Source organism: Azonexus sp., from assembly GCF_030824335.1.
Taxonomy (GTDB): domain Bacteria; phylum Pseudomonadota; class Gammaproteobacteria; order Burkholderiales; family Rhodocyclaceae; genus Azonexus.
In genome coordinates this window covers 1-57362 of the sequence record NZ_JAVBXX010000042.1, presented here as the reverse complement: position 1 = coordinate 57362, position 57362 = coordinate 1, and the positions used below count along the sequence as shown (strand labels likewise).

General features: G+C 59.1%; 49 protein-coding genes and 1 CRISPR repeat array. Of the genes, 21 read left to right on the top strand and 28 right to left on the bottom strand.

Annotation, left to right across the window (positions count from 1 at the left end; genetic code table 11):
• The first annotated feature begins 24 nt into the window (after positions 1–24).
• Entirely contained in the window at positions 25–534 is a 510-nt protein-coding gene (locus RCI20_RS16800) for a Spy/CpxP family protein refolding chaperone (RefSeq protein WP_306607564.1), read from the top strand.
• A 107-nt stretch (positions 535–641) separates the two neighbouring features.
• Here the strand turns inward: RCI20_RS16800 and phaR are convergent, their stop codons facing one another.
• The 4 genes from phaR to phaC form a co-directional block, all read right to left on the bottom strand.
• Complete coding sequence (gene phaR, locus RCI20_RS16795) at positions 642–1193, bottom strand: polyhydroxyalkanoate synthesis repressor PhaR (RefSeq protein ID WP_306607562.1); 552 nt, start codon at positions 1191–1193, stop codon at positions 642–644.
• Between the two features lie 87 nt (positions 1194–1280).
• Positions 1281–2024: an acetoacetyl-CoA reductase gene (gene phbB, locus RCI20_RS16790; RefSeq protein ID WP_306607561.1), complete on the bottom strand. Its 744-nt coding sequence runs from the start codon at positions 2022–2024 to the stop codon at positions 1281–1283.
• Positions 2025–2068: 44 nt separating this feature from the next.
• On the bottom strand, positions 2069–2809 hold the full coding sequence (gene phbB / locus RCI20_RS16785) for an acetoacetyl-CoA reductase (protein ID WP_306607557.1): 741 nt from the start codon (positions 2807–2809) through the stop codon (positions 2069–2071).
• Positions 2810–2836: 27 nt separating this feature from the next.
• On the bottom strand, positions 2837–4567 hold the full coding sequence (gene phaC, locus RCI20_RS16780; protein WP_306607555.1) for a class I poly(R)-hydroxyalkanoic acid synthase: 1731 nt from the start codon (positions 4565–4567) through the stop codon (positions 2837–2839).
• Between the two features lie 196 nt (positions 4568–4763).
• Between phaC and RCI20_RS16775 the strand changes: the two genes are divergently transcribed.
• Positions 4764–4982: a hypothetical protein gene (locus tag RCI20_RS16775; protein ID WP_306607553.1), complete on the top strand. Its 219-nt coding sequence runs from the start codon at positions 4764–4766 to the stop codon at positions 4980–4982.
• 19 nt (positions 4983–5001) lie between these two features.
• On the opposite strand, the gene pgeF is transcribed toward RCI20_RS16775, so the two are convergent.
• Positions 5002–5727 carry a peptidoglycan editing factor PgeF gene (gene pgeF / locus RCI20_RS16770; RefSeq protein ID WP_306607549.1) on the bottom strand — a complete coding sequence of 242 codons (726 nt, stop codon included), beginning with the start codon at positions 5725–5727 and terminating at the stop codon, positions 5002–5004.
• A complete protein-coding gene (gene rluD / locus RCI20_RS16765; RefSeq protein WP_306607544.1) occupies positions 5720–6676 on the bottom strand; it encodes a 23S rRNA pseudouridine(1911/1915/1917) synthase RluD in 957 nt (318 codons plus the stop codon). The genes pgeF and rluD overlap by 8 nt, the downstream gene beginning before the upstream one ends.
• On the opposite strand from rluD, the gene RCI20_RS16760 reads away from it, so the two are divergent.
• Complete coding sequence (locus tag RCI20_RS16760; protein ID WP_306607543.1) at positions 6675–7499, top strand: outer membrane protein assembly factor BamD; 825 nt, start codon at positions 6675–6677, stop codon at positions 7497–7499. The two genes, rluD and RCI20_RS16760, sit on opposite strands and share 2 nt — an antisense overlap.
• A gap of 45 nt (positions 7500–7544) precedes the next feature.
• Here RCI20_RS16760 and RCI20_RS16755 read toward each other — a convergent pair whose 3' ends face one another.
• Genes RCI20_RS16755 through RCI20_RS16740 form a run of 4 tightly spaced genes read right to left on the bottom strand, consistent with a single transcriptional unit; the run spans position 7545 to position 15116 of the window.
• Positions 7545–9929 carry a serine/threonine protein kinase gene (locus RCI20_RS16755; RefSeq protein WP_306607542.1) on the bottom strand — a complete coding sequence of 795 codons (2385 nt, stop codon included), beginning with the start codon at positions 9927–9929 and terminating at the stop codon, positions 7545–7547.
• Entirely contained in the window at positions 9929–10372 is a 444-nt protein-coding gene (locus tag RCI20_RS16750) for a DUF3293 domain-containing protein (protein WP_306607541.1), read from the bottom strand. Before RCI20_RS16750 ends, RCI20_RS16755 begins: the two co-directional genes overlap by 1 nt.
• A complete protein-coding gene (locus tag RCI20_RS16745; protein ID WP_306607540.1) occupies positions 10356–11684 on the bottom strand; it encodes a DNA recombination protein RmuC in 1329 nt (442 codons plus the stop codon). Before RCI20_RS16745 ends, RCI20_RS16750 begins: the two co-directional genes overlap by 17 nt.
• A complete protein-coding gene (locus RCI20_RS16740) occupies positions 11685–15116 on the bottom strand; it encodes a DUF748 domain-containing protein (RefSeq protein ID WP_306607539.1) in 3432 nt (1143 codons plus the stop codon).
• 46 nt (positions 15117–15162) lie between these two features.
• Between RCI20_RS16740 and RCI20_RS16735 the strand changes: the two genes are divergently transcribed.
• On the top strand, positions 15163–15561 hold the full coding sequence (locus tag RCI20_RS16735; protein ID WP_306607538.1) for a hypothetical protein: 399 nt from the start codon (positions 15163–15165) through the stop codon (positions 15559–15561).
• A 34-nt stretch (positions 15562–15595) separates the two neighbouring features.
• The gene (locus RCI20_RS16730) at positions 15596–15985 is read left to right on the top strand and encodes a response regulator transcription factor (RefSeq protein ID WP_306607537.1); all 390 of its coding nucleotides are present in this window, start codon (positions 15596–15598) and stop codon (positions 15983–15985) included.
• Here RCI20_RS16730 and gloB read toward each other — a convergent pair.
• Entirely contained in the window at positions 15982–16764 is a 783-nt protein-coding gene (gloB, locus tag RCI20_RS16725) for a hydroxyacylglutathione hydrolase (RefSeq protein ID WP_306607536.1), read from the bottom strand. The genes RCI20_RS16730 and gloB overlap by 4 nt on opposite strands.
• A 28-nt stretch (positions 16765–16792) precedes the next feature.
• On the opposite strand from gloB, the gene RCI20_RS16720 reads away from it, so the two are divergent.
• The 5 genes from RCI20_RS16720 to RCI20_RS16700 are packed head-to-tail and all read left to right on the top strand — an operon-like array spanning position 16793 to position 20912.
• Positions 16793–17509 (top strand): class I SAM-dependent methyltransferase, encoded by a 717-nt coding sequence (locus tag RCI20_RS16720; protein ID WP_306607608.1) that lies wholly within the window; start codon positions 16793–16795, stop codon positions 17507–17509.
• Complete coding sequence (gene rnhA, locus RCI20_RS16715) at positions 17499–17960, top strand: ribonuclease HI (protein WP_306607535.1); 462 nt, start codon at positions 17499–17501, stop codon at positions 17958–17960. Before RCI20_RS16720 ends, rnhA begins: the two co-directional genes overlap by 11 nt.
• On the top strand, positions 17957–18688 hold the full coding sequence (dnaQ, locus tag RCI20_RS16710; RefSeq protein WP_306607534.1) for a DNA polymerase III subunit epsilon: 732 nt from the start codon (positions 17957–17959) through the stop codon (positions 18686–18688). The genes rnhA and dnaQ overlap by 4 nt, the downstream gene beginning before the upstream one ends.
• Before the next feature lie 8 nt (positions 18689–18696).
• Entirely contained in the window at positions 18697–19596 is a 900-nt protein-coding gene (locus tag RCI20_RS16705) for a triacylglycerol lipase (protein ID WP_306607532.1), read from the top strand.
• Positions 19596–20912 (top strand): M18 family aminopeptidase, encoded by a 1317-nt coding sequence (locus RCI20_RS16700; RefSeq protein ID WP_306607530.1) that lies wholly within the window; start codon positions 19596–19598, stop codon positions 20910–20912. Before RCI20_RS16705 ends, RCI20_RS16700 begins: the two co-directional genes overlap by 1 nt.
• On the opposite strand, the gene RCI20_RS16695 is transcribed toward RCI20_RS16700, so the two are convergent.
• A complete protein-coding gene (locus RCI20_RS16695) occupies positions 20913–24173 on the bottom strand; it encodes an EAL domain-containing protein (protein ID WP_306607528.1) in 3261 nt (1086 codons plus the stop codon).
• 168 nt (positions 24174–24341) lie between these two features.
• Here RCI20_RS16695 and RCI20_RS16690 point away from each other — a divergent pair, with 168 nt between their 5' ends.
• The 4 genes from RCI20_RS16690 (at position 24342) to RCI20_RS16675 (ending at position 29167) form a co-directional block, all read left to right on the top strand.
• Positions 24342–25604, top strand: a complete 1263-nt coding sequence (locus tag RCI20_RS16690) for an ATP-binding protein (protein ID WP_306607526.1) — start codon at positions 24342–24344, stop codon at positions 25602–25604.
• Positions 25601–26131, top strand: a complete 531-nt coding sequence (locus RCI20_RS16685) for a response regulator transcription factor (protein WP_306607525.1) — start codon at positions 25601–25603, stop codon at positions 26129–26131. Before RCI20_RS16690 ends, RCI20_RS16685 begins: the two co-directional genes overlap by 4 nt.
• Positions 26132–26345: 214 nt before the next feature.
• Positions 26346–27602 carry a putative Na+/H+ antiporter gene (locus RCI20_RS16680; protein WP_306607522.1) on the top strand — a complete coding sequence of 419 codons (1257 nt, stop codon included), beginning with the start codon at positions 26346–26348 and terminating at the stop codon, positions 27600–27602.
• A gap of 92 nt (positions 27603–27694) precedes the next feature.
• Positions 27695–29167: an IS1182 family transposase gene (locus RCI20_RS16675; RefSeq protein ID WP_306607520.1), complete on the top strand. Its 1473-nt coding sequence runs from the start codon at positions 27695–27697 to the stop codon at positions 29165–29167.
• 187 nt (positions 29168–29354) lie between these two features.
• On the opposite strand, the gene RCI20_RS16670 is transcribed toward RCI20_RS16675, so the two are convergent.
• The 4 genes from RCI20_RS16670 to RCI20_RS16655 form a co-directional block, all read right to left on the bottom strand.
• A complete protein-coding gene (locus RCI20_RS16670) occupies positions 29355–31811 on the bottom strand; it encodes a hypothetical protein (protein WP_306607518.1) in 2457 nt (818 codons plus the stop codon).
• Between the two features lie 239 nt (positions 31812–32050).
• Positions 32051–32515 (bottom strand): copper chaperone PCu(A)C, encoded by a 465-nt coding sequence (locus tag RCI20_RS16665; protein WP_306607515.1) that lies wholly within the window; start codon positions 32513–32515, stop codon positions 32051–32053.
• Positions 32512–33141 (bottom strand): SCO family protein, encoded by a 630-nt coding sequence (locus tag RCI20_RS16660; RefSeq protein WP_306607513.1) that lies wholly within the window; start codon positions 33139–33141, stop codon positions 32512–32514. The genes RCI20_RS16665 and RCI20_RS16660 overlap by 4 nt, the downstream gene beginning before the upstream one ends.
• 1 nt (position 33142) lies before the next feature.
• On the bottom strand, positions 33143–33604 hold the full coding sequence (locus tag RCI20_RS16655) for a hypothetical protein (RefSeq protein WP_306607511.1): 462 nt from the start codon (positions 33602–33604) through the stop codon (positions 33143–33145).
• Between the two features lie 184 nt (positions 33605–33788).
• Between RCI20_RS16655 and RCI20_RS16650 the strand changes: the two genes are divergently transcribed.
• A complete protein-coding gene (locus RCI20_RS16650) occupies positions 33789–34295 on the top strand; it encodes a TlpA disulfide reductase family protein (RefSeq protein WP_306607509.1) in 507 nt (168 codons plus the stop codon).
• 15 nt (positions 34296–34310) lie between these two features.
• On the opposite strand, the gene RCI20_RS16645 is transcribed toward RCI20_RS16650, so the two are convergent.
• Positions 34311–36533: a bifunctional (p)ppGpp synthetase/guanosine-3',5'-bis(diphosphate) 3'-pyrophosphohydrolase gene (locus tag RCI20_RS16645; protein ID WP_306607506.1), complete on the bottom strand. Its 2223-nt coding sequence runs from the start codon at positions 36531–36533 to the stop codon at positions 34311–34313.
• A gap of 165 nt (positions 36534–36698) precedes the next feature.
• On the opposite strand from RCI20_RS16645, the gene RCI20_RS16640 reads away from it, so the two are divergent.
• Genes RCI20_RS16640 through RCI20_RS16630 form a run of 3 tightly spaced genes read left to right on the top strand, consistent with a single transcriptional unit; the run spans position 36699 to position 39773 of the window.
• Positions 36699–38006: a Glu/Leu/Phe/Val dehydrogenase gene (locus tag RCI20_RS16640; protein WP_306607504.1), complete on the top strand. Its 1308-nt coding sequence runs from the start codon at positions 36699–36701 to the stop codon at positions 38004–38006.
• Positions 38007–38062: 56 nt separating this feature from the next.
• Positions 38063–38950 carry a DMT family transporter gene (locus RCI20_RS16635; protein ID WP_306607502.1) on the top strand — a complete coding sequence of 296 codons (888 nt, stop codon included), beginning with the start codon at positions 38063–38065 and terminating at the stop codon, positions 38948–38950.
• 4 nt (positions 38951–38954) lie between these two features.
• Complete coding sequence (locus RCI20_RS16630) at positions 38955–39773, top strand: zinc-dependent peptidase (RefSeq protein WP_306607501.1); 819 nt, start codon at positions 38955–38957, stop codon at positions 39771–39773.
• 15 nt (positions 39774–39788) lie between these two features.
• On the opposite strand, the gene fliW is transcribed toward RCI20_RS16630, so the two are convergent.
• The gene (gene fliW / locus RCI20_RS16625; RefSeq protein ID WP_306607499.1) at positions 39789–40235 is read right to left on the bottom strand and encodes a flagellar assembly protein FliW; all 447 of its coding nucleotides are present in this window, start codon (positions 40233–40235) and stop codon (positions 39789–39791) included.
• 119 nt (positions 40236–40354) lie between these two features.
• Here fliW and RCI20_RS16620 point away from each other — a divergent pair, with 119 nt between their 5' ends.
• Entirely contained in the window at positions 40355–42670 is a 2316-nt protein-coding gene (locus RCI20_RS16620) for a Tex family protein (protein ID WP_306607497.1), read from the top strand.
• A gap of 85 nt (positions 42671–42755) precedes the next feature.
• On the opposite strand, the gene RCI20_RS16615 is transcribed toward RCI20_RS16620, so the two are convergent.
• From RCI20_RS16615 to cas4, 5 genes are all read right to left on the bottom strand, one after another.
• Positions 42756–43826: an NADH:flavin oxidoreductase/NADH oxidase gene (locus RCI20_RS16615; protein WP_306607495.1), complete on the bottom strand. Its 1071-nt coding sequence runs from the start codon at positions 43824–43826 to the stop codon at positions 42756–42758.
• 76 nt (positions 43827–43902) lie between these two features.
• Positions 43903–44094: a DUF3368 domain-containing protein gene (locus RCI20_RS16610; protein WP_306607494.1), complete on the bottom strand. Its 192-nt coding sequence runs from the start codon at positions 44092–44094 to the stop codon at positions 43903–43905.
• Positions 44095–44106: 12 nt separating this feature from the next.
• Positions 44107–48235: a CRISPR direct-repeat array (repeat unit 37 nt; unit sequence GTTTCAATCCACGCCCCTCGTTGCCGAGAGGCGATGC).
• Positions 48236–48417: 182 nt separating this feature from the next.
• Positions 48418–48708 carry a CRISPR-associated endonuclease Cas2 gene (gene cas2 / locus RCI20_RS16605; RefSeq protein ID WP_306607492.1) on the bottom strand — a complete coding sequence of 97 codons (291 nt, stop codon included), beginning with the start codon at positions 48706–48708 and terminating at the stop codon, positions 48418–48420.
• Positions 48709–48710: 2 nt separating this feature from the next.
• Positions 48711–49739, bottom strand: a complete 1029-nt coding sequence (gene cas1c, locus RCI20_RS16600; RefSeq protein ID WP_306607490.1) for a type I-C CRISPR-associated endonuclease Cas1c — start codon at positions 49737–49739, stop codon at positions 48711–48713.
• A 1-nt stretch (position 49740) separates the two neighbouring features.
• A complete protein-coding gene (cas4, locus tag RCI20_RS16595; RefSeq protein ID WP_306607488.1) occupies positions 49741–50379 on the bottom strand; it encodes a CRISPR-associated protein Cas4 in 639 nt (212 codons plus the stop codon).
• Between the two features lie 73 nt (positions 50380–50452).
• On the opposite strand from cas4, the gene RCI20_RS16590 reads away from it, so the two are divergent.
• Both RCI20_RS16590 and RCI20_RS16585 read left to right on the top strand, forming a co-directional pair.
• Complete coding sequence (locus RCI20_RS16590) at positions 50453–50695, top strand: addiction module protein (RefSeq protein ID WP_306607486.1); 243 nt, start codon at positions 50453–50455, stop codon at positions 50693–50695.
• The gene (locus tag RCI20_RS16585; RefSeq protein ID WP_306607484.1) at positions 50692–50985 is read left to right on the top strand and encodes a type II toxin-antitoxin system RelE/ParE family toxin; all 294 of its coding nucleotides are present in this window, start codon (positions 50692–50694) and stop codon (positions 50983–50985) included. The genes RCI20_RS16590 and RCI20_RS16585 overlap by 4 nt, the downstream gene beginning before the upstream one ends.
• 8 nt (positions 50986–50993) lie before the next feature.
• Here RCI20_RS16585 and cas7c read toward each other — a convergent pair whose 3' ends face one another.
• The 5 genes from cas7c to RCI20_RS16560 form a co-directional block, all read right to left on the bottom strand.
• Positions 50994–51875, bottom strand: coding sequence for a type I-C CRISPR-associated protein Cas7/Csd2 (gene cas7c / locus RCI20_RS16580; RefSeq protein WP_306607482.1), 882 nt, complete (start codon positions 51873–51875; stop codon positions 50994–50996).
• Positions 51872–53626, bottom strand: a complete 1755-nt coding sequence (cas8c, locus tag RCI20_RS16575) for a type I-C CRISPR-associated protein Cas8c/Csd1 (RefSeq protein ID WP_306607480.1) — start codon at positions 53624–53626, stop codon at positions 51872–51874. The genes cas7c and cas8c overlap by 4 nt, the downstream gene beginning before the upstream one ends.
• The gene (gene cas5c / locus RCI20_RS16570; RefSeq protein ID WP_306607478.1) at positions 53623–54276 is read right to left on the bottom strand and encodes a type I-C CRISPR-associated protein Cas5c; all 654 of its coding nucleotides are present in this window, start codon (positions 54274–54276) and stop codon (positions 53623–53625) included. Before cas5c ends, cas8c begins: the two co-directional genes overlap by 4 nt.
• Positions 54277–54319: 43 nt before the next feature.
• On the bottom strand, positions 54320–56698 hold the full coding sequence (locus RCI20_RS16565) for a CRISPR-associated endonuclease Cas3'' (protein ID WP_306607476.1): 2379 nt from the start codon (positions 56696–56698) through the stop codon (positions 54320–54322).
• Positions 56691–57362, bottom strand: a 672-nt coding sequence (locus RCI20_RS16560; protein ID WP_306607473.1) for a YafY family protein, incomplete at its 5' end; no start/stop codon positions are given. The genes RCI20_RS16565 and RCI20_RS16560, both read right to left, overlap by 8 nt.

Sequence of the window (57362 nt, the reverse complement as noted above, 5' to 3'; positions counted from 1 at the left end):
TGGCTCATCCACAGGAGCAAGACCATGAAAAACTTTAATCAGACCCCGATCAAGCGCTGGCTCGCCGTTGCCGGTATCGCCCTCGCCGTTCCGCTGAGTGCCATGGCCTATCAGGGGCAAGGCGGCAAAATGGGTGGCTGCGATGGCAAGCCGGGTGCGCAAGGCGCCGGCATGATGCAGCACGGTCATGGTCAAGGCATGGGCATGATGCGTGGCCTGCACCGCCTCGATCTGAGCGAAGCGCAGCAGGATCAGGTGTTCGAGTTGATGCATAACCAGGCACCGGTCATGCGCAAACAGATGAAAGCCTTGAAAAAGGTGGAAACCGAGTTGCAAACGCTGAAAAAGAGCCCTGACTACAGTGAAGCCAAGGCCAAGGAACTGATCGTCAGCATGACCCAGCAACGGGCCGACATGGAAATGGCGCGCCTGCAGGTCGAACGCAAGGTACTGGATGTGCTGACGCCAGAACAACGTCAGCAACTGAACACGCCGATGCCAGGAAAACCCGGCGGACGCGGCCCGAAATCCTGATCGCCCATAAACAGCAGCCACGCGACCTGTCGGTTGGCGTGGCTGATTTATTGCACAGGATGACTTGCTGGATCGAAGTGCATCAGGGCAATCGCCCTGGTGCTTTTTTACTTCTCGACGTTATCCGCGGGATTGGCCGGGAAAGCCGGGAACATGGTGCGCGTTTGCGTTTTTAGCTGATCCTGCATGGACTGAAACATTTTTTTTGACTGGTCCATGTAAGTCGACATCATGTTCTGCATGGCAGGTTGCTGAAAATTCAGGAACTGGTTCCAGAAATCCGCCTGCACGGTAGCGCTGTCACCGCCGTACATCGTGCGCGATTGTTCCTGCAGTTTTTGCTGGAAATCGACAAACGTCTTCATGTTGTTTTCCAGATACTTGCCGAGCATGTTCTGGGAAGTGCTGCCGTAGAAACGGATGAAGCCCGAAAGCAGGTCGCACGAAAACAAGGGCACGGCACCGGCCTCTTCTTCCAGAATGATCTGAAAGAGGATGCTACGCGTCAAATCGTCGCCAGTCTTGGCATCGATGACCTTGAAATTCTCGAACTTGAGGACCAGTTCCTTGACATCCCCCAGCGTGATATATGCGCTTGTCTTGGTATCGTACAAACGACGATTGGGGTATTTCTTGATCAGGCGAACCGCTTCAGACATGCTGCAATCCTCAATACATTTTTGTGTGCAGTGCAACATTATAGCCGAAAAAAAAGGCGCCCGAAGGCGCCCTTTCGTCGCGAACGATTACTGGTAGTACAAACCACCATTGATGTTCAGCGTAGCACCGGTAGTGAAGCCGGACAGTTCGCTGGCCAGGAAGGCCACGGCGAAACCGATTTCTTCCGGCTTGGCCAGGCGCTTCATCGGTACGGAGTCAACGATGGTCTTCAGGATGTCTTCGCGGATGGCAGTAACCATCTTGGTCGCGACATAGCCCGGAGCGATGACGTTGACCGTCACGCCCTTGGTTGCCAGTTCGGCAGCCAGAGCCTTGGAGAAACCGATCACGCCAGCCTTGGCGGCAGAGTAGTTGGTCTGACCGGCTTGGCCCTTGACGCCATTGACGGAAGCGATGTTCACGATACGACCCCAACCGCGTTCAGCCATCTTGGTGGACACTTGCTTGGTAACGTTGAACAGGCTGGTCAGGTTGGTGGCGATAACAGCATCCCAACCATCTTTTTCCAGCTTGGCGAACATACGGTCACGGGTGATACCGGCATTGTTCACCAGGATGTCGATCGGGCCGGCCTTGGCTTCGGCTTCGGCAACCATCTTGGCGCTGGATTCGAGATCGGATACATCACCGGCAACCAGGATGAAATCCTTGAAACCTGCTTCAGCTTGTTCCTTGACCCACTCATCCGGCTTGTCGAATTCCGGGTGATAAGCGGCGACCACCTTGTGACCGGCCAATGCCAGCTGTTGTGCAATAGCGGTTCCAAGACCACCGAGGGCGCCAGTAACGAGAGCAACGCGTTGCGTCATAGTTTTTTTCCTTGTTAAGTAAAACGGGGGTTAAAAAATACCGGTCAGAACATGTGCTGACCGCCATTAATGGAAATATTGGCCCCGGTGACAAACGCGGCTTCATCGGAAGCCAGGTACGCCACGAGACCGGCAATTTCTTCCGGTTTGCCAAGACGGCCGACCGGAATCTGCGGGAGAATTTTCGAGTCCAGAATGTCTTGCGGAATCGCGGTCACCATCTTGGTGCCAATATAACCCGGCGATATTGTATTTACTGTGACACCCTGCTTGGCAACTTCCAGCGCCAGCGCCTTGGTAAAACCATGCATGCCGGCTTTGGCGGCCGAGTAGTTGGTCTGGCCGAAAGCACCCTTCTGGCCATTGACCGAAGACACATTGACCACCCGACCCCACTTGCGTTCGACCATGCCGTCCATGACCTGCTTGGTCATGTTGAAAACCGAATCGAGATTGGTGCCCATCACGGCATCCCAATCAGCCTTGGTCATTTTCTTGAAGGTCATGTCACGGGTAATACCGGCATTGTTCACCAGCACATCGACCGGCCCAACCTCACGCGTTACCACGTCGACACAGGCCTTGGCCGAATCAAAATCTGTCACGTCACAGGGATAGGCTTTGAAGCCGTAGCCCATGTTGTTCATGTTCTTCAGCCATTCATCGACCTTGGCATTGCCCGGCGAATGGGTGGTTACCACTTTGTAGCCCAAGGCTGCCATCTTGATGCAGATCGCTTCACCCAAGCCACCCATACCACCGGTAATCAGTGCAACTCGTGACATATTTCCCTCCTCCAGGATTTATTGCAGTCAGACCGCCCGCTCTCTGACATAACGGCCAGGAGCTGGCTCGATCGCTTTATATTTTGTTGTCCCGACCTTGCGCGCTGCACGCTGTTCACCACCGTGCAGCTTCAGCCAGTCGGCCCAGTCGGCCCACCAGCTGCCCTTCATCTCCGTTGCTGCGGTCAACCACCCCTCGGCATCGGTTTTCACATCATCGTTCAACCAGAAACTGCGCTTGTTCTTGCTCACCGGATTGATGACGCCAGCAATGTGACCGGAAGCCCCCAGTACGAAGCGGGTTTTTCCGCCCAGAATGCGTGTGCTCTGATAGGCCGATTGCCATGGCACGATATGATCTTCGCGCGTTGCCAACAGATACACCGGCATGTCGAGCTGGCCCAGATCGACCTTCGCACCACACATCTGCAGCTTGCCCGGCACACGTAGATTGTTTTCCAGATACATGTTGCGCATGTACCAGCAAGCGAATGGCCCCGGCAGATTGGTCGAATCCGAATTCCAGTACAGCAAGTCGAAAGCCTGCGGCTTCTGGCCCTTCAGATAATTGCCGGTCACATAGTTCCAGACCAGATCGTTGGCCCTCAGGAAGGAAAAGGTGTTGGCCAGATCGCGCGCTGGCAGCAAACCACCCTGACCGATGCTGGCTTCCCGGCTGGCAACGCCTTGTTCGTCAATGAACAAACCGATTTCGCCGGTATCGGCAAAATCGAGCAAGGTGGTCAAAAGCGTCAGCGAAGCCACGCAATCTTCACCCCGTGCCTTCAAAACAGCCAACGCCGACGTCAAGATGGTGCCGCCGACGCAAAAACCGAGCGCGTTGACCTGCTTGACCTTGGTCATTTCCTGGATGAGATGCAGGGCTTCGATCGGGCCACGCTCCAGATAATCATCCCAGCCCAGATGGCCTTGCGCTTCTTGCGGATTGCGCCAGGAAACCAGGAATACGGTATTGCCCTGATCGACCATGTAGCGAATCAGGGAGTTTTCCGGCTGCAAATCCATGATGTAGAACTTGTTGATGCAGGGCGGCACGACCAGCAGCGGCCGGGTCGCGACCTTGGCGGTCAGCGGCGCGTACTGGATCAGTTGCATCACATCGTTTTCATAGACCACGGCACCTTCGGTGGTCGCGATATTCTTGCCCACTTCGAAAACCGACTCGTCGGTCATCGAAATACGCCCCTTCTCAAAATCCTTGATCAGGTTGTTGATGCCATCGGTAATGCTCTGCCCCTTGGTTTCCAGGGCCAGTTTGACGAATTCGGGATTGGTCGCGGCAAAGTTGGATGGGGCCATCGCATCGGCCACCTGGCGCGCCAGGAAACGGAGTTTTTCCTTGGCCTTGGCATCCTGCGCCGGCATGACCTCAACCATTTCCTTCAGGTAACGGACATTTAACAGATAAGCCTGATGCAGGTAATCGTAAATCGGGCTTTCCCGCCACTCGGGCGCGGAAAAACGACGATCACCGGGTTCCGGGGCAACCTTGAAGGACTGCTCTTCGCCCTTTTGCTTGGCCAGCATGGACTGCCAGAGCGACATCTGCTGATCCATGAACTGCTTTTGCAACGCTGTCAGTGCCTGCGGATCGGCAGCCGGCGGTGCGGCATTGCCAAAGGCAGGTGTCGCCTTGTTCAGTTGATCCATAAACTGCTGCGCCATGTTCTGACCGGCTTGCATGAACTGTATTGCCGAACCCAGAAAAGCCTCGTTATTGTTAGATCCTTGCGCCATGGGATGTTTGTCTCACTGGTTGTGGGGGCTGTAGCCTCTCGATTCTGCATACCCGTCCGTGCACTGTCAATGCATAATTAGGGCATGTACATCATCGCTATCGGCTGGAAACGGACAATAGTTTGAGTATCTCCAAGCAAACAAGCGCCATGCCATTGTTTGCTCCCCAGCAGACTTTGCCTTCTAAAATTCAAGCATGCCACTCACCGTCATCATAATAATCGGATGGCTTTACGTCACCGTCCTGATTGCCGCAAACGAACCGACACTGGTCTCCGGGATCATTTCTTTCTTGTTCTACGGCGCCCTGCCCTGCGGTTTGCTGATTTATTTTGCCGGATCAAGAGTCCGGCGGGAGCGCCAGAAATACAGGGAAATGATGGCTGAAAAAGCAAGACGGGATGCGGCAAGCTGAACCCGGATTGAGCAATGCATCAGGCCAGCCAGATCAGGCTGGCCATGCGGCCGGTGATGCCATCGCGCCGATAGGAATAAAAGCGGCTATGGTCGTCGACCGTACACATCCCGCCACCAAAGATCGCACCGACCCCCATTGAATTCAGGCGTTGCCGGGCCAGCAATTCAAGATTGGCCAGCCACTTCCCCTGAGCGTGCGGTTTGAATGCCAGCGTCGCTGCGGCATCGCTGGCGACGAATGCCTGCCGTACCTCGTCACCGACTTCAAAGTTCTCCGGGCCGATAGCCGGTCCCAGCCAGGCCAGCAACTGCTCTCCCGGCACCCGCATCCCGACCACGGTCTGTTCCAGTACGCCGGATAACAAACCGCGCCAACCTGCATGCGCCGCAGCAACCACGCTACCAGCGCGGTCACAGAACAGCACCGGCAAGCAATCGGCGGTCATCACGGCGCAGACGACACCGGGCTGACGCGAAAACGCTGCGTCGGCCATGCTGTTTTCCTGGGCAGATGGCGCGTTGACCGCAACATTTCCATGCACCTGACTCAACCAGCACGGCTCTGCCGGCAGTTGCCGGCGCAACAGCTCCCGATTAAGCACGACGTCAGCCGGATTGTCACCGACATGCCCGGCCAGATTGAAACTGTCCCACGGCACCCGACTGACCCCGCCACTGCGTAGCGTTTGTAACGCCCGCACCGTATTCGGCGCAGGCCATTCCGGGCGAAAAAAATCAGCCATAACGCAGGGTATCGAGCAAATCCCGCATATCTTCCGGCATCGGCACTTCCCATTGCATCAGGCGCCCCCCTAGCGGATGCAGCAAGCCCAGACGCGTTGCGTGCAGCGCCTGTCGGCCAAATGGCGGCAAGCGCTGATCAGGCCGGCCGTAAACCGGATCACCGACCAGCGCATGACCGATTGACGCCAGATGGACACGAATCTGGTGCGTCCGCCCGGTTTCCAGGGTGCATTCGAGCAGCGTGCAATGAGGAAAGACTTCCAGCCGGCGATACCAGGTCAAGGCCGGTTTGCCGCCTCGGCTTTCCGGCACAACAGCCATCTTGATACGATTTACCGGATGCCGGCCAATCGGCGAATCAACCCCGCTATCGCGCTTGATCGCGCCGGAGGCCAGGGCCAGATACTGCCGCTTGACGGTGCGTGCCTGCAACTGGCGAACCAGATCGGTTTGCGCTTCCAGCGTTTTGGCAACGACCAGCAGACCGCTGGTGTCCTTGTCCAGCCGATGCACAATACCGGCGCGTGGCACTGCGTCGATACCTGGCACATGGTGCAACAGGGCATTCATCAGAGTACCGCTCCAGTTGCCACTGCCCGGATGCACGACAAGACCGGCTGGTTTATTGATCACCAACAGGGTTTCGTCTTCAAAGACGACATTCAATGGAATGTCTTCCGGCTGTTCGGTCTGGAGTTGTGCATCGTTCGGCAGGACGACAAGCAATTTCTCGCCGCCAAAAACCTTGCGCTTGGGCTCACTCACCGGCATACCATCGACCTCGACACAGCCGTCGCGCACCCAGGTCTGCAAGCGATTGCGCGAATGCTGCGGCAAGAGCTCCGCCAACACCTGATCGAGTCGACGACCAGCACAGCTATCGGGAACACTCAGATGCAGCGGCTCGGTTGGGCTATAATCGCCCGAGTTTTCTAAAGGATCGTTCATGATGCGAAGTTTACCCGCATTCCAGTCATTCCCTGCTCTCCTTCGTTCATTGGTGGTCGTTCTCGCGTTTTGTCTCGGTGGATGCAGCCTGCTGCCTGCCGAAGTTGACGAAACTGCGGGCTGGTCGGCTGGTCGCCTTTATTCGGCAGCTAAAGATGCACAGAGTGATGGCAACTGGGATCAGGCAGCCAAACTGCTGGAAAAACTGGAAGCACGTTATCCATACGGCCGTTTTGCCCAGCAGGCACAACTGGAAATCGCCTATGTTTACTGGAAGGCCAGCGAACCTGCATCGGCCTTGGCCGCCAGCGACCGTTTCATCAAACTGCACCCGAATCATCCTGCCGTCGATTACGCCTATTATCTGAAAGGCCTGATCAACTTCAATGAAGATCTCGGCCTGATGGGTTTCATCAGCAATCAGGATTTGTCCGAACGTGACCCCAAGGCAGCCCGTGAAGCGTTCGATTCGTTCAAGGAACTGGTTACCCGTTACCCGAATAGCAAATACGCACCTGACGCCATCAAGCGCATGAGTTACCTGGTCAATGCACTGGCCTCGCTGGAAGTGCACGTTGCCCGTTATTACCTGAAGCGTGGCGCCTATGTCGCGGCAGCCAATCGGGCACAGTTCGCAATCGAAACCTATCCGCAGGCACCAACCATCGAAGAAGCAATGTTCATTCTGGTTGCTGCCTACGACAAATTAGGCTTGAACGATCTGCGCGACGATGCCGAACGGGTCATGAAGAAAAACTTCCCGAACAGCCGCTATTACACCGAGGGCATAGAACGCAAAGTTCCCTGGTGGCAACTCTGGTAAAAAAATGGATTATGAAAAAATGCCCGCCAAGTAGCGGGCATTTTTTTATCCGCCCTGCTTGATCGCCAGCACTGCCTGATTGCGTAGCGTGCGCAGTAACGACAACTCCTTCTCCGGAATATCGATGCCGCCCGGTTCATCGCGGTCGGCATAAATCAGCGCAACCGGACTACCCTTGATGTTGAGCGGCAGGAGGACAAAAGAGCGCGCCGGTACGGCTTTACGGTACCAGGCAGGAATGCGTTCGAAAATATTCGGATCGTCGATATCGCTGATCAGGATGTCGAGACCTTTCGATGTGGCAACGTGGAAAATATCCGGGGCAAAACTGAGCGGGAAGCGAAATGCCTTGGCGACTTCATTGGCCTCGGGACCAAAACCGAAACGCCCTTGCATGGCCTGCCCCTTGGCATCGCGGATACATAGCACGACCCGCTTGAAACCCATCGCGCGATACATGGTCTCGAGGATGATGCGCAAAATATCATTCAGTTTGAAACCTTCGACCAGCGTATTGCTGATGTCCTGAATTCCTGCGGTCAACACGGTTTGCGCATCGATTTTCATCTCGCCAGCGTCTGGCCCATTGTCTGGCCCGCCGGGACCGCCCAATTCACCGAGCAGCGCGCCTTGCAAGGAGTCCATCATGCTTGCCGAATTGAGGGTGGTGCCGCCCTTGTCACCCGAGACAAACTGTTGCATCTGTTTGCCGAAGGTCGTTTGCGCCATATTCAGATGAATGATGCGGGCAAAATCACCGATTTCCTCGACGGAACGCTTGACGGTCTGCATCACGGTTCGTTCATCAAGCGGCAGGGCTGCGGCAAAACGCAGCATCGAATTTTTCAGTTCGCGAATCCGTGCTTCAGGCGTCGCCTGGGCGATGACATCACACAGTTCATTGGCAAAACCCGACAACATGCGCAAACGCTCTTCCTGCGTTACCGGCTTTTTGACCCGCCCGTCCGACAATTTATGCATCGAACCGACAATCAAGGGCGGAAAACCCCATTGTTTGGCAATGGCAATCCCCAGATTCTCGAAGGAAATGCCGAGCACCTGCAGCGAGGCGTGATCGTCGCTACACGACTTCTGCGCCATCACCCGGCGAATTTCGTCGGATTCCTCGGGGAAATAATATTGCGACAACAAACGGCCCAGGCTCTGGAACAAGGAACAGATGAAAATCTGCTCAAGATCCGGCATTTTCGCTGCTGCACTGATGTCCTTGGCCAGAATGCCGGCCAGATTGGCGCGCAGGAATTCCTCCTTCAGATGATTGGCATTCGCCTTGTTCTGCAAATGTTCGAAGAGCAGCACGGTAATCGCGATGTTGCGCACCGCCTCGAAGCCCAGCACGATCACCGCACGGGATACCGTGCTGATGCTGCCGCCACCCGCTGGGCGGAAATAGGCCGAATTGACCAGACGCAACAGTTTGTTGGTCAGGGCGAAATCCTTGAGGATGGAGTTCGATAGCTTGGTGACGCTCTCCGTCTCGCTATTGGCAATCTTGTTGATCGCGCTGACCGACTCGGAGAGTGCGGGAAAATCGCTCTTGTGGCGCATGCGGCGCAACAGGAAATCGAGTGTCGCCTGACGCCCACCGCTGTCGGTCGTCTTGGCCTCGTCGGGCTCAAGGTAGCGATCAAGCGCTTCGGCAAACTGCGCGGCACTCTGAAAACGGACTTCCGGATTACGCGCCAGCGCCTTGTACAAAATGCCGCTCAAACGGTCGTCGACCGCAACATTGACCGGCAATTTGATATCTTCGTTGGTGATCTGGTTCATGATCTGAAACAGGCTCACCCCTTCAACGGCCCGCCGCCCGGTCAGCATTTCGAAGAGCACCAGACCGGCCGAGAAAATATCCGAACGTTCGCTGCTTTCGTGCCGATCAATGTATTCCGGTGCCATGTAGGCCGGCGTACCGCTATATTCATCGCCATCCTCACCGGGACCGTCGAGCGGTGCCGAGATGCCGAAATCCATGACGCGTGGCGTGCCGTTTTCATCGATCAGGATATTCGACGGCTTGATGTCGCGATGGATGATGCCCCGGGTGTGCGCCTCAGCAAGTGCATACAGGACGTGGCGCAGAATGGTCACCGCCTTGACCGACGACAGCGCTCCGCTCTGACTCAGGAATTCTGAGAGATTGCGCCCCGGCACATACTCAAAAACCAGATAGAGATCGCCGCCCTCTTCCCCTGCCTCGAAAATCGGCACGATATTCGGGTGGCGCATTTTACTGACCGCTCGAGCTTCATCGAGCAAAACCTGGTTCTGGGCGGGGTCGGGACGGGTGAAATGTAGCGTCTTGATCGCCACTTCGCGTTGCAACTGCGCATCGAATCCGAGATAAACCGTACTCTGGGCACCGCGCCCCAGTTCGCCGCGAATATCGAAACGGCCAATTTTCCTGATCATTATTTTTTGTCTTCTATCCAGGCCAGCCGGGGAATTCCGTCTGCTCCGCCCCACACAATGGCGTTCTGTCCGTAATCTTCCGCCAGTGCGAACGCATCTTCAAGTGCTATATCGGGAATGAAGCAAGTTTCTTCACTCGGCCAGTCGGCGGCATCGGGGACATTCTCCCCGGCATAGGGCTCGTAATTGCCCTCCAGCAACTCACATTCAAGGGCCGATTGACGTTCGGCATTCTGTGCCTCATCGACCCGCTGGGCGCCTGGATTGTAGGCCGTGATGATGGCAAACCCGGTACAGGCATGCTGCGCCAGCCATTTGACTAGTCCGGCACTGGCTTCATCGATACGCAAATCGCATGGACCGCCGGGCAGAAAAACCCGGTAGGTCGTCGCCCGGTAGGCGCCTGCCAATTCGCTTGCTGCAAGTTCATTCGTCTTCACCATCAAAATCCACCACCCCAATCAATTTTTCTGCGTCACCGGCCGGCAGGGCCTCGACTTCTTTTAACTTGCGCGACAACTGGCGCGTCCGCGTTTCCGCCTTGACGATGCTGTTGCTCGCTTCTTCCAGCTTTTTCCGGGTATGCGCCAGCGCTTCACCGAACTTGCCAAACTCGCTCTTCACCGCGCCCAGTACGGCCCAGACCTCAGCCGAACGCTGCTCGATGGCCAAGGTACGAAAGCCCATCTGCAGGCTGTTGAGCAACGCCGCCAGCGTTGTCGGTCCAGCCAGACTGACCCGATATTCGCGCTGCAGCAACTCAGCCAGACCGGGGCGCCGCAGCACTTCGGCGTACAGCCCCTCGACCGGCAAGTACAGCAGGGCGAAATCGGTGGTATGCGGCGGAGCAACGTATTTGTCGCGGATGCTTCTCGCCTCGTTGCGAATACGCATCTCGATGGCTTTCGCTGCCTCTTCGATGTCCGCTGGATCCTGCGCCTCGATCAGCCGCTGATAATCCTCTATCGGAAACTTGGCATCAATCGGCAACCAGACGACGGCGCCATCATCCTTGCCGGGCAAGCGGATGGCGAAATCGACGCGTTCGTTGCTGCCGGGTTTCGTTGGCAAATTGGCGGCAAACTGCTCGGCAGTCAACAGTTGCTCCAGCAAGGCGCCCAACTGCACTTCGCCCCAGGTTCCCCGCGTCTTGATATTGCTCAGCACGCGTTTGAGGTCGCCGACACCAGCCGCCAACCCTTGCATTTCGCCCAGGCCACGATGCACCTGCTCCAGCCGTTCGCTGACCAGTTTGAAGGATTCACCCAGGCGTTGCTCCAGTGTGGCATGCAGTTTTTCGTCAACGGTGCGCCGCATTTCTTCCAGCTTTTGCGCGTTATCCGACTGTATTGCGGTCAACCGGCTTTCCACCGTATTTTTCAGGCGCTCGAAACGCTCGTCCAGGCCCAGCGAAAAACGATTCAGTTCACGCGCAAAGGCTTCCAGACGCTCAGCCTGCAGGGTGCCAAGCTGGCCCATTTGCGTGCTGATGGCCTGCCCCAGCAGGTTTGCCGATTGCGCCCTTTCCTCGCGATCACGAAATGCGTCTTCGGCATCTTCGCGCCGACCACGCGCCAATTCCTCGCGCAACTCCCGCTCCAGGCGCGCCATGCCTCTTTCCTGCGTTTCCTGCAGCGCCCGGAAGCGGGCATCGTCATCGGGGCGCCGGTTACTCAGCCAAAGCAAGGCGACCTGCAAAAGAATGACGACCACCAGCCCGGCCAGGACAACCAGCACAATTGCTTCACCCATCATTTACCTCAGCGAGAAATTGACGCGGCCACCGGCCAGCAGCGCATCCTTGTCAGCCTTCGACTGCACCAGAAAGATTCGCTCCGGTGCCAGCTTGCCCTGCTCGATCAACCAAAGCTGAACCAGTTCAGCCCGCTGCCTGGCGAGCCCTCGCAGATCGTCGTCGCTGGCCGGCAGATTGGCTAGCAGCAGTTTCTCCATCTCCTCAACCGGCAAGGCTTTCTGCAGGCCGACCACATTGCGTGGCTTGGGAAATTTCGCTGCCTGGTAGGCCCGCGTCAGATACGTTTTGTATTCAGCAGCGGGAATTTTCACGGTCTCGGGAGACTCGACGGCACTCCCGTTCTTCTGCAGGTCAGCGAACTTTTCCCGCTGCATGGCGCGTTCGATTGCCACCTGCTTCAAACCTTCCCGGTCCACCGCCGGATCAACCAGACCGGCGATTTCCAGTTTCAGCGCAGCGCGCTCGCTGAGTGCCTTGCTCAGACTCTCCAGCTTTTTCACCCCGGCCTCGTCCAGCGTCGCCCGACCGGGCGCAAAGGCCACGTGCGACAACTCCTCGCCGCCGCCGAACATCGAACCGAGCAAGGCAAATGGCGAACTCACCGCCTTGACGAAAAGATTGACGATGACCTTGATCACCAGACCGCCGACGGAAAACTGCGGATCATCCAGCGAACCGGAAATCGGCAGACTGAGATCGATTTCCCCGCGATTGTTGCGCAGCAGTGCAATTGCCAGATTGACCGGCAACTGCGTCGCATCCGGACTATCCACCTTGGCACCGAAAGTCAGTTGGTCGATGAACAACTGGTTGTCCGCCGACAACTGACGATTTTCCAATTTGTAGGCCAGATTGAGCGACAGTTTGCCCTTGTCGATCACATAACCGGCATATTTTCCCGAATACGGCGAGAAATCTGTCAGATCAACCCCCTTCACCTCGGCTTTCAGGTCGAGGTAAGACTTGGCCGCCAAGGGATTCAACTTGGCAGTAATCTGCACCGGCGCCGAACTACCATAACTACCGCGCAACTCCATGTCGGCCAAGGTCCCTTCGACCGACGACAAACCAGTGATGCTGCCGCCCAGCTTGCCGACATTGACGGTGTAATTCGGCTTGACGAAATAATCCGAAAAATTAACCGTGCCGTTGTTCAGTGTCACCTTGCCAATTCGGATCGGAGCGCTCGCACTTGCAGGAGCACTTGGTGGGGCACTCGTGGCGCTGAGCTGCACCGCGGTGCCGGCTGTTGCGGTCGACACGACTTTGTCGGCCTTTTCCGCTTCAGGCGGTGGCACTGACGCCGGCTTACGCACGATGTTGGCCACATTGAGCTGACCGTTCGCATCGAGAATGAGGCGGGAGAAAAAGTCGCTGAGCGCAATTTCACGAATATCGATGGCCAACGGATCGAGACGAAAATCGATGCCGGCAAAATGCAGCGACTTCCACTTCAGGAAATCGGTCTTGTTTTCCCGGTCGACCGCACGCAACTCGCCCAACGTTGCCGACCCCTGGTAGGCCACCTTCAGCTTGCCTTGATCGAGACGTAGCGAAGCCTCACCCTGATTCGAAAACAAACCGCGTTGCAACTCGACATTGAGGAACTGGTTGGCGTAGCCCTGCAGTGAAGTCAGCGGAATGCCTCGGGTATCCACTTTCAGCGCCAAGTCGAACGGCAGCAACTGAATCGCCCCGGCCATTTCCAGATTGCCCTTCTGATTAAGCAGCGCCTTGATCTGCAAAGCAGCCTTTTGCTTCGGCACATTACCGATTTTTTCCGCCTGCACAGCGAGGCCGGAAATTTCCTGGATGGCCACCGGTTGCACCGAACGGTCTTCGAAACGAAGCGCCATGTCCTCCACCAGCAGCTTTTCAACCTGGCCTAGCCATGGGCGCGTGTCCTTCACCCCCTGGTCGACTTCCTTGACCGTTTTCAGTACCGGTGACGCCACCCACTCGATGATTCCGTCGGTATTGCGCAACAGTGCAGCGCGGGTGCCAGTGTTGACCAGTTCGGCAATATCGACGCGATGCGCCGGTAAATCGACCCGCATGCCTTTCAGCGTGGTTTTCTCCAGACGCAAACGTTCGCCGAGATCGAGTTGCCAGCCGGCCTCGGCAATCTCGACTGGATCGACCAAGCGACTATCCAGTTTGCCGACCCGGGCATGCAGTTGCTGCACCTGACCAATGACCGGCTGCCGATTCGACTCGTCCCGCCAATGTACCAAGCCATTGTTCAAGACAAACTCGCCGAGCGACCAGGTCAGAGGCTGCGCTGGCACTTCGGCGGCCTGGACATCCGGCTTCGTGCCGGTTGTTCCGGCTTGCCTGACGAGCTTGGCCGGCTTCCCCCCGGCCTGCATTTGCTCTGCCAGTTTGACAAGATTCAGCTCACCTTGCGCGTTGACCGCAAGATTCATATCCATGCCATCCAGGGCAATTCGCCGGATGGCAATATTGCGATTCAGCAGGTCAGCCTGCTCGACATCAATCGCCAGGGTTTTCCAGGCCAGCAAAGGCTGACCAGTACGCTCGGCCAGTTGCAGATCGGACAATTGCGCCCCGCCAAGGACAAGCAATGAATAAGTCCCCTCGGAAACTTCCTTGAAGACGACTTTCAACTGCGAATCCAGCTTGGCCGAATCGATCCGCAAAGGCAGCGTATCCGGCAGATAGGGCTGCAAACCAGCGAGATCCAGATCATCCAGTGCCAGATCCAGCAAACTCTCGTGTGCTTCGGCAAAAGGTGTGGTCCGGCCACTCAATTTGAACGGCGAACCGTTGATATTCGCCGCAATCATCGGCTGAACCAGCACCTCGGCCTGGTACGGCAGGCTGGAAACGAAAGGCAGACCGAGCTGGATGTCGCTGATCGTATGGACTTTGCCCCGTGGCCGATCATCGAAAACGATCTGGCCATCGATCAACTGGATATTGTTCAGCGAAAACCGCGGTGTTCCCGACGCCGGTTCATCCTTCGGCTTCATCCACTCGTCGAGCAAATCGGAAATATCGTAGCGCCCGTCATCCAGTCGGGTCACCGCGATGCGCAAGCCCTGCAGACGGATTTCATCGACCACCACCGCCAGTTTGAACAGCGAGGCAGCCGACAGATTGACGTAAAGTTCGTCAAAACCGGCCACCTCCTTGCCATCGTCCGCCTTGACACTGAAACCACCCAGTGTTGCGGACAAGGCAAGCGGATTGATTTTGACGTCCTGCAAGACGACCTCGCGCTGCAGGACGTCACCAAGTTGCTTGTTCAGCACGGACTTCAGCAAAGGTGGTGCAGCCAGAAAACCGAATGCAACAAGTACGAGCAGCAAACCGCCGAACCACTTGGCAAAATAACGGTTGCGCGAGGAATTCATTTCATCGCGAACACGCAATAGCAAGGTTCTACGGGTATCCGGCGATTCAGTCATGATAGTCTTGTAGGCTGGGCAGCAACGAAAATATGGATTACTGGCAATGAAGTGGATTATCGACGATATCAAGGAAGCTTGGAGAGAATTGCAACGCTGGGAAACCTGGCTGGTTATCCTTTTGCTGGTCGGTTTCGGCGTGTTGACCTTCCTGATCGTCCGCTTTGCGTTCCGTACCGATGCTCTTCTGAGTTACTTGGGCGTATCTGGTGGCTATTGCAAGCTGATGAGCAACAAATCGATCATTTCGATGTTCAGCGGCATGGTATTTTTCGCATTAACCGCCGTATTGACGCTGGGAGAAACCCAGCAATATTTCCAGGCCAAGAAACGTGGTGCACATCAGCAAGCCAAAAAATCGCTGCGCTGGGCCTTTTTCTGGGGTGCTACGGCAATCGCTCTGGCGAGCGGCGCGCTGATCTACTTCAGCATGAATTGCTATTGAGATCGCCGGCACGGACGATACCGCGTAACTGAAAATGAGCAAAAAACGCCTGAGTATCCTGATCGTCGAAGATAACGACATGATGCGAGCCATCTTGCGCAGCATCTTGCGCGGCGAGGAATACGACGTCGTCGGTGAGGCGCGCAACGGCTTGCTCGGCGTTGAACTGGCGGAGCGCTTGAAACCGGACATCATCTGCATGGATGTGCTGATGCCGGAAAAAAACGGCATTGAGGCCATGGCCGAAATCAAGGCAAGCCGCCCAAATACGGAAATCGTCATGATTACCGGCAACTCCGATCCGGAAACCGTTCAGGATGCGATCATGAACGGTGCGGCAGGATTCATCATCAAACCCTTCAATGCGGCACGTGTACTCGATGTACTGGCCAAACTGAGCACCCGGATTCAGGCCCGCGCCTAAAAATTATTGCGCCAGCCGCGTAACGCAGCGAAAACCTCGATTCCCGAACGAGGGCCAGCCGTTTTTTCTACGGTTGCGGTATGCGCCAGCGCAGCGGCGATCACCGCCGGCTGAGTGCAACGCAGGAAGGGATTGGTCGCCTTTTCGCCGGTTTCACCGCCCAAGGTCAGCGGAACGGTGGCCAGCCCGGCCCGACGCAAATGCGCGACCGCAGCGGACCGCTGGCGGAGTGCGGCGTTGTCCGGTTCTACGGTCAACGCGAAAGGCAGGTTCATTTCCGTATATTCATGGGCGCAATAAATCAGCGTCTCGTCAGGCAAGGCGGCGATCTGTGCCAGCGAAGCGCTCATCTGTGCCGGCGTCCCTTCGAACAGCCGGCCGCAGCCAGCCCCGAACAACGTATCGCCACAAAACAGTACCCCCGGCGCCAGGTAGGCCAGATGGCCCAGCGTATGACCGGGAACGGCAAGCACCTGGACCGCCGTACCGAGAACATCGAGCACTTCGCCACCGCGCAAGGGACGCGTGGTGCCTGTGATAGACTCACTGGCCGGCGCGTAGACTTCGGCCGGGTAGCGAGCACACAATTCGCCGATGCCCCCCTGATGATCGGCATGGTGATGCGTGACCAGAATGCCGACCAGATCAAGTCCGTCAGCTTCCAGTCTGGCAATGACGGGTGCGGCGTCGCCCGGATCAACCACGAAAGCCTGCGTGCCACGCACGAGCAGCCAGATGTAATTGTCCTTGAATGCGGGAATAGAGAAAATTTCGAACATGCCGGAACTATCGAACCTCGCCGCCCCGATGTCAAATCCGGGACTCGATGCGTGGCTTGCCTCGCCGCAGGGGCGCTATGTGCTTGACTGGGAAATGCAGCAAGTCGACGCAGCTGTCACCGATATTTTCGGTTTCAATGCGCTGCAGATCGGCTTGCCGCAGTGCGACCTGCTGCGCGCCAATCGCATGTCAATGCGCCGCAAGGCGGGCCAGACCGGTCCGGTCGATGTATTCTGTACCCCCGGCGCGCTGCCGATTGCCGGACAAAGCATAGACCTCGTCGTCCTGCCGCACGTCCTCGAGTTTGCCGAAGATCCGCAGCAGATTTTGCGCGAAATCGAGCGCATCCTGATGCCCGAGGGGCAATTGATCATCACCGGCTTCAACCCGCTCTCACTCTGGGGCCTGAAGCGCCAAGCCAAGCGTAGCCAGGATTTCCCGTGGAACGGCAGTTATCTGTCGCCGACCCGCCTGCGTGATTGGTTGAAAGAACTGGGCTTCGCGGTCGAACGTAGCCAGTTCGGCTGCTACGCCCCGCCCTGCGAACAACAAACCTGGCTGCAACGCTGGCACTTCACCGAATCCGCCGGCCGTCGCTGGTGGAAATTTTCCGGCGCCGTCTATATGCTGCGCGCCGTCAAGCGCGTGCACAGCATGCGGCTGATTACCCCCAACTGGCGCGATCAAAGTGTGCGCGCCAAAGCTTTGCGCCCGATTGCGCAAAAGGAAAGTCATGGCGACTGAGCGCGTCGAAATTTTTACCGATGGTGCCTGCCGCGGCAATCCCGGCCCCGGCGGCTGGGGCGCGATCCTGCGCGCCGGCCAGCACGAAAAGGAATTGTGGGGCGGCGAAGCCTCGACCACCAACAACAGGATGGAGTTGATGGCCGTCATCCGCGCGCTGGAAGCACTGAAACGGCCGATCGATGCAAAGGTGCACAGCGACTCTCAGTACGTGCTGAAAGGTATCAGCGAGTGGATCCACGGCTGGAAACGCAATGGCTGGAAGACTGCGGACAAGAAGCCGGTGAAAAATGCCGACCTGTGGCAGGAACTTGATGCGCAAACCCGCCAGCACCGGATTGAATGGATCTGGGTCAAAGGGCATGCCGGCCACCCGGAAAACGAACGCGCCGATGCGCTGGCCAATCGCGGCATCGACGAGTTGAAGGAAAACACGAAAGAACGCGCATGAGACAGATCTGCCTCGATACCGAAACCACCGGCCTCAACCCGCGTGACGGTCACCGCATCATCGAAGTGGCCTGCATCGAACTGGTCAATCGCCGGCTGACCGGCCATCACCTGCACAAATATGTCCATCCGGAACGCGATATCGATGCTGGCGCGCAAGCCGTGCACGGCATCACGCTTGAGTTTCTGGCCGACAAGCCGAAATTTGCCGACATCGCCGATGAATTCCTGGAATTCATCAACGGTGCCCAGTTGATCATCCACAATGCGCCCTTCGACTTGGGCTTCCTGAACGCCGAACTCGACCGTCTGGGTCGCGTGCCGGTCGAAACGGTGTGCAGCGGCGTCATCGATACGCTGAAGGATGCCAAGGCACTGCATCCGGGCAAGCGCAACAGCCTCGATGCGCTGTGCGAACGCTACGATATCGACAACTCCGGCCGGACCCTGCACGGCGCGCTGCTCGATACCGAATTGCTGGCCGAGGTTTACCTGGCCATGACGCGCGGCCAGAACGCCCTGATGATCGAACCGGATGAAGCCCCGCGCGTCATGCTCGGTGCCGACGGCAAGGTACGTGAACGCAAACCCTTGCAGATTCTCCGCGCCAGCGCCGAAGAAATTACCGAGCACGAACGCATGCTGGCCGCCATCGACAAGGAGTCGAAAGGCGCCTGTGTCTGGCTGGCCGCAGCGACCACCGAATCTGTTACCCAATCCCCAGTCTGAAACCGACCATGCTACCCATCTCCCTACTGGTCTGGATTGTTCTCGAACTGACCATTTACCTCGCGCTCGGACGCCTGCTGGTCGGTGCCGACTGGCCCGCCGCGATCACCGGCGCCATCGTCACGCTGCTCATCGTGCGGGCAAATCTGAATGCCTTCACCTGGATTTTCGCCGCATTCCACAGTTCGCCAGTCCAGCGCCCGAACAAACCGCTGGGCATGTGGCGCAAGCTGATGATCATCATTGGCGAATACTTCGCCTACCTGCTCACCTTCGTGCTGGTCATTCCGTTCGAACGCCTGTGGATGCCAGCCGACCGGTTGCGCGAAGAGCGTCGGGTCATTCTGCTGGTACATGGCTACGGCTGCAGTCGCGGTGTCTGGTGGTTGCTGCGTCGCCGCCTCGAAGCGGCCGGCTGTACCGTCGCCAGCATCAGCCTGGCCCCGCCCTTCATCAGCATGGGCAAGATGGTGCCGCAACTGCGCGAACGGATCGACGCCGTCTGCGCCGCCACGGGCGCCAGAAAACTGACGCTGGTCGGGCACAGCATGGGCGGACTGATCTGCCGCTCCTACCTGGCCCGCCACGGCAACGACAAAGTCGCGGCTTTGATCACCCTGGCCACGCCGCATGCCGGCAGCGAACTTGTGCGTTTCGGCATCGGCCAGAATGCCCGTGAAATGGAACCGGGTTCGCTGTGGTTGCGCGACATGGCCGCAGAATCGCCCGCCATACCGACCATCGCTTTCCGCAACGCCTGCGACAACTACGTGATGCCGCAAGACAATCAAAAACTGCCCGGCGCCTACAACGTCGATCTGCCGCCCATCGGCCACATCGCCATGCTCTATGACCGCCGCGTCGCCAATCTGGTGGTCGACGCCTGCTCCGACCAGGGATTTCACTGATGACTGCTGCCGCCATTTCTGTCACCGCCCGCGCCCAAGCGCAGGATTTGCTGGACTTCATCGACGCCAGCCCCAGCCCCTGGCATGCCGTAGCCAGTTGCGCAGCCCGACTGCAAGCTGCCGGTTTTCAGCATTTGCCGGAGGTTGACCGCTGGAATCTGCAAACCGGTGGCCGTTATTACGTCGTCCGCGGTGGCTCATCGATCATTGCCTTCACCTTGGGCAAAAAACCACCGCTGGACACCGGAATCACGATGATCGGTGCCCATACCGATTCGCCGGGCCTGCGCATCAAGCCGAAACCGGCCGAGGACGTTTCGGGCATGACGCGTCTCGGCGTCGAAGTCTATGGCGGTCCGCTGCTCGCCACCTTCGCCGACCGCGACCTGGGGCTGGCCGGCCGCGTCATGGTACGCAGCGACAAGAGCATTGAAAGCCGTCTGGTACACCTTGCCGAACCCTTGCTGCGCCTGCCCAATCTGGCCATTCACATGAACCGCGAGGTCAATGAAAACGGCCTGAAATTCAACAAGCAAACCGAATTGCCGCTGTTGCTCGGCGCGGCGGAAAACGGCACAGCACCCGACCAGCGCTTCAGAGCGCCGCTGGCCAATGCGCTGGGCGTTGCCGCCGAGGATTTACTGACCTGGGAACTGGCGGCCTGCGATACGCAAAAAGGCTCGTTTTGGGGTGTCGACCGCGAATTTATCGCCGACAGCCAGCTCGACAACCTGGCCTCCTGTCACGCCGCGCTATCTGCCCTGCTGGCCGTCGAACAACCCCGACAAACCTGCCTGGTCGCCCTGTTCGACCATGAGGAAGTCGGCTCGGAGAGCGCCGTCGGTGCCGGCGGCAGTCTGGTTGGCGATGTCCTGCAACGGATCGCCGGCCACTTCTCACTCGATGCGGAAGATCAGCGTCGGCTGCTGGCCCGGAGTTTTTTCATCAGCGCCGACATGGCGCACGCCTGGCACCCGAATTTTCCCGGTGCCTACGAGCCTTGCCACCGTGTTGCGGTCAACGCCGGTCCGGTGATCAAAAGCAACGCCAACCAGCGCTACAGCACCAATGCCGATACAGCGGCGCGCTTCATGGCAATCTGCCAGCAAGCCGGCGTCCCCTGCCAGCAATACGCCCACCGCACAGATCTCGGTTGCGGCAGCACGATCGGCCCGATTGTCGCTGCGCGCCTCGGCATCCCGAGCGTCGATGTCGGCTCACCGATGTGGGCCATGCACAGCATCCGCGAAAGCGCTGGCGTGCTGGACCACGGCTACATGATCGCGGCACTGAGCGCAGCCCTGCGCGGACAGTAATCAGCCAGCCTGCCGTTCGCGCACCCATTGCAGGAAAGCCTCCGCCGGCAACGGGCGGCTGAACAGGTAGCCCTGCATGACCGGGCACGCGCGCTCGGCCAGGAAGGCACGCTGGATTTCCGTTTCCACGCCTTCGGCCACCACGTCCATGCCGAGGTCGCGGGCGAGTGACAGGGTTGCCATGGCAATGGCGACATCCTCAAGGTCGTCCGGAATATCCTTGACGAAACTACGGTCCAGTTTCAGCCGGCAGATCGGCAGGCGTTTCAGGTAGGACAGGCTGGAGTAACCGGTGCCGAAATCGTCCAGCGCCAGCCGGATGCCCAGATCGCACAGGTGATTCATGCGCGCCAGGACTTCCGGCGTCGGCTGCATCAGCGCGCTTTCGGTCAATTCCAGTTCAAGCAATGCAGGGTCGGCCCCGGTCTGTTCGACGATACGCTGCACCGTCTCGGAAAATCCATTCTGGCGGAACTGCAGCGCTGAAATATTGACCGCCATGACCAGACGCTGACCTTCCGCTGTCCATGCGGCCAGTTGCTGACAAGCCGTTTGCAGTACCCATTTGCCGAGCGCGACAATCAGCCCGCTCTCTTCTGCCACACCAATGAACTGCGCTGGTTGCAGCATGCCCAGTTCCGGATGCTGCCAGCGTACCAGCGCCTCGCAACCCAGCGCGCGGCCATCGTCGGCCGCCACCTGTGGCTGATAGTGCAAGACCAGTTCGTTACGTTCGATGGCCCGGCGCAGCGCGTTTTCCAGCATCAGGCGTTCGAGGGCATGCACGTCCATTTCCGGCATGAAGTAGTGATAAGTATTGCGGCCCTGATCTTTGGCGCAGTACATCGCCACATCGGCATGTTTGAGCAGGGTGCTGACATCCTCGCCATCGTCGGGGAAGATCGCGATGCCGATACTGGCTGCCGCAGTCAGTTCATGCCCCTCGATCAAGATTGGCGTCTGCAAGGTGGCAATCAGCTTGCGCGCCACGATGGCAGCGTCCTCCGGATGTTCGAGCCGGGTCAGCATGACAACGAATTCGTCGCCCCCCAAGCGGGCGAGGAAATCCTGTTCGCGCAGGCAGTTGCTGAAACGCCGGGCAACGGCAGATAGCAGTTGGTCGCCGACGGGATGCCCCAGTGAGTCGTTGACCGCCTTGAAATGATCCAGATCGAGGAACAGTACCGCCAGGCGCTCGTCCTGACGCGCCGCGTTGTTCAGTTCGACATGTGCCCGGTCGTTCCACTGCGTGCGGTTCGGCAACCCGGTCAACACGTCGTAATGGGCCAAAAAGGCAATATGCTCTTCCGCTGCCCTCGCCCGCGTCACATCCTGCGCCGTACCGCGAATGCGCAGACCGCCGCTCGCCTGCCGGTCACTCTCGATACGGAAATGCACAATCCCTGCGCGCGGAACCAGATCGCTCAGCCGACAATCGAGGGCGACCTGGCCAGGCGCCGATGCCAGTTCATCCAGCACATTGCGCAAGGCACCCCGGTCATCCGGATGAACATGTTCGATCAGTTCGGGCAAGTCAATCAGTGCCTCATCTCCCAGCCCCATGATGCTGCGCAATTCGGCGGAACAATGGCAAAAAGTGCTATCGGGCAATATTTCCCAGCTACCGAGCCGGGCAATTCGCTGCGCCTGAAGCAATTCCTCCTGCCGCGCTTCAAGTTTGTTGCCGGCTTCAGCCAATTGTCGGGTCCGCTCCTCCACCAGGCGTTCGACACGCCGGGTCCGGCCACTGGTCAGCAACAAAAATGCGCCGAGCATCGCTGTACTGAGCAAACCGATTGCCAGCATCAACCAGGCACCCCAGGTACGCAGCCCCGCCATGTAATCTTCGGTGGCCGCGACTTTCAATACCCACTGCCGCCCGGCAAATCCCAGGCTGTCCTGCCAATGCAGGCGATGCGCTACCCAGCGCCCATCCTCGCAGGCAACATCACCGAACAAACGTTGCTCAACACCAGAATGCTCCAGATCGACCAGACAAACATCAAGCCCGGCCCAGGCACCAGCCAAAGCAGCATTGAGTGCGTCATCCATCCGGAAAACCCCGGAAACCATACCCGTCTGGCGCAATGGAGAACCGGAAAAAACGGCGTGATAGACCACCACACCGCGTTGTTCTCCGGACTCTTGGACCAGACGAATGGAACTGGAGGCGATCGGCAGCCGCGTTTCTCTGGTCCGTCGGGCGGCCTGCGCAGTTTTTTCCAGCACCAATGGATCAAGTCCGATCACACTGCGATTGCTGGACAAGGGCTCGACATGCAGTATGGGCAAATACTCCGGCCGCTGTTCCGCCACGTAGGTCTGACCGGCCGGGTTGCGCCCGAGAATCCGGAAACTTTCCAGGCCAGAAGCACGTATCGCCGCCTCGAACGTGGCACGGTCCGCATCCAGCACCAAGGGGCTCCAGCCAAAATTCTGGGTTCCCGGATAACGCTCCAGCAAGGGGGTGACAAACTCGCGCCAGGTTCGTGCATCCAACTGCGGGTGAACCGTCGCCAAGCGTTCAAGTGCCAGCATCTGGTCCAGTTGGGCATCGAGACGTTTGCGGATCAGGCTGGCGATATGTTCGGCATCCCGGTTCAACTGGCTTTGCAAGCGGCGCTCTTCCCAATGACTGACCTGGAGAAAAGTAGCCGCCAAGACACTGAGTGCAATCAACATCGGCACCGTCACGATCACCCGGCGAGAACGCCACTCCGCTGCCGGTTGCCCCAAAAATACCAGCAGCAAAGGCACCATGACCAGCACACCAAGGGTATCGCCCACCCACCAGTTCACCCAGGAAAAAACCGAATTGGCATCCGACAAAATACCCATCGCATGCAAGGTCAGGGTTCCAATGGTCGCGCCGATCAAGGCGCCACTGGGCGCAACCAGCAAAACAAAACGCACAATGCTTTCGTGACTATCCAGCGGGTTGTCCCGCCCGAGCAGGCGGCCAGCCAAAACATAGCCAACCCATGCCTGCAGCAGCGCACCGAGCGTCGGCAGGACGAGCAGCGGCCAGGCATTCGCGCCCAGTCCGCTCTGCACTGCGGCAAATGCCTGCACGGTCAGCGCCCCGGCAAAAATGCCCGCCTGGCAGCGTGGACCGTAGATCAGCATGGCAGCCAGCGCGATCCCTGCCGGCGGGAACAGCGGTGCGGCATAACCGGGAGGAATTGCGATTTGCAATGCCAACCAGCCGGTCAGCGCATAGAACAGAGCAAGCAGCAGATTGCCACGCAGTAAAACAAACATCGGGAACCTGTATCAGTGATGCAGAATTCGTTGAATTATAGGTGCCCGAAGCCAATTACGACTTTGCTGTACGGCAAATAATCCAGCGTTTACCGAAATCCCGGAGACTGTGACAATCTGCCGCACCGCGCAATGCGCCATCCAGCACAGCAAATCATCGATAATTCAATGATGTCTCACATCCCCCCGACTGCCGACAGCAAGGAATACCTGACCAATCTGCGCCGCCTGTTGCGCGTGCGCTGGTTCATGCTCGCCCTGATGGCCTTGCTGGTCATCTTCGTTCCAATAGTGCTCGACATCGCGCTGCCGCAGGGCGTGATGCTGGGTGTGATCAGCATCGGCGCGCTGATCAACAGCATCGGCAAACGCTACTTTGGCGGCCAGCCATCGGCCACAGCGAATGAGTTGTGCAGTCAGTTGATCATCGACATCGCCACCCTTTCGGCGTTGATTTTCTTCAGTGGCGGCGCCACCAACCCGCTCGTCTCCCTGCTCCTGCCGCCGGTAGCCATTGCAGCACTCGGCCTGCCGCGTTCCCAGGTCATCCTGGTTGGCGCCGTTGCCGTAATCGCCTATTCGCTACTCATGCTGTTTTACCTGCCGCTGCCCATCGCCAACGCAAGCCGGGCCACGCAACTACACCTGATCGGGATGTGGCTGACATTCAGCGTATCCGCCCTGCTGATCGGCTGGATCATTCTGCGCATGAGCCAGTTGATCCGCCTGCGCGATGCCGAACTGGCCAGCGCCCGTGAGCAGGCACTACGCGACGAACGGATCATGGCCATGGGGACGCTGGCCGCTGGTGCCGCCCACGAACTGGGCACTCCGCTGGCCACGATGGCCCTGATTGCCGGAGAACTGACCCACGATGCCGAACTCAGCCCGGCCGCGCGGGCCGATCTGGCACTGCTGCGCCAGCAGATTGGCATCTGCAAGGAAATCATCAGCGGATTGTCGCGTCGGGCCGGCGCCGAGCGCCTGGAAAATGTCCATCATTTGCCGGTCGACCGCTGGATTGATTCACTGCGCCAAAAATGGCACGCCTTGCGCCCCTTATCGAGCAGTCGACTGATCGTCGGCAGCAAAGGCCCAGCGCCGGACATCATCGATGATCCCCGACTCGAACAAGCCCTGCTCAACCTGCTGAACAATGCTGCCAATGCCAGCCCCCAGCCGATTGAGATAGGCCTGGCCTGGCGCAGCGGCTGGATCGATATCGATATTCGCGACCAGGGACCGGGTTTTCCGCCAAGCGTGCTGGAAGTCAATGGCCGGGAAAAACTGCCGGCGCATGAAGGCGGCTGCGGCATCGGCCTGCTGCTGACCCGCTCCGCCATCGAACAACTGGGCGGTACCCTGTTTTTGAGCAATCCAGACGATGGCGGCGCCCTGGCCCGCCTGCAACTGCCGACAAACGCATCATGACACCCTCCATCCTGATCATCGACGACGACCCGACGTTCAACAGCATCCTGGTCCGCACGTTGAACCGGCGCGGCCACGCGGCCATCGGCGCGCTGAATGCTGAACAAGCCCTGGAAATGGCTGGCGAACACCAGATCGAACGCATTGTGCTCGATCTCAATCTGAATGGCGCATCCGGACTCGCCCTGATCCCCCAACTGCTCGCCATCAATGGCGCTTGCCGGATTGTCGTTCTGACCGGCTACGGCAGCATTGCCACTGCCGTCGAAGCGGTCAAGCGCGGCGCCACCCAGTACCTGGCCAAACCGGTCGAAATCGAAGCCATCCTGGGTGCCTTCGACGATGATGGCTTTCCGGAAGACAACCCGACCTCGGATGAGCCCTTGTCGATGGATCGCCTTGAGTGGGAACACATACAACGCATCCTCAACGAACACGAAGGCAATATTTCAGCGACTGCACGGGCCTTGAAAATGCATCGCCGCACGCTGCAGCGCAAACTGGCCAAACGGCCGGTTCGTGACTGACTCCAGACAAACACAAAGCGCCTTTCCCGGCCTCCGGCATGGTGCTGACACAAAATGCCGGAGGCCCGCACCACAATCGGGCCGGGCTTGGAGAATTTCGGACAAGACTTTTATACTGCGCCTTCGGCCATTTCCGGGTTTCCTGCTGACGCACGACTCAGCCAGGCAAGCCTGCCTCTAAAAGTTACCCCGTATTCAGACTCAAGGAGGTTTCATGAACCCGACTACGATACAAATGATTGGTGCAGCCTTGTTTGGCCTCGCCATCCTGCACACTTTTTCGACCAAGTTTTTCGAACAACTGGCGCATCGTCGCCCCAACCATGCCGGCCTATGGCACCTGCTCGGCGAGGTCGAAGTCGTCTTTGGCTTCTGGGCGGCGATCCTGGTCCTTTTCATGGCAGCGGTCGAAGGCAAGGCGCAAGCAGTGGCCTATCTGGATACCCGAAATTACACGGAACCCCTGTTCGTCTTCGTCATCATGGTGGTAGCTGCCAGCAAACCGGTCCTCCGCTTTGCCTCCAGCACGGTTGACATGATCGCCCGCTATACGCCACTCAATGGTTCGGTCTCGACCTATTTCACCATCATGGCCATCGTTCCCCTGCTCGGCTCGCTGATCACCGAACCCGCTGCCATGACACTGGCGGCCCTGATGCTGCGCGACCGTTACTACAGCCAGCAACTGTCGAGAAAGTTGATGTATGCCACCTTGGGCACCCTGTTCGTCAACATTTCAATTGGCGGCACGCTGACCAATTTTGCCGCTCCCCCGGTCCTGATGGTCGCCGGTACCTGGGGTTGGGACAGTTGGTACATGCTCAGCCATTTCGGCTGGAAAGCCGGCATCGCCACAGTCATCAATGCCATGATCGTCACCCTGATCTTTCAGCGTGAACTACGGAAAATCCCGCCGGTTGCCCAGAGCAAGGATAACCCGACCCCCTTCGCTGTCCTCTTCATCCACTTGCTGCTGTTGCTGATGATCGTGATCTTTGCCCACCACCCGCCAATCTTCCTCGGCCTGTTCCTGATGTTCATGGGGCTGGCATCGGCCTACCCGCAATTCCAGGAACGCCTGATTTTGCGCGAAGGACTGCTGGTCGCATTCTTCCTGGCGGGTCTGGTTGTCCTGGGCGGACAACAAGCCTGGTGGTTGCAACCCATCCTGGTTGAAATGAGCGCCACCACCGTCTACTTTGGCGCGACGGCACTGACAGCAATTACCGACAACGCGGCGCTAACCTATCTGGGATCGCTGGTTGAAGGCCTGTCGGACGAATTCAAATACGCACTGGTTGCCGGCGCGGTCACCGGCGGAGGTCTGACAGTCATCGCCAACGCGCCCAACCCGGCCGGCATTTCCATCCTGCGCCGCAGCTTCAACGATGAAGCGGTCAACCCGCTGGGCTTGCTGATCGCGGCACTCCCACCAACAATCGTTGCGATACTGGCTTTCCAGCTACTCTGATCGGAAATGAAAAACGGGGCAGAAATGCCCCGTTCCAGACCGCTGACAAAGCCTCCAAGCGACTGGGGGCTTTAATTTTTTATAATGCAGGCATGCTCAAGCCTGCCTACCCTGCCCAAACGGAACTGGAGATGGTGACGTTGGAGCAATTGGTCCCGAAAGACCACTTGCTCCGACTGCTCGACCAGCACATCCGGTTTGATTTCATTCGTGAAGCGACCCAGCACCTGTATTGCGAGAACAATGGCCGACCGGCGATTGATCCGGTGGTGTTGTTCAAGATGTTGTTCATTGTCTACCTGTTCGGGATTCGCTCCGAGCGACGGCTGGTGAAGGAAATCGAGGTCAATGTGGCTTACCGCTGGTTTCTCGGCTTTCGGCTGACGGACAAAGTGCCGGATGCCTCGACGCTGTCGCAGAATCGGCGTCACCGCTTTGTCGGGACGGACATTGAGCAACGCATCTTTGACGGGATTGTCGAACAAGCCATTGAGCACAAGCTGATTGGCGGCCGGGTGCTTTACACGGACAGCACGCATCTGAAGGCGAATGCCAACAAACGGCAATTTGAAGTGCATCAGGTGGAGCAAACCCCTGCGGCCTACCTGGCCGAACTGGATGCGGCCATCGAAGCGGATCGGGCAGCGGCTGGCAAGAAACCCCTCAAGCGCGATGACGATGACGCGGCGCCGCCGGTGAAGGAAGTCAAGGTCAGCACGGTCGATCCCGACGCTGGCTTCATGGCCCGCGACAACAAACCGACCGGTTTCTTCTATCTGGATCACCGCACCGTTGATGGGGTGCATGCACTGATTGTCGATACCCATGTCACCCCGGGCAATGTCCACGACAGTCAGCCCTACTTGGCTCGCCTGGATCGGGTCATGGAACGCTTTGACCTGGCCGTTGGCGCCATCGGGCTGGATGCCGGCTATTTCACCCCGCAAATCTGCAAGGGCGTCCTCGACCGGGGGCTGCTCGGGGTCATGGGTTACAAGCGACCGACGCATCGGGAGGGTTATTTCTACAAGCGGGACTATCGCTACGACGCCGCGCAGGACTGCTACTGCTGCCCGGCAGGTGAAGTTCTGCCGTACCGGACGACCAACCGTCTGGGCTATCGGGAGTATGTCTCGAATCCGGGGCTGTGCGCCGACTGTGCTCTGCGCGGGCAATGCACGCAGAGCCGGAATCATCAGAAACTCGTGCCCCGCCACCTCTGGGAAGGTTTCAAGGAAGCGATCAACGCCAATCGCCTGAGCGACCTGGGCAAACGGCTGTACGCCCGGCGCAAGGAAACGGTGGAACGCAGCTTTGCCGATGCCAAGGAGTTGCACGGCCACCGTTACGCCCGTTTCCGTGGCTTGGGCAAGGTACAGGCGCAGTGCCTGCTCTCGGCGGCCTGTCAGAACATGAAGAAGATGGCCCTGTTGCTGGCCCGCAAGGCGGCAGCCTTATTGGCCAAAATCCTCGGGCAAGCCCTGTTTACGGTCGACTTCGCCCGCTATTACCTGCCGATGGCGCTCCTCCACGAAAATTCCAGAATCCGCCTTGTTTCGGCCTGAATCCGAAAAACGCCCAAATTCCCAAACAGAAAAACAAAACCCCGAAAAATCGGGGGTTCATCAGCAGTCTGAGGCGGCTGAATCAGCCGCCTTTTTGCTTTTTGGGGACTGCTACGGTCAACCGGAAAAAACAGCCAAAATTGAAGGCAACAAAGTGGAACAAGCATGTCGTGCTACGGCTACAAACTCAGTGTTTGGAAACGTCTTTAGTAGAAAGATTGATTTTCTGAAATGCGTTCTTTCCTGTGGGAGTTCCTGGCGTCTGCGGGGGGCGAAACTCCCATAGGGAGCCGTCTCGTTTAACAATAACGGCATAAGAGTTGTAGCCGCTTCCAATTTGAAATATCTGCGCGAAGCCTTTGCCGAAATCGATGGGAGCTTGGGTAAAAATCCGATCCCTGTTCCATCCACCAGAATGCATCCAGTTTCCCCAGCCGAGCAGATGGCCATCCTGTCTCAGTGCAAGAACGATGACGTCATCCGGAGGGCGCGGGAATTCGCCCGCATAGCCCAGCGCAACCGCTTCCTTATAACCACAGCCCATCGGTTCCATCTGTGTCCGGTTTCCCCGCTGATAGCTTGCCCAAAGGCTGCTGTCGCGTTTGACTCCTACGGCATATCCACCATTGGCCCAGTGAATCGATACGTAGTCATCACCAACCTTCGTCGGGCCATGATCCAAGCGCCCGTCGATATCTGTCAAGGCTTTCAAAGATTCACCCCATGACCACGAGGAGCCATCCGCCCTGAAAGCCATATCTATACCGTTACCAGCCAGACGCGAGAATCCTCCCCCGATTCGCTGCCAGCTTTCCGGGGCGTTGGCGTGATTTTCTCCCCGCTTGCGGCCCCAAGCCCAAAGGCTGCCGTCGTGTTTTAGCATTTGGAGTTGTTGGTTTCTTCCGTGCCCAATGTCAGCGACGTCAGTTGCTGCCTTGAAGGGGTAGGTGGGGGTTTGTACACTCCAGAACCAAAGCGCCCCATCACGCCCAAGCGACCATAACTCCTCTTTGTGGCCCGCCATTGCCCGGGATTGGTTTGGCGACAGTGATAGCAGCGTTGGCTTTTCGCCATATGGGCATGCTCCAGTCCAAGTCACCAATGTACCGTTTTTGAGTAACCCGACTACTGAAGAAAAATTATCAGTGTCAATCTTGGCAAAATTCGTACCGATAACGATTGGTGGTTTTTTCCGCCAATACGCGTCCCAGCACCACAAGCTTCCATCGGTATACAGAACCAGCGTTTCATCGTGAGCGCCATGCGTGCCGTGTACGGCTCGAACATGCTCTTTTCTTTCTATGCCTGGATTGTCTGATGAGGTATCCGCCTCGCACCCCAAGCTGTCGGGCGCAGGCTCCTGTACATCGCCTTCACCCAACAACAAGCTCCGCCCATAGTCGTTGAGAAGCGGACGCAACTCGTCTGAAGTGTAGCGCTGAACAAATGGGCGCCCCGCCTTTCCTTCGCGACTGTCGCGGCAAGTCCAGAAAGTCGAAAACTGCCAACGTCCATCCGTTTCTGGCTCAATACTCCAATATTCACGGTGGTCTTTTTCAGAGTCGTCCTTGGCGCAACTCATCAGAAAGTCGCCATCGAGATCCGTTGAACGTTCGCAACTGGCACCATCGCGCTTGCAATTCGGGCTTAGGTCAAGATGCTCCTGCCTGACAATGGACCAGCCTCTCCGCAGCTTTGCCACACGAAATCGTACCGCCATTGTGTTCGCACCGGTATATGACAAAACATCGGCAGCGTGAATTCTGCGTCCGTTCCATAGATCGAAAATTTCTACACCTTCTCCCGAACTGCAGGAGGAGTCGCAGCCTGATGAGAATATTTTCAAGGCCAACAGACGGCCATTGTTGATTACTGTGGAAAAGCGTACTTCATCCGGTGATCGACGATCTCGGCTTCGGTACTCTTCCAGCAACCCGGGCATTCCATCAGCCAATTGTTTAGGCGCAGGTAGATCGAAATAATCGCCGAAAATCTGGTTGTTAATTAAGCGCCCGATCTTTGGTGGATCCGTTTCCACAAAGGGCATCGACAAATCCGGATAAAACCCGGTCGCTTTTGACTGCCTGTTTCGAAGTTGCAACGTCTTGACCGTCACAGATTCGGGCTTTGGATATTGTGGCGCGCATTGCAACACCAAGGCCGAAAGGAAGGTGTTGCGCTCACGATAGGCGTCGGCAAGAAAGCTAGGATCCGATGGCCATCGTTCTGAAAGTTTTCTCAGACCAGCGAGCCATTTCCGTTGTGTTGCTCTGACGTCCTGGTCTTCAAACTGAGATGGGCAGTGAGATTCCAAGTAGTCATACGAGAAGCCGAGCTCATCATCGGCTCGCGACAGATCAATGTTTTCACAGACCATTTTTTCGACCGGTTGTCGTGCCCGGCCGCAATCGAAGCTAGCCGCATGTCCGAATGCTGCGATCAGGGAAAGAACAAGAATTGCAAACGCTTTTATCGATTGTCTCCGAATAGTATTTTTCATTTCCAAATTCGCATTTGTCATCATGTGGTAAGCCAAATACTGCCAGAGCAGCACGGAAGATTCACGCCAAAACTCGGAAAATATCTTCCTGTTTGTGAGCAAAATTTCCGTCCAGGTCAGGTTTGTCGCGCTGCCGCCCAGCACCGCGACAACGCGCTAAACAAGGCCCGTTTGAGGTCAGGGAACCCGCTTTGCCGCGCCGCTTTCCTGGCATCACCGGCTAATCAATCATCCAGTCGCAAATTTCAGAATTCGCCTCGTTTCGGCTTGAATCAGGAAATCCCCATGATTTCCAACCAGACCCCCCCCCCCGAACAATCGGGGGTTCGTCAGCAGTCTGACGGGGCAGAAATGCCCCGTTCGTTTTCCGGAATCCCGAATCTTCAGTGCTGTCCGTGCCGCATCTGCATGCCGGCCGGGACCATTTTCTGTACCTTGACATCCACCTGCTTGCTGCTGCCGTCATCGAAAGTCAGCGTGATCGGCACGACCTGGCCTTCGCTCAGTGGCGCCTTCATGTCGATCAGCATCACGTGCAAACCGCCCGGTTGCAGCACAGCTTCTCCTTTGGCCGGCAGGTCAATGGCTGGCACCTGACGCATGCGCATGACGCCCTTGTCGTTGATGTGCGTGTGCAACTCGGTCAGGCGTGATGCCGGGTTGTCGGCCTTGACCAGTTTGGCATCCTTGCTACCGGTATTCTTGAGCACCATGAAAGCACCGGTTGCCTGCGCGTTCGGCGGTGCCAGACGGACGTAGGGCTCATGGACGACGACATCGTCTGCCGTACCGGCAAATGCTGCGGTCGACAGGCTCAAAGCGGCAAAAACAAAGGACAGACGTTTCATGGATGTACTCCTCGGGATTGATTGAGATATTGACGAATCAGCGCGGCAACCTGCTCAGGGGCCGTGCCATGTGCCAGGCGGGCAAGCGGACGGCCATCCGTACCGACAATGAAGCTGTCCGACGAATGATCGACGACATAGGCGCCACCCGGCGTCTGTGCGGGTTGTGCCGCATAAAACACACCGTAACGGGCGGCCACTTCCGCCAGTTCAGCCGGACTGCCAGTAACCCCAATGATGTCGGGCGCAAAAAATTCGACATAGGTTTTGAGATGCTCAGGCGTATCGCGTGCTGGATCGACCGAAATAAAGAAAAGTACCAACCTCGCCCGCTCATCCGGCGTCAGCAAGGCCATCCCGGCGGTCAACGCGCTCAGCGTCGTCGGACAGATATCCGGGCAATAGGTATAACCAAAATAGATCAGCCCCAACTGACCAGGCTGCCTGTTCAATGAGTCGACGAGGGAAACCGGGCCACTGGCCGCCTGCAAGGTAAAATTTCCTCCCGGTGGCAAGCTTGCAAGCGATACGCTGCCTGTCGGCGTTAGCGGTTGCCAGAACAGCCCCAGACCGATGACCAGACTGGCCAGCAGCGCAATGCAGGTGATCAACAGACGATTGGACATTTCAGCCAGTCACGAAACGGAAGGGCACGGCAATCCGGGCATCGGACGTCTCCAGCAGGACGGTCGCCTGCCAGGTCATGTGCCCGGTCACACAGACCGGCAAAGTCGCCTCACCGATAAAAATGCCGGCTGACCTTTCGGCGAGTTGCGGTCGATTGAAGCCCATTTCCATATCGACACCGGCAAAATCGATGGCGACATTCTTGGCGCTGCTGCCCCGGACTTCAACTTTGACCTCGAATGGTTTGACCAATGGAATCGGCTGGGTGTTGACGGAAAACACCAAACTCCCGCCGCCAGGCAAAGCAACGCTGCAAGCTTGCTGCTGCACATTGCAGGACGGATCGGGGGCGATACTCAAATCGGACTGCGGCAGCAAAAGGGGCGACAGTTTATAGCCGACCACAACAACCAGCACGATCAACAATCCACCAATGATGTCGAGGAGTATTTTCTTGTTCACACATTTCTCTCAAAATGGCCCAGATGGAAAATTCCCGGCCATTCAAGGCTTGCCAGCCTGGACGCATATTGTTTCATGGCCTGCCGCTTGTGGCAGTGCGGCATATTGTCGCAGCTCGACCTGAGCATACTTTGCCGAATGCTAATATGCACTATCCCCCCACCCCACGATGCAGATCAATTTTGTGAAAACCCTTACCGCTTCCTGCTTTTTTGTCCTGTTTTTTGCCCTGCTGTCCCCGTTGACCGCAATCGGCGAAACCCAGGATGCCAGCCCGCTTTTTTCCAGCACACTGCAGTCCGCGGACAACAAACCCGTCGCACTGGCGCAGTATCGCGGCAAACCGCTGGTGGTCAACTTCTGGGCCCGCTGGTGCCCGCCTTGTCGGGCCGAAATTCCGGAACTGTCCGCCTTCCAGAAAACCCATCGCGGCCAGATCGAGGTGCTGGGCATCGGCCTCGAAGACGATGCGACTGCCGTCAGCGCTTTCATGAAGCAACACAAGATGGATTACACCGTGTTGCTCACTGGCAATCAGGGAACCCCGTTGATGCAGGCGTTGGGCAATAAACAGGGCGGCCTGCCTTACACCTTGTTCATTGACCGGCAAGGCCGCGTGGTCGGCAAGAAAATCGGTCTGCTGCGCCAGACCGACCTGGCAAAAGCGGCCGAGTTGCTACTTGCCCGCTGAATTTGGGCGCCAAACTCAGGCGCGCCGCACACCAACGACGCCTTCAACATCGTGGATCAGCGTCAGGGTGCGCTGCAATTGGCGCAAATTGGTAATTTCAACGGTAAAACTCATGTGTGCAGTACCTTGTTTGGAGTGGGTATTGACGCCCACCACATTGAGTTTTTCCCGCGTGAAAATTTCCGAAATATCGCGTAACAAACCCTGACGGTCATGCGCATCGACGACGATATCGCAGGCGAAGACGCCGGTCGTCTCGGTGCCCCAACCGGTTTCGATGACACGCTCCGGATGCAGGGCGGCCAGATTGGCGAAATTCGGGCAATCCGAACGATGGATCGAAATACCCTTGCCACGCGTGATGAAACCATCGATGGCATCCGGTGGCGCCGGTTTGCAGCAACGGGCCAGTTGCGTCAGCAATTTATCCACGCCGACAATCAAAATCCCCTGATTGCCCTCCACCGCCTTGCGCGCTTTGGTCGGCACGCTATCCGGCACCAACACTTCCAGCGATGCATCGCCACCGCGTGCCACCGTCTGGAATTGCCGCTGATTCAGTTCGCCCCGGGCGGCAGCGATGTAGAGATCGTCAGCTTTGGCGAAATCCAGCTTGCGCGCCAGTTCCTCGATATTTGATCCGGGCTGTCCGGAACGCTGCAATTCCTTGGCGATCAAGGCCCGCCCTTCGGCCAGCGTCTCTTCCAGTGCCAGACTGGAGAACCAGGCACGCACCTTGATCCGTGCGCTCTTGGTATGGATGTAACCCTGCGCGGGATTCAGCCAGTCACGCGACGGACCACCCAGTTTGGCGGTAACGATTTCCACCTGCTGCCCGGTTTCCAGCGGCGTATTGAGCGGCAACAACTGACCATCGACCTTGGCGCCCCGGCAACGATGACCGAGATCGGTATGCACGCGATAAGCGAAATCAACCGCCGTCGAACCGGATGGCAAATCGACCACGCGCCCCTGCGGCGTCATCACATAAATCGTCTCGTCGAGTGCCGCCTGCTTGTAGTGACTGATCCAGTCGGAGCTGTCGACAACCTCGTTTTTCCAGGTCAGCAGTTGACGCAACCAGGCGATCTTTTCGTCGTAGGCATCGGCGCCCGGCGCCCGTGCACCTTCCTTGTAACGCCAGTGCGCGGCGACGCCCAATTCGGCGTGCTTGTGCATTTCCCAGGTACGAATCTGGATTTCCAGGCTGCGCCCATCGGGGCAATGGACCGCGGTGTGCAGTGAGCGATAGTGGTTGCCCTTGGGATTCGAGATGTAATCGTCGAACTCCTTGGAAATCGGCGCCCACAGGTTATGCACGATGCCCAATGCGGTATAGCAGTCCTTGACGTCGTCAACGATGATGCGCAAGGCGCGCACGTCATAGACTTCGGAAAAATCGACGCCTTTCTTCCGCATCTTGTTCCAGATACTGAAGATATGTTTCGGTCGACCGTAGATTTCCGCGTTGGTAATCCCGGCTTCGCGCAATTCGGCGCGCACCTTGTCCACCGCATCGCTGATAAAAGCCTCGCGCTCGCTGCGCTTCTCATCAAGCTGCTTGGCAATGTTCTTGTAAATATCGGGATGAATGAAACGGAAAGACAGGTCTTCCAGTTCCCATTTCAGTTCCCAGACGCCAAGACGGTTGGCCAGCGGCGAATAAAGCTCCAGCGTTTCGCGCGCCACCTGCACCCGCAGATCATCCGGATTCGCGGCGTAGAAGCGCAGGGTCTGCGTCCGGCTGGCCAGACGCAACAACACCACCCGGATGTCCTCGACCATCGCCAGCAGCATCTTGCGCAGGACTTCGACCTGCGCCCGCGTTTCGGCCGGATTGCTCTCGCCACCCTCGATATCGACCGCGACAAAGCCCTTGGCAATCGGCCGCAACCGATTCAGGCGGGAAATGCCATGCACCAGATGAGCGGCCGGCTTGCCGAATTTTTGCTCGATATGCACCACGCCGTGTTCGTCTTGCGCCGGAATGGCAAACAGGACGGCAGCGATACGCGATTCGACGTCGAGTTTCAGGCCGGCAATGATGACCGCCATGCCGAGTGCGTGCGACCAGATGCGTTCGCCGCTGCCCAAGGTGCGCTCACCGTAAACTTCCCACGCGTAGGTCACCGCCTCCTGCAAACGCACGACGTCGTGCGCTGGCACACCGGCTGACAAGATGGAGAGGAACTGCTCGAAATCGCTCTGGGCGGCGACGGAATGGACGACGGAAACCATGGGCGCAATTATAGGTCGCCGCCATGCGGAAAGACAGCGAACGAGCCCCTTGCTTACACACTGTCACCAAATGCCCGATGAAACCCGCCGCGTGGGGTTTACCCCGCCTCTGGCCTCTCCTATCCTGTGGAACCAAACCCCATCGCCACAGCAGGAGACTGATCCATGACTCAGGAACTCGACAAAAATGCATCCCCGAAGCTGGGCGGTCTTTCCTACCTCAACCCGGCAGCGCCCGAACCCTGGGCCAGCTTCATCGAACAGATCGAACGCGTTCGCCCCTATCTCGGCCCACTAGAACGCTGGATCGAAACGCTGAAGCATCCGAAACGCACGTTGATCGTCGATGTCCCGATCGAGCGCGACGACGGCAGCATCGCCCACTTCGAGGGCTACCGTGTCCAGCACAACCTGTCGCGCGGCCCCGGCAAGGGCGGCATTCGTTTCCACCCGGCTGTCACGCTCAACGAAGTGATGGCGCTGGCCGGCTGGATGACGATCAAGAATGCCGCCGTCGGCCTGCCTTTCGGTGGCGCCAAAGGCGGTGTTCGGGTTGATCCGGCAACGCTGAGCAAGGGAGAGTTGCAGCGCATGACGCGCCGCTTCACCTCGGAAATCGGCCTGATCATCGGCCCCGACCGGGATATCCCGGCGCCGGATGTGGGGACCAACGCCCAAACGATGGCCGTCATGATGGATACCTTCTCGATGAATCGCGGGAGTACCACCTCGGGCGTCGTCACCGGCAAGCCGATTGCGCTGGGCGGCAGCCTGGGACGCCAGGAAGCTACCGGGCGCGGTGTTTTCATCATTGCGCGCGAAGCGGGTCGGCATCTGCATATCCCTCAGGAGGGCGCGCGCATCGTGGTGCAAGGTTTCGGCAACGTCGGCGGCATTGCCGCCCGCCTGTTCCGGGCTGCCGGCGCCAAGGTCGTGGCTATCGCCGATCACACGGCAACGCTGGCCAACGAGGCCGGCATCGACATCCCCGCTGCCCAAGCCCACGCCGCAACTACCGGTGGGCTGGCCGGTTTCGCTGGCGCGACGCCAATCGACATCGAGGATTTCTGGCAGACCCCATGCGACTACCTGATTCCCGCCGCGCTTGAAGGACAGATCACGCCGGAGCGCGCGACGCGTATTCAGGCCCGCGTCATCGTCGAAGGGGCCAATGGCCCGACCACCCCGGCCGCCGACGATGTATTGCACAAGCGCGGCATTCTGGTCGTGCCCGACGTGCTGGCCAATGCCGGCGGCGTCACCGTTTCCTATTTCGAATGGGTGCAGGATTTTTCCAGCTTTTTCTGGACCGAAGACGAGATCAATGCACGACTGGAACGCATCATGGTCAGCGCATTCGATGCCATCTGGCTGGTCGCCCAGGAAAAACAAGTATCGCTGCGCACGGCAGCCTTCATCATTGCCTGTCATCGGGTATTGGAAGCCCGCGCCGAACGGGGGCTTTATCCATAACTTTCCCGAAGCACTTTCCTGCGGTCAACGACCCCATCGGGCATAATTCGCCGACCATGCCAAAAATCCTGACCAATCCCTACCTGCTGCTGACCCTGACCGCACTGTTCTGGTCAGGCAACATGGTGCTTGGGCGCGGCATCCGTGCCGACATTCCGCCGCTGGCCCTGGCCTTCTGGCGCTGGGCCATCGCCTTCCTGCTCGTCCTGCCGCTGGCGCTACCGCACCTGAAAGCGCAGTGGCCGCTCCTGAAGAAAGGCTGGCGACCGATCCTCATCCTCGGCCTGCTCGGCGTGGGCGGCTACAACACCTTTGCTTACCTGGCGCTGCAAACGACGACGGCGACCAATGCGGTACTGCTCAACTCATTCATTCCGGTAGCCACGATTGCCATTTCCTGGGCCTTCCTCGGCAAACATCTGAAAAAACTCGAAGCACTCGGCGTCGGCATTTCCCTGCTCGGCGCACTGACCATTGTTGCCCGTGGCGACCTGAACGTGCTGCTGCACTTGAACCTCAATACCGGCGACCTGTGGATGCTCTGCTCTGTACTGGTCTGGGCCATCTACACCGTCGGTCTGGCCTGGCGCCCGAGTGGCGTGCATCCGATGCTGATGCTTGCCGCCTTCACGGCAGTCGGCCTTTGCGCCCTGTTCCCAGCCTACCTCTGGGAAATGGCGCAGGGGCGCCAGATCAACGTACACCTCGGCTCACTGGCCTCATTGGCCTACGTCGGGATTTTCCCCAGCTTCCTCGGCTACATTTTCTACAACCGGGGCGTTGCCGAAGTCGGCGCCAGCCGGGCCAGCCTGTTCATTCACCTGATGCCGGTGTTCGGCACCCTGCTCTCGGTCATTTTTCTCGCCGAAATCCCGTATGCCTATCACTATCTGGGCATCACCCTGATCTTTGCCGGCATCTGGCTGACCATGAAAAAAGGCTGAACCGGTGGGATGGTTCGATTGGCTACGCCCCAGGCAGCCAGCGCAAATTCCCCATGCCTTGTGGCAAAAGACCCTGAGTGGCTACCCTTTTCTGGCCAATCTTGCGGTCGACGAGCAAAAAAAGCTGAAAAACCTGGCCGAACAATTTTTGGCCGAGAAGGAGTTTTCCGCTGCCGGCGGCCTGCAACTGACCGACGAAATCTGCGTCGCCATCGCCGCACAAGGCTGCCTGCCGATTCTTGAACTGGGGCTGGCCGCTTATGGCGACTGGGTCGGCATCATCGTTTATCCGGACGAATTCATCGTGGCGCGACAACAGGCGGATGCCGACGGCGTCGTACATGAATTTACCGACGTATTGGCGGGCGAAGCCTGGGAAGGTGGCCCCTTGCTGGTTTCCTGGCACGACGTGCAATTGGCCGATGGCAGCTATAACGTCGTCATCCACGAGTTTGCCCACAAACTCGACATGCTGAACGGCGAGGTCGATGGCATGCCGGCACTGCATTCCGGTATTACGGTCGACGTATGGGAAAACACATTTTCTGCGGCCTACGAAAATTTTTGCCAACGCGTCGATACCGGTGAAGAAACGCTCATCGACCCCTATGCCAGCGAATCCCCGGAAGAATTCTTTGCCGTGCTGAGCGAGAGTTTTTTCGGCCTGCCTGAGGTCGTATCGGATGAATATCCGGCGCTCTACGCCCTGCTCTGCCGCTACTACCGGCAAGACCCGCTATCCCGGAACCAAGCAGGCAAAAATGCAGCAACGGAAACGACAAAGCCAGCCGACGGGGCTGGCTTTGCAACAGACAAATGCTGAATCAGGAAACTGAAATCAGACCGCGCTGGACAGATTCGACAAAGTCACGTTGGTGGCAACCTTGACCAGCAACTTCTGCACGCCGACGCGCTCTTTCAGGTTGATGATCAGCGGTGCGCGCAGATTCGGGTTGATGCCCGGCGTGCCTTCACCTTCAGTTTCCTTGAACAGGATGATCATCACGGCCACATCTTCGGCAGCCGGGGACTTCAGCAGGGCATTTTCTTCATCGCTCAGTTCGAGCTCGTAATGGAAGCCCAAGGTCGTCGGATCGATGATCTGAAAAGCCACTGACGGATCGTCCAGCGATTGCAGCGTGAAGCTGGCCGGATCACCCTTGCCTTCTTCATGAACCAGCGTGAAGTTTTTATTGTTTTCGAAAGCGAAAAGACCATTCGGAAAACTCAGGGTCTTTTCCGGCGAAACTTCGATTGCGCCGAACAAATAGGTTTCAACTTTCATATATTTCCTCCTCTGACATTGGAATGCTTGCAGCGCTATCCTACACCACTCCCAAGCAGTTGTAATTTGCTTCTGGATTGCGCATTATTCGCTCCCCTTTTTGCCGTACTGCCGCACCCATGCTCGCTCCCATCGAACACCGCATTGCCGTTGAACTCGGCGTCCGTCCCACCCAGGTCAAGGCCGCCGTCCAGTTGCTCGACGAAGGCGCCACCGTGCCCTTCATCGCCCGCTACCGCAAGGAAGTGACCGGCGAACTCGACGACACGCAACTGCGCAACCTGGAAGAGCGCCTGACCTATCTGCGCGACCTCGAAGACCGCCGCGTTGCCGTGCTGGCCAGCATCGAGGAACAGGGCAAACTGACGCCGGAACTGCGTGCCGTGATCGAGGATGCCGAAACCAAGCAGCGCCTAGAAGACCTTTACCTGCCGTACAAACAGAAACGCCGCACCAAGGCGCAGATCGCCCGCGAGGCCGGCATCGAGCCGCTGGCGCTGGCGCTGCTCGACAACCCGGAACTGACGCCCGACGACGAAGCGGAAAAGTACCTCAACGCTGAAGCCGGCTTCGCCGACAGCAAAGCGGTGCTCGACGGCGCCCGCCAGATCCTGATGGAAAAGTTCGCCGAAGACGCGCAACTGCTGCAAACCTTGCGCGAATATCTGAAAGAACACGGTTTATTGCGGTCGACTGTCATCGAAGGCAAAGAACTGGAAGGCGCCAAGTTCCGCGACTGGTTCGACTTTGCCGAATCCATCGTCGACATGCCCTCGCACCGCGCGCTGGCCTTGCTGCGCGGGCGCAACGAAGGCTTCCTCAACGTCACGCTGGTGCTCGATTCCGAACTTAACGAAGACGCCGTCAAGCCCGGCCCGAGCCCTTGCGAACAGCGTATCGCCGTGCGTTTCGGCATCAAGGCGCAGAACCGTCCGGCCGACAAATGGCTGCAGGATACGGTACGCTGGACCTGGAAAATCAAGGTTTACACCCACCTCGAACTCGAACTGGTCAATGAATTGCGCGAGCGCGCCGAGGAAGAAGCCATCCGCATCTTCGGCAAGAACCTGAAAGACCTGCTGCTCGCCGCACCGGCCGGCCAGCACGTGACCATGGGCATCGACCCGGGTATCCGCACCGGCTGCAAGATCGCCGTCGTCGACGCCACCGGCAAGCTGCTCGACACCGCCACCATCTACCCGCACGAGCCGCGCAACGACTGGGGCGGCTCGATCTCGACCATCGCCCGCCTGGCCTCAGCGCACGGCGTGACCCTGGTCGCCATCGGCAACGGTACGGCCAGCCGGGAAACCGACAAGCTGGTGCAGGACGTCATGAAGAAATACCCGGAAGCGCGGCTGCAGAAGATCGTCGTTTCGGAAGCCGGCGCCTCGGTCTATTCGGCCTCGGAATTGGCGGCCAAGGAATTCCCGGACCTCGATGTTTCCATTCGCGGCGCCGTTTCAATTGCCCGCCGACTGCAGGACCCGCTGGCCGAACTGGTGAAGATCGATCCGAAATCCATCGGCGTCGGCCAGTACCAGCACGACGTTTCCCAATCCAAGCTGGCCAAGAATCTCGATGCTGTCGTCGAGGATTGCGTAAACGCCGTCGGCGTCGACGTCAACACCGCCTCGGTGCCGTTGCTCACCCGCATTTCCGGCCTCAACGGCAGCTTGGCCGCCAACATCGTCAGCTACCGCGATGCCAACGGCGCCTTCAAGTCGCGTAACGACCTGAAGAAAGTGCCGCGCCTCGGCGACAAGACCTTCGAACAGGCCGCCGGCTTCCTGCGCGTGCCGAATGGCGACAACCCGCTCGACGCGTCGTCAGTGCACCCGGAAGCCTATCCGGTGGTCGAGAAAATCATCGTCGATCTGAAAAAATCGATGAAGGACATTCTCGGCAACAGCCAGTCGCTAAAGGGCCTGAATCCGGCCAAATACACCGACGAACGCTTCGGCCTGCCGACCGTGCAAGACATTTTCAAGGAACTGGAAAAACCCGGCCGCGACCCACGCCCCGAGTTCAAGACGGCAACCTTCGCCGATGGCGTCGAAAAGGTCGGCGACCTGCAACCGGGCATGATCCTCGAAGGCGTCGTCACCAATGTGGCCGCCTTTGGTGCCTTCGTCGACATCGGCGTGCATCAGGACGGGCTGGTGCACGTTTCCGCCCTGTCCAACAGCTTCGTCAAAGACCCGCACGACGTGGTCAAGGCCGGCCAGGTGGTGAAGGTCAAGGTGCTGGAAGTCGACCTCGCTCGCCAGCGTGTCGCGCTGACCATGCGCATGTCCGACGAACCGGGCAAAGGCCGCAGTCACGAGGCCGGCGCCCAGCGCGGTGCACCGGTGTCGAAACAGCAGGCTCGCCACAACACCCCGCCACCAGCCGGCAGCGCAATGGCCAGCGCCTTCGCCAAGCTGCGCAAGTAAATACTGCGGTCAACCGCGAAATCGACCCAAAAACAACGCCCCACAACACCGGGGCGTTTTTTTAACCGCTATTTTGGCTTCGGGTTCAGCGTACGACCGGCTTCGCCCGCAGATACTGCTTCGGCCAATTCGCTTCAACCCCCAGCTTCTGCGCCGCCTGCATGGGCCAGTAGGGATTGCGCAGGATTTCCCGACCGACCAGCACCAGATCCGCCTCGCCGTTGGCGATGATGGCTTCGGCCTGTGCCGCCTCGGTGATCAGGCCGACGGCGGCTGATGGCAAGCCGGCTTCCTGACGAATGCGCGTGGCAAACGGCACCTGGAAACCCGGCCCGGCAGGAATTTTTGCGCTCGCCACCAGACCGCCGGTCGACACATCGACCAGATCGACCCCGTCGGTTTTCAGCAATTTGCACAGGTCGACCGTCTGATCCGCATCCCAACCACCCTCAACCCAATCGGTTGCCGACAAGCGAATCAGCAGCGGCAGCTTGGCCGGCCATTCGGCGCGGATCGCCGCCACCACTTCGCGCGTCAGGCGAATCCGCTGGGCGAAGCTGCCGCCGTATTCATCACTGCGCGAATTGCTCAGCGGCGACAGGAACTGATGCAGCAGATAACCATGCGCCGCATGAATCTCAATGGCCTTGAAACCGGCCAGCAAGGCACGCCGCGCCGCCGCAGCAAACGCCGTGACAACACGGGCAATCCCGGCGACATCCAGCGCCTGCGGTTCGGCATAACCCTCGAAAGCGATGGCCGACGGCGCAACAGCCGTCCAGCCGCCCTCTTCCGCCGTCAATGTGCGCTGCGCCTCCCAGCCCAACCCGACGCTGGCCTTGCGCCCGGCATGCGCCAACTGGATCACCGGCACGCTGCCCTGACTTTCGATCAAACGGGCCAGCCGGGCGAGCGGCTCGATCTGAGCATCATCCCAAAGCCCCAAGTCGCCCGGGCTGATCCGCCCCTCCGGCAAAACCGCCGTCGCCTCGACAATAACCAGCCCGGCACCACCAACGGCACGGCTGCCGTAATGCTGAACATGCCAGTCGCCAGCCCGACCATCGGTCGCGGAATACTGGCACATCGGCGGAATACCGATACGGTTGGGCAGCGTCAGATCGCGCAGTTGCAGCGGGCTAAACAGGACAGACATTAAATTCTCCGGTCGACAAAGTAAAAAAGGGAAAACCTGCGGTTGAGTTCTGGACCTCTTCTTCCTCCATGCGTTTTCACAAAAAACAGGAGGTCAGATGATTTCCTCGCCGGCATAGACAAGCCGCTTGCACTTCGCGTAGCCCCAGATAGTGCCCACCGCGCTGCAATTCCTCAATCAACGGCGCTACTCGCTCAATCTCGCCACGCCGCTTGGCCAGCACCAGCAAGCCCAAAATACCGATCACCTTCATTTTCGGCAAGCCCATACCGATACTCAGGTTTCAATCCACGCCCCTCGTTGCCGAGAGGCGATGCTTGCGCTGGGCATTGACGCTGCGCTCGAGAGCAGAGTTTCAATCCACGCCCCTCGTTGCCGAGAGGCGATGCAGCCGGCAACGATCAATCGCACCCTGGGGGCATTGTTTCAATCCACGCCCCTCGTTGCCGAGAGGCGATGCCACGATCCAGCCCCCGCGCATCTCGCTGTATCTCGTTTCAATCCACGCCCCTCGTTGCCGAGAGGCGATGCCGCCACCCAACGTAGGGACTTCCTGACCAACGGAGTTTCAATCCACGCCCCTCGTTGCCGAGAGGCGATGCGTCCGGTTCCAGCAGATGGAACACGGCCCCCTTCTTGTTTCAATCCACGCCCCTCGTTGCCGAGAGGCGATGCACCGTTGTTGGCCCGCTGTGTGGCCGGAAAGTGGGTTTCAATCCACGCCCCTCGTTGCCGAGAGGCGATGCCGTCCGAACCTTCGGCCTGTCTCGCGCTGTTGTTCATGTTTCAATCCACGCCCCTCGTTGCCGAGAGGCGATGCAAACCAGCCCGAAGACCACGACGGAGGCAGCAAAATGTTTCAATCCACGCCCCTCGTTGCCGAGAGGCGATGCCCTTCTCGCAGTCCATATGGACTTCGCCCCATTCATGTTTCAATCCACGCCCCTCGTTGCCGAGAGGCGATGCGAGCGCAAAAGGTCCGCAATTAGGGCGTTTAAGGGGTTTCAATCCACGCCCCTCGTTGCCGAGAGGCGATGCCTTGCCGGGTAAAGGATGAGTCGCCGTCACCTATTGTTTCAATCCACGCCCCTCGTTGCCGAGAGGCGATGCTTGCTAGCCGGGGTGATTGCTCCATGATCGAGTTGTTTCAATCCACGCCCCTCGTTGCCGAGAGGCGATGCCGGCTGTTTCGGGTGTTGTTGCGTCCGTTATGGTCGGTTTCAATCCACGCCCCTCGTTGCCGAGAGGCGATGCTCGGATGCGCAGGAACTGGAAATGCTGGTGTTCCTGTTTCAATCCACGCCCCTCGTTGCCGAGAGGCGATGCCGTATCGCGGATTCGATCTGGCGACGGGCGATGATGTTTCAATCCACGCCCCTCGTTGCCGAGAGGCGATGCGAGGCGGCCCGTGCGGCGTCAGCCGGGCTTGGTTTGTTTCAATCCACGCCCCTCGTTGCCGAGAGGCGATGCATTTCAAAGAGCCGAAGAAAGGCCAGAAGCGCTGGTTTCAATCCACGCCCCTCGTTGCCGAGAGGCGATGCGCGCAGGAGGGTTAAATCATGGCCCGTGATCTGATGTTTCAATCCACGCCCCTCGTTGCCGAGAGGCGATGCGCACCAACCGCGTTTTCACGTCCGGCGAATACTGGTTTCAATCCACGCCCCTCGTTGCCGAGAGGCGATGCTCCGGGAGTGCGCCGATGACTGACAGGATGAAATTGTTTCAATCCACGCCCCTCGTTGCCGAGAGGCGATGCCGCAAGCCGCCAAGGCACCGGCCGGTAACCAGATGGTTTCAATCCACGCCCCTCGTTGCCGAGAGGCGATGCCCGGAAACCCCGCATGGGATGCCGCGCCGGAGGCTGTTTCAATCCACGCCCCTCGTTGCCGAGAGGCGATGCGATCGAACCCGAACGGATGGCCGCGTAACGGACTTGTTTCAATCCACGCCCCTCGTTGCCGAGAGGCGATGCGCGGCCTGATCGATGCCCGGCACCGGCTGGACGATGTTTCAATCCACGCCCCTCGTTGCCGAGAGGCGATGCGCGGCGTCGAAGGCGTTTTTTGCCCAGTTGGATTGTTTCAATCCACGCCCCTCGTTGCCGAGAGGCGATGCGTCAGCGGCGTTCCGGCCGGCGTGCAGACAGTGGTTTCAATCCACGCCCCTCGTTGCCGAGAGGCGATGCCCGTTCGGCAGGGTGACGCCTACCTCGATTTCCTTGTTTCAATCCACGCCCCTCGTTGCCGAGAGGCGATGCAGGTAGGTTGTCATGCATGGCTCCGGTAAGTTTTGGTTTCAATCCACGCCCCTCGTTGCCGAGAGGCGATGCTCGATCAGCGACAGCATCACGTCGCGCTTGTAGCTGTTTCAATCCACGCCCCTCGTTGCCGAGAGGCGATGCCGGGTGTGGATCGGCTTTGCGTGACGCTGGCTGAGGTTTCAATCCACGCCCCTCGTTGCCGAGAGGCGATGCTCGATTCGTGGGGCCTGGACGAACCGCTGTCGAAGTTTCAATCCACGCCCCTCGTTGCCGAGAGGCGATGCAAGGCGCCGAAAACCGAAGATTGCCGCGACTCGTTGGTTTCAATCCACGCCCCTCGTTGCCGAGAGGCGATGCTCCTCGCCCATCCGGTCGAGGAGTTTATCAATTACAGGTTTCAATCCACGCCCCTCGTTGCCGAGAGGCGATGCATTAAAAACAAATGCACGCCCGACGCTGGAAAATCTGTTTCAATCCACGCCCCTCGTTGCCGAGAGGCGATGCAATGGCAGCACCGTCACCGACGGCACTGCCGTCTGGGTTTCAATCCACGCCCCTCGTTGCCGAGAGGCGATGCCCAGTTTCTGCGGGTGGATCAGCAGCGGCGTGTTGTTTCAATCCACGCCCCTCGTTGCCGAGAGGCGATGCGTTGCTGCCGGTGTTGCTGCGGCTGTCGCGAAGATAGTTTCAATCCACGCCCCTCGTTGCCGAGAGGCGATGCCGAGGCACACCGCGAAACCAAGCGCAAGGCAGAGGTTTCAATCCACGCCCCTCGTTGCCGAGAGGCGATGCGATTGGTCAAAACCGGAACCCCCTTAGTGAAGTTGTTTCAATCCACGCCCCTCGTTGCCGAGAGGCGATGCAGTTCGTCCGGGTGGCCAGTCAGCGCTTGGCTAAGTTTCAATCCACGCCCCTCGTTGCCGAGAGGCGATGCTGTTAATGAACTCGCTGAAGCGATCACCACGAAGGTTTCAATCCACGCCCCTCGTTGCCGAGAGGCGATGCCTCCGACTTCGTGGCGCCACTCCGGGCTGCTTCTGTTTCAATCCACGCCCCTCGTTGCCGAGAGGCGATGCGCCTCCACGTATTGAAGATAACAATCGTGGTATTTGTTTCAATCCACGCCCCTCGTTGCCGAGAGGCGATGCGGAGTGACAAACTCTACGTCTCCTTTACGTGGAAGTTTCAATCCACGCCCCTCGTTGCCGAGAGGCGATGCCCTGGCCTTGCTGGATGGTCCGGACCACCCAGATGGGGTTTCAATCCACGCCCCTCGTTGCCGAGAGGCGATGCGAGGAAACTCGAACCGCGACACCTCCCCAGATGTGTTTCAATCCACGCCCCTCGTTGCCGAGAGGCGATGCGTCGGCCCCGAACATCATCCCGATCCCAACTTGCTGTTTCAATCCACGCCCCTCGTTGCCGAGAGGCGATGCCTTGACGTTGCTGGTGGTCGGCGGCGGTACATCCGAGTTTCAATCCACGCCCCTCGTTGCCGAGAGGCGATGCGCCATCGTCCAGGCGTGAATTCCTTGGGTCAGCGGTTTCAATCCACGCCCCTCGTTGCCGAGAGGCGATGCACCGTGCTTCCCGGAACTGAGACGACATCCCGTTGTTTCAATCCACGCCCCTCGTTGCCGAGAGGCGATGCCCTATTTTTGCGCGCTAAACATCATCGGCAACTGGTTTCAATCCACGCCCCTCGTTGCCGAGAGGCGATGCTTACCATCATGGCGTGCGAGTCGTTGAAATCAACGTTTCAATCCACGCCCCTCGTTGCCGAGAGGCGATGCGGCGGACGGCGGTGCTTTGCCATCCCCTTCTCCTGTTTCAATCCACGCCCCTCGTTGCCGAGAGGCGATGCTTTCCCAGTGGCCGGTCGTCGGCGGAATCCACCAGTTTCAATCCACGCCCCTCGTTGCCGAGAGGCGATGCTCCAGATCGGCAAGGCGACGGCGTCACCGTTGGTGTTTCAATCCACGCCCCTCGTTGCCGAGAGGCGATGCTGGGGACGGCAACGACCAAGCCTGACGAACAACAAGTTTCAATCCACGCCCCTCGTTGCCGAGAGGCGATGCTGGTCCGCGCCGGCAAGCTCTCTGCCCGCACGTTGTTTCAATCCACGCCCCTCGTTGCCGAGAGGCGATGCTCATCTCCCGTAACTACCGGAAGCATCAGAACAAAAAGCCCGTATTGCGCGAACCTCTTTATTCCTGAGCAGAAAACATCTTACGCGAACAGCGCTGCCTCTGAAAAGCCGCATCAAATCAGGCAAAAGCGCGGCGCGCGAACCTCCCGGGGAAAGCATGTTCACTTGGGGTTCGCGCAAGCTCACAGGATGAGCGGCGCGTCGAAGTCGGTGGCGCGGAAACAGCCATGTTCGCGGACTTCGTAGCCTTTCAATTCGGCGATACGGTAGAAGCGCAGATTGTCTTCCCCGTCTTTGATTTCGGCGACCAGATCACGCTCCAGCGCCTCGAAGCGGGCGCGGTCGACCTGGCATTCGAAGACCGATTTCTGTACCCGCTGGCCGACGCTTTCGCAGAGTTTGGCAACGCGGCGCAGGCGTCGGCGGCCTTCGCGCGTTTCGGTGTTAACGTCGTAACAGACGATGACCAGCATGATCAGCGCACCAGGTAGGGTAGATATTCGGCCGTGTCGCCGCGCAGCGTGCGCGCCAGCAGGCGGGCCTGGAGATGCGGCAGCAGGCCGAAGGGCACGGTTTCGCTGAGCAGCGGATGCGTCAGGTTTTCCTGCTTGCGCTCCTGGTAGGCGACCAGCACCGTCTTGCGCGCATCGCCTTCGAGCAGCACGGCGCCGCCTTCGCGTTCGACAAAATCGTCCGCGCCGATCTGGCCGCGATTGATCAGCGAGAGCACCAGACGATCAGCAAAGGCGCGGAATTCTTCCATCAGGTCGAGCGCCAGCGCCGCCCGGCCCGGCCGCACAACATGCAGAAAGCCGATTTGTGGATCGAGGCCGCAGGCTTCGATGGCCGAGCGGCAATCGTTCATCAGCAGCGAATAGACGAAGGAGAGCAAGGCGTTGATCCTGTCGCGTGGCGGGCGCCGGCTACGGCCGTCCATGCGGAAGCTTTCCCTTGCCGGGCTACGGATCAGCGCATTGAGCGCCGCGAAATACTGGCGCGCCGCTTCGCCTTCGACACCGCGCAAGGTATCGGCATCGCCAGCCCCCGGCAGTGCCCGCAAGGCGGCGGCCAGATCGGCCGCGCCGCGTGTCAGGATCGCCGCATCTTCCTCCGCCTTGGCCTCGCGCGCTCCGCGCAGCAAGACCTGACGGCCATTACGCAGCTTGCCGGCGATGCAGTTGCGCGCCACATTCAGGGCGAAAGCCGGGTCGCCGGCCAGACGATGCTGCGCCTGACGCAGCATCACATTGCCCGAAACCGGCCCTTCCAGCCGCGCCTTAAAACGTCCGTGCGTATCGAGCAAAACCAAGCTGATTCCACTGTCGGCCAGCTTGTGCATCAGCGGCAGCGACACCGAAACATGCCCGAAGCAAACTACTGCGCTCAGGTGATGCAGCGGCACCCGCAACCGCGTTTCCTTCTCAACCTCGATGCGCAGGGTTTCGTTATCGAGATGGATGTAACTCTCGGGCGTGGTTACATAAAGCGTGTTGAGCAGTTGCATATCAATCATCCACTTCGAACAGGGAATGCCGGACTGCCGCATGCTCCGGCGTTGGCGCCAGGGCTTCCGGCTGGCACAGGTCGCGCAAGGAGCAGGCGCGGCAGTGGTCATCGTTGAGCGGCGGCGGCATTTCGCCGGATTGCAGCAATTGGCGGACGGCTGCTACGGTCAACTCGATTTTTGCCCTTAAATTCGCGTCGACCGCAACAATCCGCCGTCGGCGCGAAGAGGCGTAATACAAGGTGCCTTCCGGCACCGGCTTGCCGAACATCTCTTCCAGACACAACGCCTGCGCCGCCAGTTGGAGATCGTCGCAAGCCGCAATATCCGCCCGCTTGTGGCGCGAGCCGTGTTTGTATTCCACCGGGTACGGCGTGCCATCGGGCAGGAATTCGACCACATCCGCCTTGCCGACCAAGCCGAGCCGGTCGCAAAACAGCGGCAAGGCCCGCTCGATACGCAAACCGTCGCGCAACTCAAAACCGGGGTCGTCCACCCGCTTGTGCAAAGCCTGGCCACGCAGGGTAAACAGGTTCTCTTCGAACCCCTGCTCGACGTGGATCAGTGCGCACTGGCGCGGGCAGTAGGCCCAGTGCTGGAGCGCAGAAAGGGGAATGGGATCAAGCGGTTCGGTCGTCATCGCTCAATCCCGCCAATGGCTTTGGCAACTTGCTTGGGTTAGCATTGCCCAAGAATGATTGGAGGTTCTCACCATGATCAATTCCCCCCTTGAAGACATCGAAGCCGCCGCCCTGCAACTGACGCCGGCCGAACGCGCCAGACTGGCAGAACGCCTGCTGGTCAGCCTCGACGAAGACGACGAAATTCTGGCCACCTGGGTAGCAGAAGCCGAACGGCGCGCCGATGCGTTCGACCGCGGCGAAATAGAAACTATCGACTTCGACGAGGCGATTGCCCAAGCCCGCGCCCGTATCGCCAACCGCCGGGCGGCATGAAGGCCGTTTTTCTCAAATCGGCACAAGCCGAACTCGACGCAGCCGTCGATTACTACGCCGACCATGCGAGCGACCGGGTCGCAGAAGCTTTTCTGCAAGATGCCCTGCAAACGCGCCAACGACTGATCGAACACCCGGAAATCGGCAAGGCCATCTCGAAACGACTGCGCGCGCTGGCTTTCAAGCATTTTCCCTATTCCCTCATTTACCGGCTTTCCGCTGACACCATCAGCATCCAAGCCGTCGCCCACCAGCGCCGCCAGTTTGGGTATTGGACTGGGCGGCGCTGAGGGAACGCTTACACCCGCTTGATCAGCGTTACCCCAGCCGGCAAACCGGCATCGTCAACGCTGACCTCGTAATCGCCAAAGCTGCGCGCCACGTCCACATCGTCCTTGCGCTTGATCTTGATGCGGTCGAAAAGCGAGTGCGCATGCGCGTTGCCCAGTTCCGAATCGTGCTTGAAGACGTACAACCCGCGCGTCGACATTTCGCCACGCGCCGCTGAGCGGTCATGCTCAAACATCTGTTCCAGTGCTTGCCAGAGCAGTTCCAGGTCTTCTTCGCCAAAGCCGGTTTGCTTGGCGAGGAAGGACGACACAAAGCCATGGGCAACGTAGATGCCGTAAGGAACGGTGTGCTTACGGCCCATCGTGCGGTTGTCGCCCTGCTGCTTCTCGGCCTCGGCTTCCGTTGCCACCGCCATGCGGGTAATCGAATGTTCCTGGGCAATGATCGGATCAACGGAGCGGGCGAAGGTCAGTTGCACCGGGCCGCGAACCTGGCCGCAGTTCACGCCAGTCGACATCACCGCGCCAAAGGTGCGCACGTCGTAGAAATTGGCGCACATCCACTGCCGCGCCTTGTCCACGGTATCGCCGCTGCCCTTGCGCTTCTTGTCGCCTTTCAGTTCTTCCTCTGCACCGATGGCGACGTAGGCTTTTTCGTGGGTCTGGTTGAGAACGGCTTTTTCCTTCACGTAAATGTCAAAAGGCGGCGTTTCGCCTTTGACCAAGCCGACGAAGTTGCGCACCTTGCGCTTCAACGAAACATCCGTCACCAGCCCATGGCCGGATTCGGCATCAAGACGCGGCAGGTTGCCGGCATCCGGGTCGCCGTTGGGGTTGCCGTCGCGCACATCAAAAACAAGAACGAAGTCGTAGCGGTTGTTCAGGCTCATTTGGATTCTCCCTGGGTGGATTGCATGGATTGGCTGGATTCGGATTTGCTGAAAAAGTCCTGGCGCTGGTGGTAGTAGCCGAGGGCAAAACGGCCTTGCTCGGGCAGGCTCAGATGTTTCGGGAAGTCATTGAGGCCACCCATGATTTCGCCAAGCAGTCGCTCGAAATTGACGGCGCGGCCACGATTGGTGAGTTTCGCCAGATGGTGATTTTTGAGACGCAGCAAGGTGGTGAAAACGGCCACCGGCGTGCTGGAAGCTGCACCGTAATAGCGTTCGCGAATGGTCGCGTTGAGGCCGGGGCTGGCTTCTTCTTGGATTTTTTCCAGCGCCGCGAACAGGCGCCCCAGCCGGTAGGCCGGACTGGTGTTCTCTAAATTGAGCATGTCGGACAACTCCTTGTCGAGAGATTGATTCGGTTGAAAGCGTTGCAAACGATTGAGGCTGGCCTTGATGGCGGCAGCCCGCAGGTAAGTGACGTTCTGTTCGGCGCGACAACGCAATACCGCCGCGTTGAGCCAGGTAGCTGGAAACGGACTGCCGGAAAGAATCGCCCGCATGATGTCGCCGCCCAGGTTGGGCGGAATGTTGTCGGCTTTGCCTTGCTGGGCGCAGGCGGCGAGCAGGCGGAAGAGGCTCGGGTATTCCGGGTCTTTCGCGCTGCGCACGACTTTCAAGTCAGCGAACCATTGCCGGATCTGGCGGGCGATTTCGTGCAGCGGCGCGGCATGCCAGAAACGGATGGAAACCCGCGCCGCATTAGGCGCCAGACCCAGCACGTAAAACAGCTTGTCGCCCCGGCCACCGTCAAACTGCCCGGACTGCACCGCGCCGAGCAATGCGCGCACCTGTTCGGCACGCGCGTCGGGATCGTCGCGCTCGCCGAAGATGGCGGCGAACCCTTCCTCGATCTCTGCATCGTCCTTCTGCGCCCAGAACACCGTCGAGGCATCGCCGACCTGGATGCGCTGGCGGGAGTTGCGATCAAGCAGGTGATTGAGCGCCGTGGTGTAGGCAAAGGCCGCCAGCGGGCTGACCGGCGCATTGTCGCCCTGCTCCTTGTTGTAGGAGGCAAACGCGTCGAGGTTGAAGGAAACCAGTGTGGCGCCGGAGCTTTGTGCACCCCAGACGCCCTTGATCACTGTATGCAGACGTTCGGCGGATGCCGCCTGGCCGGTCACTAGGCAGAAACCCGGCTTGCCGCCTTCTTCGGCCACATCGCCCCGTCCGGCAATCACCGCCGGGCGCTGGCAGATCAAATCGCCATCGTTGTGCAGCCGGAAAGTGACGACCGGATTGCCTTCGACGATTTCCGGCCAGGCCGGATCGGCGACCAACGCCGCTTGTCCGAAGTTGGCGTAGAAGTTATCCAAGGCCAGGATGCCTGCATCCTGGCGGGCTTCTTCGGGCAATTCCGCAATCCGCTGACAGAAAGCCGCATGCTGCTCGGCTACCCGTTCCGGCTTGCCCTTGGTGTCGACGCCCAGGGCGTATTCGGCGGTGTCCCACAGCAGGTTGGCCGCCACACCAGAGGAACGCTTGACGCCCTTGGGCACCTGGTAACGCCGCGCCTGTTTCTTCTTGCCATCGCCCTGGCGAGTATCTGTAATGCCGAGCGGCCGGCCTTCGGCGGTCAACTCGACGATGAAAGGAATTTCCTTGTCCTCCAGCCCGAAGGCCGGCAGACGGCGGGCCGGGTCGGGATCGGTGGCCTTGCGCTGGTAGTAGTCGTAAAGGGCTTGCAGGATCATGCCGTCACCTGCGCTTGCGTCAGGTCGATGACCCCGTTTTGCAGATCGGCGCGGAAAAAGTGCGGTTTCGGGTCGTCGACCGCAGCAAAATCCATGTCATAGAGCATCCAGCCCAGGTCGCGGCTTTCAGGCAGGGCGGGCACCTCGCTGCCCGGATCGGTGACCAGCCGGAAACGGGCGGCGAATTCACGGCAACCGAGATAGGGCTGATTGACGCACTGCCCTTTCTCGGCCCGGCGCTGGAACATCTCCCGGTACTTGGCCGGATTCGCCCGCGCATCGTCGCCGACCGGCAGCAGTTCGGCATGCAGGCGATAAGCCACATCGCGAAGGAACAGCCCGGCCCGCTGCTGACGGTCGTCCTCGATGTACAGCGCCAGATTGCCCTGCCCGGCGTTCATCGCCGTCTGGGCATTGCGCACCGAAGCCTTGGCCGACACCTCGTTACGCCGCACGCTAATCCATTTGATCGGCTTCAACACCTCGATGCGGCGCACCTCCCAACGTATCGCCGGCTTCCACAAAATGGCCTCGAACACCGAGCGTGCCGCCGATGGCGTGATCACGTCGTAGGAAACCCGCTCGACCTTCATTTCCGGTCGGGTGAAGCAGGCGAAGTCACCCGATACTTCAAGGCAAAAACTCGTCATCGTTTCTCCTTTTGCATTTCAGTCATTGTCTCTATCACCAGTCTCACAGCACGAGACTCCCCGGATCGCCCGGCACGCCATCCACATTGATACCCAGCACCCGGTCGTAAAGCACATCGTTCCCGAACGACTGCACGTACAGACCCGGAAAATCGCCGCCCAGCGGTTCGATATCGCCCTGCCCTTCCAGGCGTTGCAGGTCGCGCTGGTAGATGCTCACGCCGTAGCGTTGCAGCTTGCGCAGCAGCCAGCGCTGCGGGCCTTCCTTTTTCAGGGTATTCAGCAGCACATCGATGGCGTCGTCGTCCGCGTTGCGCTTGTAGCGGACGAAGACCGTGGCGCCTTCGGCTTCGTCGATCAGGCGGAAGCGCTCGGCGGCGGTGCGGAAATTGACGTCGGCGGCCTGGCCAACGCGAAGCAAATTGCAGACATCTTTTGCATCGAGATCAGCGTCACCATAGAGCCGGCGGAAAAAGTCCGCGAAGCGCTCGACGCCCATCGGGTCGACCTCGGGCGGCAAGGCTTCCCACAGGATGCGCGTCGCCTGTTCCGCCATGCGCAGCAGCCCAGACGGCGCCGGTTTGGGCGGCACGAAGACATGCACCTCGCCCTTGTCCAGCCGCCCCTCGCGGTTGCAGCGGCCGGCGGCCTGGGCGATGGAGTCCAGCCCGGCTAGGGCGCGGTAGACGACGGGGAAGTCGATATCGACGCCGGCTTCGACCAGTTGGGTGCTGATCACCCGGATCGGCGGCGGGGTTTGCCCGGCGACCAGCGCCTGCCGCCTGGCCACCAAAGCCTGCTTGATGTCGGCAATGGTGTCGCTGCGGTGCTGGGCGCACATCAGGCCGGACAAATGCCACAGGCCGGTGCGGTCTTCGGCCTTGACCCGCATATAGAGTTCGCGCGCATCGGCGCGGCGGCCGACGACGGCGAGCACGGCATCGTGCCCAGCGATTTGCGGCGCCAGTTGCTCCCAGTTGCTGGGGGTTTTCAGGTCGGCCGGCAGATGGACCTTGACCCGCTCCAGCGCACCGTAGAGCCCGGCCACGTCATCGACGATTTCACGGATTTCGCCGGCCGCGAAGCCGCGCAGTTGGCGGGCTTGGTCGAAACCGTTGCGGCTTTCCAGCGTCGGCTGGGTGGCGGTGCACAGCACCAGCGTGACACCGTAATCCTTGACCAGCAGGCGCAGCACGTCGACCACCGGTTGCAGATAGGGCACCGGCAGCAATTGCGCTTCGTCGAGGACGATAACGCTGCCGACCAGGTTGTGCAGCTTGCGGCAACGCGAGGTGCGGCTGGCGAACAGGCTTTCCAGCAATTGCACGTTGGTCGTGACGATCAGCGGCGCATCCCAGTTTTCACAGGCCAGGCGGGAACGGGCGGTTTCCAGCTTGTCGTCCACCTCGACATTGCTATGGTGTTCGATGACGTTCTCGTCGCCGAAGATGCTGCGGAAGATGCCCGCCGTTTGCTCGATGATGCTGGTGTAGGGAATCGCGTAGATGACTCGGCGTTTGCCGTGGCGCACCGCATGCCGTAACGCAAAAGCCAGGCTGGACAGCGTTTTACCGCCGCCGGTCGGCACTGTCAGGCTGAACACGCCGGGGAGGCATTCGGCCTTGGCGAGGCAGGCGCGTAGGACTTCGGCGCGTTTCAGATTGACCTGGCTTCCGGCCTCGCCACGCTCGGCGACCTCCTTCGCCATCAGCGCCAGACGTTCGGCCAAGCGCTTTTCCAACTCGTCGACGGGCACGAAACCGCTACGCGCCTCGGCCTTGCCTTGCGACATGAATCTCTCGGTGTCGAGAAAATCGGCATCGACCAGGCAGGAAAACAGCATGCGCAACCACAGCGCGAAACGACCGGGAATGTTGTCTTTCTGATCGGTGCGGATCGCGTTCAGGTCGGGCAAACCGGCGGACGGCTTGAGGATGGCTTCGGGAATCGCCACGGCCAGCGCGTCGCGACCTTCTCGTACCGTATCTTCGCGATTGAAGCGTTCGTGCAGGCCGCCGAACCAGTCGTCCAGCCCGGCGTGGTGACCGGCAATCAGATAAGCCAGCACGCGCGCTACGACCGGGCCGGAACGCTTGTCCACTTCAGCCAGATACTGCTGCGCCCACAAGGCGCCGGCAGCCGAGTGCGTTTTCTCGGGACCGGCGACGCGGCCTTCGATGTGCGCATCCGGATCGCCGCACTGCCGGATGTAGTGCTGGAACCCCTCCCGGTATTTACCGAGGTCGTGCCAGATGCCGGCCAGCGCCGCCCACGGCGCGGCACCGAATTCGGCGGCAAAGTCGGCAGCCAACTCTGAAACATCAACCAGATGGTCCTCAAGCCGATGCGCAATCAAGCGGCCGTTATCGTTCCTGATGTGCGCCAGGAAATCGGTGTGTTCAAAGTTGCGTTCATCACTCATCCCCATACCTCCCCACCGCCGCCTTCAACAACCTCACCACCTTCTCCCTCAACCCCGCCGGCTCCACCACTTGGCAATCCGGGCCGTATTTCAAAATATCCATAATCAACTCCGGATCGTTGCTGTACGGCAGGCGCAGTTGGTAGCTGCCGTCGTCGAGAAAGCTGCCTTGCTGCTCCGGGTGCCAGTGTTCTGCAGCCACCCAGCGGGCGCGTTCGTGGGTGAAGGCGAGCGTCGCCCATTGCACTTCGGCGCCGGCAAAGATGCCGTAACCCGCCCCCAGCGCGGCGTCGAGTTCGGCTTCGGGGATTTCCTGGGCGACGGCGTCAATGGTTTTTACCGTTTTTATCGCGTCGACCGCAAAACTGCGCAGTTCGTCGCGCAGGTGGCACCAGGCGTCGAGGTACCAGTTATCCCGGTAATGCGTCAGCCGTTGCGGTGAGATTTCGCGTTGGCTGGTGTCACCGTTGCTGCGGGCGTTGTACTCGACGCTCAGCCGGCGCCGTTCCATCAGCGCGGCGGCGATGTGCTGGAAGTGTTGCGGCGCGTAGTGGCGGGCGGCGGCGCTGAGGATGCGGATGCGGCGGGCGATGTCGTCGGCGGAATCGGTGGCGCTTTCGAGCATGCCGAGCAGGCGCTGGCGCAGCGGGCCGACGTGTTCGGC

Bases quoted from the DNA above. Each gene is read 5' to 3' on its own strand.
- RCI20_RS16800 (WP_306607564.1), top strand. From the start codon at position 25: ATGAAAAACTTTAATCAGACCCCGATCAAGCGCTGGCTCGCCGTTGCC.
- phaR (WP_306607562.1), bottom strand. From the start codon at position 1,193: ATGTCTGAAGCGGTTCGCCTGATCAAGAAATACCCCAATCGTCGTTTG.
- phbB (WP_306607561.1), bottom strand. From the start codon at position 2,024: ATGACGCAACGCGTTGCTCTCGTTACTGGCGCCCTCGGTGGTCTTGGA.
- phbB (WP_306607557.1), bottom strand. From the start codon at position 2,809: ATGTCACGAGTTGCACTGATTACCGGTGGTATGGGTGGCTTGGGTGAA.
- phaC (WP_306607555.1), bottom strand. From the start codon at position 4,567: ATGGCGCAAGGATCTAACAATAACGAGGCTTTTCTGGGTTCGGCAATA.
- RCI20_RS16775 (WP_306607553.1), top strand. From the start codon at position 4,764: ATGCCACTCACCGTCATCATAATAATCGGATGGCTTTACGTCACCGTC.
- pgeF (WP_306607549.1), bottom strand. From the start codon at position 5,727: ATGGCTGATTTTTTTCGCCCGGAATGGCCTGCGCCGAATACGGTGCGG.
- RCI20_RS16760 (WP_306607543.1), top strand. From the start codon at position 6,675: ATGATGCGAAGTTTACCCGCATTCCAGTCATTCCCTGCTCTCCTTCGT.
- rluD (WP_306607544.1), bottom strand. From the start codon at position 6,676: ATGAACGATCCTTTAGAAAACTCGGGCGATTATAGCCCAACCGAGCCG.
- RCI20_RS16755 (WP_306607542.1), bottom strand. From the start codon at position 9,929: ATGATCAGGAAAATTGGCCGTTTCGATATTCGCGGCGAACTGGGGCGC.
- RCI20_RS16750 (WP_306607541.1), bottom strand. From the start codon at position 10,372: ATGGTGAAGACGAATGAACTTGCAGCAAGCGAATTGGCAGGCGCCTAC.
- RCI20_RS16745 (WP_306607540.1), bottom strand. From the start codon at position 11,684: ATGATGGGTGAAGCAATTGTGCTGGTTGTCCTGGCCGGGCTGGTGGTC.
- RCI20_RS16740 (WP_306607539.1), bottom strand. From the start codon at position 15,116: ATGACTGAATCGCCGGATACCCGTAGAACCTTGCTATTGCGTGTTCGC.
- RCI20_RS16735 (WP_306607538.1), top strand. From the start codon at position 15,163: ATGAAGTGGATTATCGACGATATCAAGGAAGCTTGGAGAGAATTGCAA.
- RCI20_RS16730 (WP_306607537.1), top strand. From the start codon at position 15,596: ATGAGCAAAAAACGCCTGAGTATCCTGATCGTCGAAGATAACGACATG.
- gloB (WP_306607536.1), bottom strand. From the start codon at position 16,764: ATGTTCGAAATTTTCTCTATTCCCGCATTCAAGGACAATTACATCTGG.
- RCI20_RS16720 (WP_306607608.1), top strand. From the start codon at position 16,793: ATGTCAAATCCGGGACTCGATGCGTGGCTTGCCTCGCCGCAGGGGCGC.
- rnhA (WP_306607535.1), top strand. From the start codon at position 17,499: ATGGCGACTGAGCGCGTCGAAATTTTTACCGATGGTGCCTGCCGCGGC.
- dnaQ (WP_306607534.1), top strand. From the start codon at position 17,957: ATGAGACAGATCTGCCTCGATACCGAAACCACCGGCCTCAACCCGCGT.
- RCI20_RS16705 (WP_306607532.1), top strand. From the start codon at position 18,697: ATGCTACCCATCTCCCTACTGGTCTGGATTGTTCTCGAACTGACCATT.
- RCI20_RS16700 (WP_306607530.1), top strand. From the start codon at position 19,596: ATGACTGCTGCCGCCATTTCTGTCACCGCCCGCGCCCAAGCGCAGGAT.
- RCI20_RS16695 (WP_306607528.1), bottom strand. From the start codon at position 24,173: ATGTTTGTTTTACTGCGTGGCAATCTGCTGCTTGCTCTGTTCTATGCG.
- RCI20_RS16690 (WP_306607526.1), top strand. From the start codon at position 24,342: ATGATGTCTCACATCCCCCCGACTGCCGACAGCAAGGAATACCTGACC.
- RCI20_RS16685 (WP_306607525.1), top strand. From the start codon at position 25,601: ATGACACCCTCCATCCTGATCATCGACGACGACCCGACGTTCAACAGC.
- RCI20_RS16680 (WP_306607522.1), top strand. From the start codon at position 26,346: ATGAACCCGACTACGATACAAATGATTGGTGCAGCCTTGTTTGGCCTC.
- RCI20_RS16675 (WP_306607520.1), top strand. From the start codon at position 27,695: ATGCTCAAGCCTGCCTACCCTGCCCAAACGGAACTGGAGATGGTGACG.
- RCI20_RS16665 (WP_306607515.1), bottom strand. From the start codon at position 32,515: ATGAAACGTCTGTCCTTTGTTTTTGCCGCTTTGAGCCTGTCGACCGCA.
- RCI20_RS16660 (WP_306607513.1), bottom strand. From the start codon at position 33,141: ATGTCCAATCGTCTGTTGATCACCTGCATTGCGCTGCTGGCCAGTCTG.
- RCI20_RS16645 (WP_306607506.1), bottom strand. From the start codon at position 36,533: ATGGTTTCCGTCGTCCATTCCGTCGCCGCCCAGAGCGATTTCGAGCAG.
- RCI20_RS16640 (WP_306607504.1), top strand. From the start codon at position 36,699: ATGACTCAGGAACTCGACAAAAATGCATCCCCGAAGCTGGGCGGTCTT.
- RCI20_RS16635 (WP_306607502.1), top strand. From the start codon at position 38,063: ATGCCAAAAATCCTGACCAATCCCTACCTGCTGCTGACCCTGACCGCA.
- fliW (WP_306607499.1), bottom strand. From the start codon at position 40,235: ATGAAAGTTGAAACCTATTTGTTCGGCGCAATCGAAGTTTCGCCGGAA.
- RCI20_RS16620 (WP_306607497.1), top strand. From the start codon at position 40,355: ATGCTCGCTCCCATCGAACACCGCATTGCCGTTGAACTCGGCGTCCGT.
- RCI20_RS16615 (WP_306607495.1), bottom strand. From the start codon at position 43,826: ATGTCTGTCCTGTTTAGCCCGCTGCAACTGCGCGATCTGACGCTGCCC.
- RCI20_RS16610 (WP_306607494.1), bottom strand. From the start codon at position 44,094: ATGGGCTTGCCGAAAATGAAGGTGATCGGTATTTTGGGCTTGCTGGTG.
- cas2 (WP_306607492.1), bottom strand. From the start codon at position 48,708: ATGCTGGTCATCGTCTGTTACGACGTTAACACCGAAACGCGCGAAGGC.
- cas1c (WP_306607490.1), bottom strand. From the start codon at position 49,739: ATGCAACTGCTCAACACGCTTTATGTAACCACGCCCGAGAGTTACATC.
- cas4 (WP_306607488.1), bottom strand. From the start codon at position 50,379: ATGACGACCGAACCGCTTGATCCCATTCCCCTTTCTGCGCTCCAGCAC.
- RCI20_RS16590 (WP_306607486.1), top strand. From the start codon at position 50,453: ATGATCAATTCCCCCCTTGAAGACATCGAAGCCGCCGCCCTGCAACTG.
- RCI20_RS16585 (WP_306607484.1), top strand. From the start codon at position 50,692: ATGAAGGCCGTTTTTCTCAAATCGGCACAAGCCGAACTCGACGCAGCC.
- cas7c (WP_306607482.1), bottom strand. From the start codon at position 51,875: ATGAGCCTGAACAACCGCTACGACTTCGTTCTTGTTTTTGATGTGCGC.
- cas8c (WP_306607480.1), bottom strand. From the start codon at position 53,626: ATGATCCTGCAAGCCCTTTACGACTACTACCAGCGCAAGGCCACCGAT.
- cas5c (WP_306607478.1), bottom strand. From the start codon at position 54,276: ATGACGAGTTTTTGCCTTGAAGTATCGGGTGACTTCGCCTGCTTCACC.
- RCI20_RS16565 (WP_306607476.1), bottom strand. From the start codon at position 56,698: ATGAGTGATGAACGCAACTTTGAACACACCGATTTCCTGGCGCACATC.